The organism is Type-D symbiont of Plautia stali, assembly GCF_001485335.1.
Taxonomy (GTDB): domain Bacteria; phylum Pseudomonadota; class Gammaproteobacteria; order Enterobacterales; family Enterobacteriaceae; genus Pantoea; species Pantoea vagans_C.
On the sequence record NZ_BBOC01000003.1, the window covers coordinates 1 to 57,671 of the forward strand.

Below are 57,671 nucleotides of genomic sequence, written 5' to 3' on the forward strand. Positions count from 1 at the left end.
GTACGCCAACCACCTCACTGGCGCGATAGCCCATGGTTTGTAGGAAGTTGTCATTGGTCATCAATACATCGCCTTTGAGGTTGAAGGCGATAACCGCCATCGAACGCTCAATGGCGGTGGTCATGGCGCGCTGCTCCTGTGCATCAATGATGCGTGCGGTGATGTCACTCGCCAGCTTCACGATCTTGATCACCCGACCGCTGCGATCCTGCACCGGCACGTAGTTGGCTTCGAGCCAGATAGGGCGGCTGTGTTTTGCCACGCGCAGGAATTTATCGCTGAAGCCTTCGCCGCGATTTAAGCGGCGCCAGAAGTCGCGATACTGCGGCGAGTGAATCAAATCCTCAGTACAGAACATGCTGTGATGCTGGCCGACAATTTCCGGCAGCGTATAGCCCATGCGCTCAAGGAACAGCTCATTGGCGCTGATAATCTTGCCTTCCGGTGTAAATTCGATCATGGCAATCGCATCCTGCAACGAGTTAAGCGTTGCGCTGCTATTGCCGCGTTTCTGCCACGCAAGACGCGACAGGATTCCCGATGTAATCGTGCTAAACATGGTGGACCTTATAATGGGTATTTGTCGTCAGATCGGTTATCGGCGGGTGCGGTTAAAAATTCACCGCTAAAGTTGGTAGTTGCACAATTTATTTACCGGATGGTCTGAAGGTTGCTGTAAAAGCCAGCAGTCAGCGGGTTTTTGCAGAAAAGCGTTTGACGGTGCGGCCTCAGTAGGGTTTAATGCGCCCCGTTGCCCGGATAGCTCAGTCGGTAGAGCAGGGGATTGAAAATCCCCGTGTCCGTGGTTCGATTCCGCGTCCGGGCACCAACATTCTGAAAACCCAGCCTTATGGCTGGGTTTTTGCTTTTCAGAGATCGCATCAACCCCTCATTATTGAACAAGTAAATGCTGTAGTAATGCACGGCTCTTATTCAAATCATCAAACCATGCTGTTTAGCGGCCAGATCAACTATCGCCCTGAAAAACCGATGTTATAATCCGTTTTTTGCTGCTGCGAAGTGAACCTGTCCATGAGTGTTAACGACCACAAATCGCCCACCATCAATGACATTGCCGAGGTCGCTGGCGTCAGCAGCATTACCGTCTCTCGCGTATTTACCTCCCCGGAAAAAGTGAAAGCCAAGACGCGCGACAAGATCCTGCAAATCGCGGATGAGATGGGCTATGTGCCTAACGTATTCGCGCAGAACATCAAAACCACGCAAAGCCCGATTATCGGTATCGTTGCCGATGACACCTTCAACCAGAGCTACTCCTATGTGATTCAGGAGTTGTGCAAGCTGGCGGAAACGAAAGGCTATTCGGTGATGATCTTCACCACGCGCGGGGAGCGGGAATCCGAAGCCAAGGCGATCAATACCCTGGTCAGCTACAAAGCGGCAGGGATCGTGCTTTCCGTGATCCGCGACAGCGATGATTACGACGTCAGCCATCTCAAGGTGCTGCAAAACTCACGCACGCAGCTGATTCAGTTTGATCGACAGTTTGATGCCACCCTGCCGGCGGTATTCGTGAATGACCAGCGCGCCGGTGAGTTGATTGCTTCTGTGGTGAATGAGAAGGGCTATCGCAATGTGCTGATCATCGGCGGTCAGCAGGACTCACGCATTACTCAGCGTCGGATCAACAGCTTCTGCCAGCAAGTGGCGAGTGAAGTGCAGGTCACTCGCCTGTACGCTGATTATCGCTATGATCGAGCCAAAGAGATTATCGCCAGCCACTTTTCATCTAACGAGGCGCAATATGACGCCATTATCGGGATTAATGGTGCGATCTCGCTGGCAGCGCGCAACATCGCGACGCGCTGGCGTCTGCAAAAAGCCGACTTCCTCTCGATTGATGATATCCCCAATGCCGAGGATTACGGCTTCCATTACTGCTGCGTGGTGCACGACTACAAACAATGGGCGACCATTGTAGCGGAAAACCTGATCGCCGCGATTGAAGAGCGCCCATGGCAGCAGCGCACCATGATCAATGGCTTCCTGAAGAACCACCGCTAGCGGCTGAGAAGGACTGCGCCTGACTGCGAGGCTGTGGTTTTAAACCAATCAGCAAGGTAATCAGTGCCCCCGCGAAGTAGCATCCACTGTAGATAAACACCACGCCTTTGACCTCCAGTAACGGCAGCGCCAGTGTAGCAATGGCTGGAGCAACAAAATTGCTCATGCCTGCAGCAAGGTTATATATCGAGATGGCTGCACCCTGGTGCTCAGGTGCCAGACGTGGGAACAGCGCTGTCATGGGCACAAAGGCTGACATGAAGAAACCCAGTACGATCGAGCACATCACGGCGGCCCAGTATTCTGGTCCGACATAAAGTGGCACGTAGTAGAACAACAGGCACGCCACCCCGCATCCCACGCAGCCAAACCAACGTACCACTCGAAGCAGCCCAAGTTTTTCCGCGACGATTCCCCAGAAAATGTTGAAAACAATGGTGCTGGCAAAAAAGAGTGCCCACACCTGCAACCAGGCGGCCAGAGTGAAGCCAATTTTCATAAACTGGAACGGCATTATCACAGAGAAACCAAACACCGCCAGTTGGTTAATCACGCGTACCACAAATGCCCAGGCAATGGCGCGATTGTGAATCAGCAGCGTGGCGGCTTTGGGCAACTCTTTCAGTCGGGTGCTGAGACTTGCATCCTGCAAAGCTGAATGATGTGTGATGCCACGCAGCGCACTGAAGGCAATCGCGCCGCTGGCGGCAACGAACAGCAGCGAAATGCACAGCATGTTGAATTCACCGATCAACGGGATCAGTAGTCCAGGCAAACCGCTACCAATCACTCCAATCCCCAGAGAGTAAGCTGCCCAGAACCAGCCGCTGGCCGCCGAGACGTTTTCTTGCTTCACGTTCTGCACAATCATGAGCAGGAAGCCGTAACAGAACAGCGGGTAGGCAATGCCGCGCAGTGCATAGCACAGCACCATCAGGCCGAAATTGGCCTGTTTCAATCCCAGCCACAGGAACAGCACATGGAAAATCAGCCACAGTGCCAAGCCGATTTTCATGGTTTTTAGCGGCGAAATTGCCTCTGCAATGACGCCCGACGCCCACGCCGAGAGTGCTGCGGCTAAGCCATAGACGGTGATCACGAAGGAGGCATCAGCCTGAGTGAAGCCAATCGAGACGATGTATTTCGAGAGAAAGGCCAGCTCAAAGCCATCTCCCGCCATAAACATAAACAGACCCACATAGCCACCTGCCAGACTGAGTGGCAAGCCAAACCAGTACCTGCTTGTTGTGTGCTGCATAATGTTGCTCTCTTGTTAATGGATGAGGTGATTATGGGCAACACTAATCTGATTGATGTTCACGTAAACATTTTATTGTTTGAAGTGAGAGATCCATCTCAAAGCAAGTTATGGGGCTTTGTGTGGAGTATGTCTAACTATATGAACTTAATATCTATATGTGATCCTGTGTTAACTCGATCACAGAACACGCTTCGTCAAATAGAAATGTTCACGAAAACATTTTAACGTTTCTCTAGCGAAGTCAGCCAATGAGAGGCGCAACAGATGCAGATTAAAAAGCTGGTGAATTACGGCCCTGAAGATTATCGACTGGAAAGCGGCACGCTGCCGGAACCAGGTGTGAATGAACTGCTGGTGAAGGTGGGCGCATGCGGGATTTGCGCCTCCGATTATCACTGCTATCACGGTGCACCGATGTTTTGGGGCAATGACACTTTCCCGCGCTATGTGAAAACGCCGGTGGTGGCGGGGCACGAATTTTACGGCGTGGTACGCGCAGCGGGAGCTGGTGCACTCGAGCATTTTGCGGTCAGCGTGGGCGACCGGGTGATTGCCGAACAAATCGTCCCCTGTGATAAATGTCGTTTCTGCCGTAATGGTCAATATTGGATGTGCGAAAAGCACGATATTTACGGCTTCCAGGCAGAAGATGCCGACGGCGGCATGACGGAATACATGCTCTTTAAACCCACCAGCCGGGTGCATAAAATCCCGGATACGCTGTCGCAAGAGGAGTGCGCCCTGATTGAGCCGTTCTCCTGCTCGGTGCATGCGGTGAATCGCGGCGATATCCAGTTCAATGATGTGGTGGTACTGGCGGGGGCGGGCACGTTGGGATTGGGCATGGTGCAAGCCATCAAACTGAAAACGCCTAAAAAGCTGATCGTCATTGATACCATGCCGTTCCGCCTCGAGTTGGCGAAAAAGCTCGGTGCTGATGTGGTGCTGAATCCGCTTGAGGAGGATGTGATTGCCAAGGTGAAGGCCATGACGGATGGCTACGGCTGCGATGTGTACATCGAGGCCACGGGCAATCCAGCCGCCGTCAATCAAGGCCTGCAGATGATTCGTAAGTTAGGGCGCTTTGTCGAGTTCAGCGTGTTCAGCCGGGAAACTACGGTGGATTGGTCGATCATTGGTGACCGTAAAGAGCTGGATATTCGCGGTGCGCACCTCAGCCCTGGCACCTACGAAACGGTGATCGATCTGTTCCGCCGTAAGCTCATTACCGCCGACGGCATTGTGACGCATCGTTTCTCACTGGACGAGTGGCAGCAGGCCTTCAGCACCTTTGGCTCGGCCGAAGCCATCAAAATTTTGCTGATTCCCGACCAACAGGCAGGATAAACGATGAAATTACATGCGGTTAAACACAGTGCGCTGCTACGCCAGCCAGAACATTTTATCGCGCGTGATGATGTCCATGCGCTGATCCACAAGCTCACCGTCAAGTTGATTCACATCGAAGATCGTAGCGGCGAATTTGCACTGCACCTTGATGATGGCCGCATCATTGATGCCAAAGGCTGGGCGGCGGGATGGGAGTGGACCCACGGCGTTGGGCTGTACGGTATTTATCACTACTACCAGCAAACCGGTGACGAGCAGATGCGTGCGGTGATTGATGACTGGTTCAAAACGCAGATTGATCGCGGTTTACCTACCAAAAATGTTAACACCGTTTGTCCACTGCTGACGCTGGCCTATCGCTATGAGGAGACGCGCAATCCGGCGTGGCTGCCCATCCTCACGCGCTGGGCGGAGTGGGTGATGTATGAAATGCCGCGCACCGAGCAGGGAGGTTTGCAGCATGTGGTCATCCACAAAGAGAACCACCAGCAATTGTGGGATGACACGCTGATGATGACCGTGATGCCGCTGGCGAAGATCGGCTTGCTGCTGAATCGGCCAGAATTTGTCGAAGAGGCGAAATACCAGTTTCTGCTCCATGTGCAGTATCTGATGGATCGTGAAACCGGCCTGTGGTTCCACGGCTGGACCTTCGACGGCAATCACAACTTTTCGCGTGCACGCTGGGCGCGCGGTAACAGCTGGATCACCGTGGCGATCCCGGATTTCATTGAATTGCTGCAGTTGCCAGAGCAGGATGCCACGCGCCGTTATTTATTACAGGTGCTGGAGCATCAGGTGCGCAGTCTGGCTGAATGGCAGGACGAGAGTGGCTTGTGGCATACGCTGTTAGACGATCGTGACGCCTATCTGGAGAGTTCGGCCACTGCGGGGTTTGCTTATGGCATCCTGAAAGGAGTGAGGAAGCGCTATCTCGATCAACGTTATGCCACTATCGGGATGAAGGCGATACAGGCGGTGGTAGCCAATATTAGTGAGGATGGCGAGTTACAACAGGCGTCCTTCGGCACTGAAATGGGCAGCAACCTCGATTACTACCGCCAGATTCCGCTCACGCCGATGCCTTATGGCCAGGCGATGGCGATCCTGTGCCTGAGCGAATATCTGCACGTCTATCTGTGAGTGTTATAAATCCAACTGAATCGCCTCAATCTCGCCCTCCTGCTGCGCCGGAACCGCGCAGCATATCAAAACCTCATCCTCTGCCACTTTGGCACTTGGTCGCGTTTTATAGGTCACGGCACCTTTAAGCAGTCGGGTTTTGCAACTGCCGCAATGGCCCTCGCGACAGCTGTATTCCGGGCTCAGTCCGCGCGCTTCAGCCAATTCCAGTAGTGAACCGCTTTGCGGCGTCCAGCGTGCCTCTTTTAATGACGTTATAAATTTGATTGGCACGGTGCTGTTTGCCACGGGCGGCAATAGCGTTGCAGGCTCTGCGCTATCAGTGTGGCGTACCAGTGATGACGGTCCAAAAGCCTCGGCGTGAATACGCTGGTCGGTAATGTTGTAGCTGCGCAGCCCGTCATACAGTGCCTGCGTGAACGGCGGCGGCCCGCACAAGTAAAAGTCGTAGTCGTTGAACGGCAGCATCTGGGAGAGAAGGGCCATATCAATGCGTCCGGCAACATCGTAATCAAAACCCGCTTCTGCATCCTCGGTGTGACTCAGCACGCGTATCAGCCTGAACCCGCCTTGTGCAGCCGCCAACAGCGTATCTAACTCGCGTGCAAAAGGGCGTTCAGCTTTATTGCGTGCCGACTGGATAAAGTAAGTGGGACGCATGCGCTGTTTGCGACGCCCTTCAAAAACCAAGTGGCGCAGCATCGCGAGCATCGGCGTGATGCCGACGCCTGCGGCGAGCAGAACCGCCGGACGCGTCTCGCTGGCATCAAGGGTGAAATCTCCGGCGGGAGCACGGGTTTCAAGGCGATCGCTCACCTGTAGATGATCGTGCAGGTAGCTTGAGACCACGCCATCGCGCTTCACACTGATGCGGTAAAAGCCATCCGATGGCGCGACCGATAAGGTGTAGTGGCGAATCAGCGGTTTCTCTGTGTCGGGCAAGGTCACGCGAATCGGCAGATGCTGCCCGGCCAGATGCGGCAATAAACCCGCGCCATCATCCGGCATCAGATGGAAGGATCGAATTGAGGCGCTCTCATCGACAATTTTCGTCACTTTGAATGGACGCCAGCGCTGAGCCAGTTCGCTGGCGAGTAAATGTTTGGCGGCAGATTGCCAGTCGCCGGTCATCTCAGAGGCGGGTGAAATGCCCTCGGGATGGCTGCGCCAGCGCAAGGCCAGTGCCGCCCGACGGCGCACAATGCGGCGAGCGCGAAAGGTCCATAATCGCTCGGCACCCTGGAAGGCGGCAATTTCGGGGGAGTCGAGGATGACGCGGGCATCGCCGGTCATCTGCAGCGTGTCGCCGCTGTGATAATCCACAAACAGCAGCCCGGCTTTACCATTCTGATGGATATTACCGAGCGTGGAGAAGAACAGGTTGCCGTTAAAATCGGGGATGGTCAGCAGGCCATCGTCATCGACCCGCACAAAGCCCGGCTTGCCGCCTCGATGTGAGGCATCCACTTGCTGGTGCGCGTAAGTGGCGACGTAAAACGTATCGGCGGTGGCGATGGTGGTGCGAGCCTCCGCATCCAGTGCGTTCAATTCTTCAACATCACCCGCAAAAGGCGCGTCAGGCTGGCGAGCAAAACGATAATCACGCAGCTGGATGTAACGCGGACAGTTACCAAAACTCTGTGTGACCTGCACCCGCAACCCTCCACCGATGGTGCTCAATACCCCGTTCATACGGTTACGGCGGCGGGTATGCAGTTCAATGCCGAGCAGGCCAACCGCTGCGCCATCCATGATGCCCGCCGCAGCCGGATCGCGGGCGTCCGGCTGCGCTTCAATATCCAGCGTGGTGGCGTTGGGCGAGAAAATAAATCCGGGTTGACCTTCCAGCAGCGTGGCCCAGGCATCGCCTTGTGCGTCGACGCTGCCCAGCACGATAAACGGCAACTGTGCATAGAAGTCGCGATGCTGATCGGGCATGAAATCGCGAATCACACGTTGACCGACCTCTGCCATACGTTCGGCCACGCCCGCTTGCTGTTGCAGGGCTATTTCACCTGCATGCCATACCGATAATTTCTCGCCCATGATGGCTCACTCACGCGATGCTGCGCAGACCCGCAGCGGTTTGGGGGAAGGGGACAAAACCGGGTAACGCTTCGATGCGGCGCAGCAGCGCATTGACCGCCGGATAACCGGAGAGATCCACATTGCCCTCCGGTGCACCGATGAGATAGCTGTACTGCGCGACATCCGCGACAGTGGGATGATCGCCGACCAGCCAGTCGCGTCCGGTCAGATGCTGCTCCATCAGCGCCAAAATCGCATGCGCGCGGGCGATGACTTCATCCGGGTTGAAAGGGCGGCCAAATACGGTGATCAAGCGCGCCGCGCAAGGGCCGTAAGCCAGTTCGCCCGCTGCTACCGATAACCAGCGCTGCACCTGCGCTGCTCCCAATGCATCTTCTGGCAGCCATTCGTGGCGACCCGATTTCTTCGCCAGATAGACCAGAATGGCGTTGGAGTCGGAGATATAAACACCTTCATCTTCCAGCACCGGTACCTGGCCGAACGGATTCATAGCGAGGAAGGCAGGCGTTTTGTGTTCGCCGCCTTTGAGGTCCACATCGATAACCTCGTGTGGCAAGCCAAGCAGTGACAGGAACAGGCGCGCACGATGCGCATGGCCAGAGAGTGGGAAGTGGTAGAGTTTCATCAGCGATATCCTTTAGTGGTGGCCGGGGCGATCCCGAACCTTGTCTAAAGGTTGTCACAGCCTGTGGCACGGCAGAATAGCCGGGTTTGCAAAGTCATTATTGCGGAAACTGGAAGAATAGGGATGTGAGGCAGGGCGGCCAGCAGGCCACCCTACAGATATGTTATGAAACCACCGGGTTGCCGGTCACAGCCTGCGCCTGCTGTTCGCTTTGCTGCTCTTCGCGATGTTTCAGGCGATCCCAGATGCGGAAGAACGGATAGTAGATCACCATTGAGATAGCCAGATTCACCACTTGCAGCACCGTACCGGAGATATGGCCGCCCGTGGCTAAATAGCCACTGACAAAAATCGGAGTGGTAAACGGCAGGGCGATGCCGGCGGGTGGCGCGACCAATCCGGTGGTCATTGCCGCCCAGGAAACGATCACCAGCACCACGGGCGTCAGGATAAAAGGCAGGAACAGGTACGGGTTCATCACCAGCGGGAGGCCAAACACCAGTGGCTCGCTGATGTTGAACAGGGCTGCCGGTCCGGCAATTTTACCCAGTTGCTTCATCTGACGGCTGCGTGAACGGATCAGCATGAAAATCACCAACCCCAATAGCGCCCCGGTGCCGCCGGGTGCAATCCACAAATCATAAAACTGCTGCGTGAAGATGTGCGGAATCGGCTGGTTATGCTGAAACGCCTCAAGGTTTTCGCTCATGTTGGAGAGCCATACCGGCTGGATAAACACCAGCACAATCGCATCGCCATGCAGGCCCAGGGTCCAGAGGATACCAATCAGCAGCACCGAGAAAATCATGCCCGGCAGCGTGCCGCCCACGTGATGCATCGGCAGCCCAATCACCGTGGCGATCAGATTATTAATATCGCCAAAAGGTGAGGCTTCCACGGCCAGACGGATCACCAGCACCACCGCCAGCACACAGAAACCCGGCACCAGCGCGAGAAAGGATTTCGCCACCGCAGGGGGAACGCCTTCCGGCATCTTGATCACCAGATTGCGGCTGTGGACGAAGCGATAGATCTCCGTCGACATCAGCGCAATCACAATCGCCACGAACAAGCCCTGGCTACCAATCATCGAGATCGGCAGTACGCCGGTCACCAGCTGTGCGGGCGCATTTTCAACCGGGGCGAACAGCGTCTGCTGTGGAATGGTCATCACAAAGGCGACTAATGCCATTGCGCCGCTGGTGAGCGGGTCCAGCGTGCGGTACTTCTCCGCCAGACGATAGGCGATACCGAAGCTGGAGATTAGCGCCATGATGTCGTAGGTGGCACGTACCGGATAGAGCAGTTTGTTGCGCCAGCTATCACCAAACAGATCCGCCATCAGATGGCCCCATGCCGGGATGGGCAGGTAAGCGAAGATCAGGAAGAAACTGCCAATCAGCATAAAGGGCATGTTGAGAATGATGCCGTCGCGCACCGAGAGCACATGCTTCTGGCCAGCGACTTTCAGCGCTGCGGGCAACACATAACGTTCAATAAAAGTTCGGTTGGACACAGGGCCTCCTCAGGCTCAATGGCACAACAATATAATGGGCTCGGTAGCGGCGCGATTCATCGCGCAATAAATTGCGCCGCTACGGCATTACGCGTGATGGGTGAACTGGGGTAACCACGGCTTATTCAACGTCAACACCTCTGCCAGCAGGGCTTCCGCCGTGGCAACATCACCGACTAATGGGTTGCCCAACAGCGCCAGCAGCGCCTGATGGCGATCGCCGTGCACTGCTGCTTCGATGGTCAGGCGTTCAAAGGCTTTGATTTGCTGCGTCAGGCCATTCATCAGCGGCGGCAGTTCACCAAACATCAGCGGATGCGCGCCTTGGGCATCCACCAGGCAATTGACCTCCACCACCGCATCATCCGGCAGGCCATGGATCGCGCCGTTATTACGGCAGTTCACCACCAGATTCTTGCCGCTGTTGTTATGAATCGCACTGATCAACTCGACCGCTACTTCCGAGTAATAAGCGCCGCCACGGAAACTGAGCTGCTCCGGTTTGTGCGCCAGATGCGGGTCGGCATACAGCTCAAACAGCTCGGCTTCCACCTTCATCACTTGCTCTGCACGCGTACCTTCATGGCCGTTTTGCGCTTTTTGCTGCTCTTCGGCCAGCATCTGGGGTGTCTGCCAGTAGTAGCGATGATAAGGACATGGAATGGCGTTGAGCGCACGCAGGAACGTCGGCGACCACGGCATATCCTTGATATTGTTCATGGTAAGTGACTGGCCGTCACAGAGTTGTTCAATCACCTGTGCAGTGACATCTTTGCCCCGACAGGTGACCTGATGCACCCACACCAGATGATTTAGCCCGGCAAAGCGCAGCTGTACCTCATCCCGTGACGCGTTGAGCATGCCAGCAATCATATGATGCATATTCACCGGCACGTTACATAGCCCGATAATTTTGGCGTTGCTGTAGCACGATACCGCTTCCGTCACGATACCCGCGGGATTGGTGAAGTTGATGATAAAGGCATCGGGAGCCAGCTCTTCCACTTTGCGCGCGATATTCAGCATCACCGGAATGGTACGCAGAGCCTTGGCAAAACCGCCGACGCCGGTGGTCTCTTGGCCGAGACGGCCATATTTCAGGCCCAGGCGCTCATCGGCGGCACGCGCTGCCAGTTGGCCTACGCGCAATTGTGTCAGTACAAAGCGGGCACCGCGAATGGCATCGTCCAGTTCAAAGTGGACGCTGACTTTAACCTGCTCTAAACCACTCTTCTGCAGCATCCGGCGCGTGAGATCGGCGATGATATTCACCTTCTCGCGTCCCGATTCCACATCCACTAACGCCAACTCCGTGACCGGCAGTTGTGCATAACGATTGATAATCCCTTCAACCAGCTCCGGTGAATAGCTGCTGCCACCACCAATAATCGCCATCTTAAGCATCGGTTCCTCCTGCCGCAGTGCGGCGGTAGAGTTCTATGATTTCGCCCGCCAGATCCTGAATTAACATGGCGTTCATCAAGTGATCCTGGGCATGTACCAAAATCAGGGTGACCGCGAGTTTGCCGCTGCCTTCATCAAGACCAATTAACGCGGTTTGCTGCTGGTGCGCGCCGTTGATGCTCTCTTTCGCAGAGGCTAATTGCTGTTCAGCGGCAGCAAACTGGCCTTCACGCGCCAGTCGCAGTGCGCTGAGCGCTGCACTGCGGGCTGCACCGGCCTGAACCAGCAGCAACATGATTTGCTCTTCAAAATCGATAACCACGTCTTCGGACATGCAGAATCCCCCACAGCACAGGGCCGTGTTTCAATCAGTAGAGTTGGGTAAAACGGGTGAATTAAGCGGTGTGCAACGCCAGGGCTTTATCCAACACCTGCTCGCCGCGCATCATGCCGTAATCCATCATGTCGATGACGGCGACAGCCTTGCCCTGCGGTGTCGCGATGGCGGTTAGACGGGCAGCTTCAAACTGCACCTGGGGGCCGAGCAGCACCACATCGGCATCGGGTAGGATGCGTTCAAATTCCGCCACCGGTACCGCTTTGATATCAATCGCCAGTCCACGGCCTTGTGCGGCGCTCTGCATTTTGGTGACCAGCATGCTGGTGGACATCCCTGCTGCACAGCAAAGTACGATACGCATATGATTTCCTTCTGTGATTTGTCGGGGCCATTTAAGACCCGTCTCTGCGGTGCTGTAAATACCCTCTGGACAGACGATTTTCTGATGAATGTGAGATAAGTCATTAATAATCAGTGAATTGAATTATCTTTGTTTGTGAAAATATTTTTCATGAGTGTGATCGGTGCTTTAATTTATCGTTAATAAGCGCTGTTTTAAGCAGGGTAAAGACGTAATCAGATGAAAAAAAACTCACATTGAAAAATATTTTCATGCATGATGAGTGTTCGCAATTTGGAGATGTGGTGAGCGAATGGATATTGTCTGGCAGCTGCGACAGCAGTCGGCACGGGTGGATGCACCGGAATCTAGGCTGGCGCGTTTTATTCTGGATAACTTGCACGTCAGCGCGCAGGCCACGATGGAAAGTCTGGCTACCCAAGCGGGCGTCAGTCCTGAAGTGCTGCGTCGTTTTGCCGCCTCTGCTGGCTGTCGCGATCTTGATGATTTTCTACACCAGGTGCGTAAAGCTGGCCAGCAGCAGGAAGGCGCATTCATCGAGGTGATCCGCCAGCGGCAGCCGTTACTGAGCCAGCAGGAAAACCGTGTGGCACTGGCCATCCTCAACGATATGGCGTTTGCCGCATCCGCCACTATTGAGCAACTGGCCGGACGCGCCGAAGTCAGCGCTGCCACCATCACCCGATTTGCGCGTTCGGTGGGCTGTGAAGATATCCGCGATTTGCGCATGCGTCTGGCGCGCGCCAGTTCGGTGCCATCAGCGCGGCGTGCACAAAACATTCCACAGCTTGAGACGATTCATCAAGCACTGGCACAGCAGTGGTCGCTGGCTGAAGAGGTAACCTGGGAGCGTGCTGCGCTTATGCTTCGGAATGCCCGAAGTGTGTTATTGATTGGGGCCGCAGGACAGACCACACCACTGGTAGCAGAAGTTCACCAGCGACTTACAACGGCAGGACTGGCACTGGCATGGATTCAGGACGACAACCTGCTGCGTATGACGCTGAGCCGCTTACAGCCGGATGATTTACTGTTAATCCTCGCGCCAGATACGGTGAACAGCAGCGTGCTGAGTGCGGTACACCATGCACACATCCAGAAAACAGCGGTGATTGCGATCTGCCCAGCAGCGCTGGATCTGGCGAACCAGGCAGATGTTTGGCTGCCGCTGCCGGAAAATCAAAGCGCGCGTAGCTATGGCATTCTTTGCGCGCTAGACCGATTAGAAACGGCACTGGCATCGCCGCAAGACAATGCTGCACCAACGCAGGTCAAAGATAATTCAGGATAAATGTCGTAGTGGCCGTGAATTGTCCATGGCCAATCCGACGATTTAGGATGGCATCGGGTTCGCCCTGCATATAAGCCTGGAATGCTAGCACCATATTGCCGGTCTGCAGTGCTCTTACAGGCGCAGGCTTATTGATGCTGATAGTAGAACCGTCCAGACCCTCAATGCCAATCGCAACGCCACTGGCAATGCTACCTGCATCAAGGCGTAATAATCCCGGTAAAGCCGTATTTTCAATACCTTGAAAGGTAATCTCGACCTCTTTAACAACACTGACATCGCAATCTTCTAAATGAATCAGTAAAGGCCGACTTGGCGTGCGGGAAAAGCGATAGAGATATTTATCTATGACTTCTCCAAAATCGAGTTTTATTAACTCATCGCCCGGTCGTATAACACAGGGCGCATCGACGAGGCTACCGCGCATAATAAGATTTTCCGCTGCGTTGACCGCAGAAGGAGAGAAGAAACCAAAGGTCCACACGAACAGGAAACCTAACAATGTAATAGTTTTCTTCATCAAGAGTCCTATTGATAGTCTGCAATGATTGTGGCTCGTGATGTAAAGGCCCCCGAAGAAGGCAATGATGCCGGATTAGCCACAGGGACAACCGTTAAAGTAGGAGGCCGTAAAAGGTTGATGGCAATATATTGGTTTATACGGAGCGGGGAGCCATCTTGTTCAACTCTAATTCCTAACCCACTCTGATTAGTGACAACAGCGGTGTTATCAAAGCTTGAAGGTGTTCCTTGTACACTCAGTCGCACACTTCCCGTTCCCGTGCAATTTACTGAATAGGGCACGGGGCGACGATATTTATCCCCATCGATGGAACGAATGATTAAGGTGTCGAAATCAATCTCGATTAGCCCACCATTATTTATTTCACAGGGAATAGATTCTACAAGTGTTCCCTTAAAACTGACATTTGTGGCTTGTGCCAATGGAAGCGTGATAAATGAACAAGCCAGTATTATTGCCTTTTGTCCGTTAAGACGTTTTACGTGTCTCATTATTCTTCCCTATTGATACTCAACCAGCAATGTTGATGTTGCTGTAAAAGCCCCGCCCGTGACAGTGCCGCTGCGATTTTTAACCAGCACAGCACTTAATGCCGGGCGTGCAGGATCGGTGAAATTGTGCCAACTATTTACCGCCATTTTTGTACCGTTGCTTTTTAACTCAATAGCGAGATTGGCTTTGCTGGTACTAAGCACTGTCGTGTCAAAAGAGGCCCCCGCTCCGCGCAACTGCATTTTCAATGATTTTGATGTGGCTGAAGAACAGTCAAGTACATAGGGTATTGGGCGCTCATAAATTCGGCTATCAATGCGTGAAATGATAATGTCATTGCCAAAGTCTATTGGGATATCTCTATTGCCGTTTACGATGCAGGGTGCCGATAAAACTTTAACCTTCACCGTGGCAATGGTCGAAAATGCCTGTACATAACCGGGAAAAGGCATAAGGGCGAGTAGCGTCGCCATTATGCAGATTAGGGTATCTTTTCTTTTCCTTGAGGATGAATTAATCATAGTTCAACCTGAAGTTCACAGTGGCAAAATAGCTTCCGGCACGGAGATTATTGTGCGTGCGTTCCGGAGCAATGTAATAAATGACGACATGACTTGCTGGTGTGATGAGTAGTGGTTTGCCGCGCTGCCCGAGTGTGACGTTATTTCGCAACGCGTCTTTTATACGCAGCCCAATACCTTCTACACCGTGAGTTTTAATTAATTGCGGATTATCAATGTCCTCAATCCCGGTGAAGGTGAAGGAAGCGGCTGGCTGGCTGGCGCTCCAGGTCAGATTGCCTTTTACATCGCGATTGGCCGATGAGGTACGTAGGCAGTCATGCAAGTAGAGGGCAACGGGAACAAGGTTACCTGTATCGCCGGGATTCTGCAGTTTACCTGTGGCGATATTGCCCAAAGAGACTGATTGATCAGCCGAACGCATATCTAACCGGCAGGCGCTTTCGGTCAAGGTGCCGTGGGCACGGATAACCCCATAGTTGCCATCTACCAGACCATCAGTAAAGCCGGCTTGCGCCATTGAGGAAAAGAGGATTGCGCAAGATATTAATGCTGAGCCTTGCATCTTACGCATTCCAGAGGCTGAACGTGCTGCAATGACGATTATTTGCATTTCATCATTTCCCTGATTATTTTGGCGTTGCACGTTTACTGGTATCTACGGTGCAAGTATTTCCGCTGCATTTAAAGGTTAAGGCTGTTTGGCCGCCGTAATCATTAACGTAAACCAGCACGGGCGTCTGCCCTAAAGCTGCTGTGCTGCCGCCCATCGCCGCCTGACTTTTCGGTGCGATCATCAGTGCTTCAAATCCTTTAATCACGTCGCCCTCTTTTTTGGCGCTCGCACCAATCAAGGTGACGTAATAAGGTGTCGGATTTACAACAGTATATTTATCACCACTTTTACTGAGGGTTATTTTTTCCTGGAATGGTAATGCTTGCTGTGCAGCCGCGGCTTCTGCTAATGCCGCAGGGCGATAAAACACTTTAATACGTGTTTGCAGGGCAATCTGCAATACATTGGGTTTGTCACTTTTAGGTGGGATCTCTCTCAGATTGAAATAAAAAAGAGACTCTCGATCCTGTGGTAATTTTTTAAAAGCCTCAGAAGAGGTGAGTGCCTGAATTTTTACCTGACTTTCAGCTCGGGGTTCAATACGTTGTACCGGCGGTACGACCGTCAACGGATTGTTATTATCCAGTTTTTCACCTTGTTCATCTTCAAGCCATCCTTGAGCCAGATAAGGCAATTCAGTGTTTTGGTTACTTACGGTCAAACTTACTGATTTCTCTGATCCGGGGAATACGACACGTGTTCTGTCCAATGAAATGGCGGCAGAAACAGAATGGGCAATAAAGCTCAATGTCGTGGCGGCGAAGATATTCACTAATGTTTTTCTTTTCATCATTGACCTACAGAGTCTCATCATTGGAATGTGTTTATTTATGACGTTACGATTGTTTCGCAAGGAAGCAGTAAATTATTCATCATGTTGTCCGGTAAAGTGTTCGGCAGGGATATTTCACATTGTTCCGCATTATTCCAACGCACTGTCATGGTATCACCGGCATTAATTCCACTCAGATAGACACGGCCATAATCATTAACAATGCCGGTTTCCTGTTTTTTTGTATTCAGTACGATGGCACCAAACGGCGGCGAACTGCCATCAGCCAGACGGATGACCGCCATCGCTTTTTCACCAGAAATGACGTTGAAGTTACGATAGCCAATCGCCCCCTCGGTCAGCGTACCCTGTGCCACCGATTGGCTGGCTTCGACATTGTCTGCCAGTTTATCGATGTTGATTCGCACGCTGTTGCGATAGTAGCTGCTGATATCACTCACCACAGCTTTACCGAAACGGTTGGTATAAACGGGGTTACCGTAACTGCCGACAGGCACACCGGCAACGCCATCGGTGTCAACTAACATCCTTGTGCCGCCCAGGATATTAGTGCGATGTAATGCACCGCCTTTAGTGGTGAGTGTTGCGCCGCCTTGCAGGGCAACGCCTAATGCGCTGTGTTGGCCCTCGCGATAGCTTGCCGAGCTGTTGACCTTAGCCAGGGTGCCGTTATGGGTATAGTAGCCACTCAGATCGGCGCCCTGACGTGCAACACCTGCACTCACCTGATAGGAGTCAGCATCGTCCAGCCGACTGTAATAACTCGCACTTTGACGGTTATCTCCTTTGGTATAGGAACCGTTGTAACTTACCGTTCCGGATTCGCCCCACGGTAATGACAGTGACATGTACATGCCGTCATCATTGGTGTTATTCAATTTGTTACGATAAGCCGTAAGTGAGAGGCTAAGATTTCTGAAGCGGCCGAGATCGAAATAACGGGAAAGCGATAAGTCATAACGATCGTTGGCTGGTTGGTTCCAGAATGTCTGATGGTTGTAATTGACATACGCGGTCAGATTGAGCGATTCAAATTGCTGATTCAGAGAGAGGGTATACATCTCTTTGCTGCGCCCGGTGGTGATATCGCCATCCCGTGAATCCAGATATTCGGCCATGGAGCGAAAGCCGCTATCGGAAAAGCGATAACCGGCGAACGTCACCTGACTCCCTGTTTGCTCAAAGCGTTTGGCGTAACTCAGGCGGTAAGATCCGCCGCGCTGGGTATCCCGGTTCGGGATTTTAGCCTGCGACATCGTTACATCTGAGGATAGAGCGCCAAAAGCCAATAGATCACGACCCACCCCCACGGAAAAAGCGTTGTAATCTTCCCCGCCCATGCCTCCACCATAGAGTGACCAGCCATTACTGATGCCCCATGAAAGCTCGCTGGCAGCGAACACCGGCCCATCAACACGATGCTTCCAGTCCGATGGTTTCCCCACGGCGGTTTTAAAACGCACTTGTCCCGGCCGGGTGAGATACGGAATGGTGGCGGTGCTCACTTGGTACTGCTTAACACTGCCGTCCTGCTCTTCAATGCGTACATCAAGATTGCCAGACACCGCACTATCGAGATCCTGAATACGGTATGGACCCGCAGCTACCTGCACCTCTTTGATGATACGCCCTTGCTGGCTGATGATGATTTTGGCATTGCTGTTCGCCACACCGCTGACTTCCGGTGCGTAGCCGCGCAAATTAGGGGGCAACATGTTGTCATCAGATACCAGACTGAGTCCGGTAAATCGGAAGCTGTCGAAGATTGCCGAGTTGAGGTAATCCTCACCCATAATGAATTTCGCGCCGATCTTACTTAGCGCGCGATAAGCGTAGAACCTGCTCCAATCCCAGGAGCGGGTATTCGCCTCGTGATGGCTACCGTTGCGACGATCGTAACGAGTTTGCCAATCGGCACGTACCCGCCAGGCATCAAAGTTCGCGCCGCTGGTACCGTTACCGGATAAGTTGGTTGCGCTGCCGCCGCCCGCCCCCTTTTGCTGCAGGGTTTGCAGGTTGAGATTGTAGTCAAAGAGTGCACCTGTGATGCCCTCTTCCCAACGAGCAGGTGGATCCCAATAGGGACTGCTGTACTCTAAATAAGCTTGCGGGATACTAATGAACAGCGCTGATTTTCCTAAATCACCGCGTACTTCCATGCCTTTAATGCTTTCCAGTTTGAGGCACTGTTGGTTATGCCACCACGAGAGGTCAGTTAAGGCTGATTCCTTCAGGCCTAACTGAGACACCATTTCTGGCGTAATGCAGGCCACAGTTTGATTGGCGTCATCTTCTGCTGGGTAGAAGTGAACCTGGCGTTCAGGCAGCGTGTTCGCATTAAGATTAATGCCCAGGGTATAAGTACCCGGCAAAATAAAACCTTTACGTGAAAACTGGCTCAAATCGATATTGCTGCGATCACTAAGATCAAGCACATCTGTGTTGAACTGCACATCACTGACAGCAAGGGATGAAGATAATTTCCCGATGAATAATGTTGTCCCCACTACGAAGACAAAAATGAGATAACCTATATGGCGAGGAAGGCATTTCAGCATGATGGCGTGCCTCGTTAATTATAATCTATTCTAAAACGAATCGTTAATTGGTGGTCGCCAGCTTGCAATATTTCCTGGTTACCCACTAAGTTGAGCGTGTATTTAAGATGCATATTCTCGACCATGAGATCACCTTCAGGCAGATGTACCCCCGGCGTTGCGACATTGCCAATAAGATCGCTGATTCTGACGGATACACCACTGGCGGTACCGGACGTTTTAAAATGGCCTTTGTCATTTTCACCATCAAACATCACTTTAAATTTTTTCCAGTCAGATTTGCTGGGATCCAGGCTTGTCAATGTGCAGCCATATAATCGAATGGAAAACTCTTTTTTAGGCCCTTGGCCTTCTCTAATGATTTTGCTAATGGGATGATTACCCATATATAAAGTCTGATCGCGATCGCCGACGTCAATCGCACAGGGCGTTTCGACAATTGATCCCGTCATATTTAAACGACCAAAACCTTCGGCGTTTGCGAAGGTTTTGGTCATACTTAAAGCGCTGCACAATACCAGGAATGGGGCCGCATCGCGTAAAAATAAGGGCTTCCAAAACATCAATAAGCTCCAGAATACGGTACAGGTAAAAAGACCTGCGGCAGGGGCGCCGCAGGCCAATTAGTCACGCATATTGTTAGATATAATTCAGTACGAAATTAGTCGGTACCTGGAATGTGCCAGGTACAATGGTGGCGGTTGCGCCGCCGCCCTTCACGCTGGCAGCAAAGGTCAGCGTGTTTTTGCCATCAACAACGGTTTGGCCTACTGTCGCGGTATTCAGTTTCACTTTGGAGCCGTCAGCGGCGGTCAGAACAATAGACGCACCGCTGGCATCACCCCCTACCAGCGCCAGGCTTTCTGCATCATAAGGAGAAGCTGTACCAGTGAAGGTCACTGTGACTTTATCTTTAGTGCCCGGCGTAGCAATAACGCAATCTTCCAGTTCAATATGGAAAGGCTTTGCACTTGAAGAACCGGTATTACCGTTTGCAGCCAGCACCACATTAGAAATAGCGCCGAGCGGAACGGTTTGATCTAATGAACCCGGAGCGATGGAGCAAGGTGCATCAATAATGGAACCGGTAAAAGTGACTTTTCCGGTTCCACCCGCAGCGTGTACAGAGGAAACAGCAAACAGGCTAAACATAGACAAGGCGATAAGACTCTTTTTCATTTAATATCTTCCATTGAGTTTTTTCTTCATGTTTTTTTAAAACATGGCGTTCTCTGGTTTTAATCAGACGTATAGACGTTGATCACCGTTTTTTATCGTCAGGTACCAGCATTTGCACGCTGTTAGCAGGTGCTCCGTTATCATGCAACTGGAGTAGGGCATGATATATTTAACGTGGCTGTTTTTATTTTAATTGGCAGCTCAAGTGAGTGCTATTATGTTCAAGGTGAGTAATTAAGAAAATAAGATTTCTATGGCGTTTATGTAGTAAGCGAACGGGGTGCTTGTAAGGGGAATATTACAAGGATAAAAGATGGGTGTGTGAGTAAGAGAGGGAGAGGGTTAATTTTAATCGTCTATCAATTCAATTGCTGAAAACTATATCATTAATGTCATCAGGTGAATGTGACCGAGGCTGTATTTATTAGGTCAAATATTAACGCAATCTACTAATGATGACGTTCGTGACAGATGAGATTAAGCGAATCAGCCCGTGCCACTGCATCGTCACGGGCGTGACCTGTTATCGGCTAAGCACCTGTGCGCCGGCACTCTTTTCTAACCGCCGAACATCAAGCAGTGACATCAATACCAACAAAGCTACGCCGGCAAAGGCGATGTGAATATCACTCTGCTCAATGGTGGTGTGGCCATGCCACAGCATTGAGCCGCGCAGGAAAAGGGCTGCCAGCGCAATTCCGGCGCTCATGCTGAACTGGAAGAAGATACTGAACACCACTGAGGCATCACTCATTTTTGTTTGGGGCACGTCAGCAAAGCCCAGACTGTTGTAGCAGCTAAACTGCAGTGAACGCGACAGCCCGCCAATAAACAGAATCGCGGCAATCGCAAAATAACCCAGTGAAGGGCTAAGCAGCAGGCACCCCAGCATCGCCACCAAACTGATGATGCCATTCACCATCAATACCTGACGGAATCCCCAGCGCTTCATGAGCCATGTCGTGGCCGGTTTCATGGCTAAATTTCCGGCGAACACCCACAATACCGTGGCACCGGCTTGTGCGGCACTCCAGCCAAACCCCAACTGGAACAGTAAGGGCAGCAGAAAGGGCACGGCATTAATTGAAGCGCGAAACAGCGAGCCACCCATCACTGAGTTGCGGAAGGTGTTAATGGTCAGCGCATTGAATGGCAGCAACGGTTGCGGATAAAGAAAGCTGTGACGATAAGCCAGTATACTGCTCAGTATGCCGACCAACAGCAGTGGGATGCCGAGGCTGAGATGCATCTGTCCAAGCGCTTCCAGTGCGATAATCAACGCCGTACAGGCGGATGCCGTCAGCACAAAACCACGCAAATCAAAGGGGCGCGGCTGTTCTGCTTTGAACTGTGGAACCAGATAGCCGGTAGCGATAATGGCGAGCAGGCCGAGTGGAATATTCAGCCAGAAAATCCACGGCCAATGTCCGTAGGTGACAATCAACCCGCCGAGTGGTGGGCCGAGCACGGGGGCAATCAGCCCGGGCCAGGTAATAAAAGCGATCGTTTTCACCATCTCTCTCTTTGCGGTGACGCGCAGTACCACCATACGGCCGACTGGCACCATCATTGCCCCTCCGATGCCTTGTAAAATACGGCTCAGTGTAAACATCGCTAAGGTGTCGCTGAAGCCGCACATGACTGAGGCGAGGGTAAAAATCAAAATGGCACAGGCAAACACGGTACGTGCCCCAAAGCGCTCGGCCAGCCACCCGCTCATTGGGATGCCCACCGCCACCGCCAACAGATAAGCACTGACACCCACATTCAATGCCACCGGACTTGCCGCGAAGTCATGTGCCATTTGTGGAATGGCCGTGGTGATTACCGTGGCGTCGAGGTTTTCCATGAAGAAAGTGATGGCCACCAGCAAGGCCAGTAACAGGGGATGGTTCGCCTTAAGCCCCGTTTGCGTCATAGCAACATTCCTTTCTCTTTCTGGGTTCGTGATGATCAAGAAAGGTCAGTTTTATGTGCAATGGTGTTTCATGCAAGTCTCACCAATGAAAAACCCGGCAGGTGCCGGGTCATCAGAGATGCAGGGAGAGGAGCATTTTCGCCGGGAAAAGTTACGGCAGTGTAATCACAATGGTGCCGCTACCGCTTTTATCGCCGGGGGTAGGATTGGTCCCCGAGAGCGTAGAAGCAACGGTATGGGATGAGTTACCGTTGGGCAAATAAATGGAGCCTGTGGTGCGGCCATCAAAGGTCAATGTGGATGTCACACCTCCCCCTAAGTTGATGGTGCCGCCCAGACTCGTCAGGGTGGCTGAGGTGGCACGATTGCAGTTCACATTAATCGAGACGCTATCCTGTTTGCCATTGACCTGATTAGGCTGCAGCGAGCCGTGGTCAATGATTGGCGATCCGCTAAAGGAACAACTGGTCGGCTGAGGGGGTAAGGGCACTGTGACGCAGGATGTGCCTGGCTGGGTGCGAAACAGGTAGCCCATATTATTTTGAGCCCCGCCCACACAGACGGTATAAGGCCCTCTTGACGGATAAAAACCCGTTGAGAATGTGGCGCTGGCAGGATAGCGATGCAAAAATGCTTTGTTGGCATTGGCCCAGGTATCTGTCCCGCCATTCGATCCATAATCCAAAATAATACGTGAGGGATAGATATCGGGATAGGTGCCACTGTCGTGCAACACCCAAATGCCAAAATCGCAGTATCGTGTCCCACATCCTATCGACGCGCTCGAGTTTCCTCCCGACATGATGTAGCTGATTTCCATGGGCATATTCCAGGCAGGAAAGGCCGCGCGCGTGATGATGATGACCGCCTGAGCAGGAAGCGTAATAAGAGCGAAAGTGAACAACAATAATAGCGGGATTATTTTCATGTTATTCCAGAATAAAATGGGGAAGAAAGGCGCTCGACTCGTTCAAAATGAATCGTGACATGACCTTCCAGCTGGACGAGCCAATATATTGGGATTTCGATAATGAGATTTATTGTACGGAGGCTGTTTTCTTAAATATGTAAATATTGGCTGCGATGTGAGTCATTTAATACTGGTTATATTGTCAGGCGGCACTGACAAAAATAAACGGAGACACTGCGATACTGTAAAGGAAGGGAATAAAACAGGTCACCCAGCGGCAACCTGTTTTTGCGTCATTATGCCGTTGCAGCCACTTGGGTTTTCGCTTCAATATACTGCACAACTGCCTGTGTCACCTCGGCGGTATTGGCGCAGCCCCCCACATCCGGTGTCAGAATTCCTTTCGCACACACATATTCGATGCCTGCCATAATCAGCGCGGCGGCATTGCGTTCACCGAGATGTTCCAGCATCTGCACCGCCGTCCAGAAGGTGGCAATCGGGTTGGCGATGCCTTTGCCGGTAATATCAAACGCTGAGCCATGAATCGGTTCAAACATTGAAGGGAAGCGCCGCTCTGGATCGATATTGGCAGTGGGTGCCACGCCCAGACTGCCCGCCAGTGCCCCCGCCAGGTCGGAAAGAATATCGGCGTGCAGGTTAGTGGCGACGATGGTATCCAGCGACTGCGGATGCAGCGTCATGCGGTGCGTCATGGCATCGACCAGCATTTTGTCCCACTGCACATCCGGGAATTCCAGCGCCACTTCAGCGGCAATCTCATCCCACATCACCATGCCGTGACGCTGCGCGTTGGATTTGGTCACCACCGTCAGCAACTTGCGTGGACGTGACTGCGCCAGTTTGAAGGCATAACGCATGATACGCGTGACGCCGACACGGGTGAAAATCGCCACTTCGGTGCCGACTTCTTCCGGTAAACCCCGGTGCGCACGGCCGCCGTTACCGGAGTATTCCCCTTCAGAGTTTTCACGCACGATGACCCAGTCCAGATCGCCCGGACCGCGATTGCGCAGCGGCGAGGTGACCCCCGGCAGGATTTTGGTCGGACGCACGTTGGCGTACTGGTCAAAGCCCTGGCAAATCGGCAGACGCAGGCCCCACAGCGTGATGTGATCCGGCACATCCGGCGCGCCCACGGCACCGAAGTAAATCGCATCGAATTTTTTCAGCGTGTTCAGGCCGTCTTCCGGCATCATCACGCCATGTTTTTTGTAGTAGTCCGAGCCCCAGTCAAAGGTCTGCACATCAAACTGCAGTTGCTCATCGTGACGTGTCAGCGCTTGTAACACCTCTACACCCGCGGAGATCACTTCCGGGCCGATACCGTCTGCCGGGATGGCGGCAATTTTGTAGTTACGCATGTTGTTTCTCCAGTTGCTTAATGTGTTTGGGGGATCTCAGCCGTCTCGGGTTTATTCGAGCGGGCAGAAAGAATCAGGACAACGAGGGCAGAGAGCGCCAGTAAGCCAGCGACAAAATAGAGCCCCCAGGTGTAGCTGCCGGTCTGCTGGCGGATGACGCCAATCATCATCGGGCCGACAAAGCCGCCCAGGTTGCCGATAGAGTTGATGGTGGCGATGCCCGCAGCCGCAGCTGGGCCGCTGAGGAACAGCGTCGGCATACTCCACAGCGGCGGTTTTGATGCGCTGATACCAACAGTCACCAGCGTCAGGGCGACAATAACGGCAAACAGCGTGCTGACGTTTCCGGCGTAAATCAGTCCCGCCGCCGCCAGCAAACAGGCACCAATCACATGCCAGCTACGCTCCCTGGTGCGGTCTGAGTGGCGTGCCCACAGGATCATGCCAATCACCCCAATCACCGCCGGGAAGGCGTTCAGGAAACCAATCTCCATTGAAGAGGCACCGAAGCTTTTGATGATCTGTGGTGACCAGATGCCGAGCGTGTAGAGTCCGGCGGAGGTGCCGAAGTAGACCAGCGCCAGGGCCAGCACGCGTTTATCCGCCAGTCCGCGCCAGACGCTGCTGTGGCCCTGTGCGGCGGCACGTGTGCGCTCTTCCGCCTGCATGGTGTTTTGCAGCCACTCGCGCTCTTCGTCAGTCAGCCATTTGGCCTTGGCCGGGCGGTCAGTGAGGAAGAACAGCACCACAACGCCGAGCACCAGCGCGGGGATGGCCTCCAGCACAAACATCCACTGCCAGCCCGCGTAACCGAGGAAGCCATGCATCTCCAGCAGGGCGGCAGAGATCGGCGATCCCAGAGCGGTAGAGAGCGGGGCGGCCGCCATAAAAATGGCAGTCACCTGCGCGCGTCGGGCGGCAGGGAACCAGTAGCTGAGATAGAGGATGATGCCGGGGAAGAAACCGGCCTCCGCGACGCCGAGCAAAAAACGCAGGGTGTAGAAGCTGGTGGTGCCCTGCACAAAGGCCATGCAGCCAGAGACCAGGCCCCAGGTGATCATTACGCGGGCGATCCAGATGCGCGCCCCGACTTTATGAAGAATTAAATTGGAGGGGACTTCGAACAGGAAATAACCGAGGAAAAAGATGCCCGCACCCAAACCAAATACCGTGGGTGAGAAACCTAAATCCTGATTCATGGTTAACGCGGCAAAACCGATATTGACGCGGTCGAGAAAGGCGATGAAGTAGAGCAGCATGATGAAGGGCACAATGCGCAACGTCACTTTACGCATCACCCTTTTTTCGAGGTGAGAGTTCATATTAAAGTGCTCCAGATTGTGTAGGGTGGTGTTATTTTTTGTAATCGAGTTCAGTATGCAGCTTTGACTTGGCGGATCATTAAGCGTGGATTATATAAAGTATTTGAATAATCGAATGGCGAGGGAAATGTGGATATAAATCAACTGCGTTGTTTTGTGGCGGTGGGTAAAGAACTCCATTTTGGGCGCGCAGCCCAAAGAATGGAAATGATGCCTGCGTCACTTTCTCGCTTCATTCGATTACTGGAAGAGGACCTCGGCGTGCGGTTATTGAACCGCTCAACGCGCAATGTTTCACTCACGGCAGAAGGTGCGATCTTTTTTGACGAAGCCAGCAAACTTATCGATCAATTTGACGCGCTGGCACTGCGTTTCAAAGTGGGATTAAAAGATGATCGCCGTACATTGCGTATTGGCGCAATTGATAGCGCCGCCCGCGGATTAGTGCCTGCATTATTGAATTTATTTGTACCGCTACATCCCACCAGTGATATTCATATTATTGAAGATAAAACCATCAACCTGATCCCGAAATTAAAATCAGGCTGGCTGGATATGATTATTATTCGTGCCCCGCAGGTAATGGATGCCTCGCTGTCGATGCGTTTTATCACCCGAGAAAGCTGCGTACTGGCCGTGCCGTTGCAGCATCCGCTGGCGGGTCGAACGCAGGTCAGCGTTGAGGATTTTCAACATGAGGCGATGATCATTCCCGACCGACGCACGCGCCCACACAGTCACGATCTCACCATGAGTTTGTTTAAACAGGCCGGATTAACGCCGCATATTGCCCAGTTCGCTGAAGAGAAGCAGACCATTTTGAGCCTGGTGTCCGCAGGCTTGGGCCTCGCGGTGGTGCCCGCATCTTACCGCACCATGAACAGTGACAGCGTCAGCTATATCGCGCTGACGTTACCTGAACAAATCAAAGGGCTGCCCCTGAGCATTGCCTGGCAAAAGGGCAATGAAGATGATTATCTGCGTGAGATGCTGCGCCTGTTAAATGACAACAAGCGCGAACTCACGGAAAAACTGTAATGAGCGATTAACTGAATTCTGATTCCGGCGGGCAGTTCTCGCGAATATAAATATTGAACGGAGTGTAGCCGCCAGTATTTTTATCATTTTCGACGCGATTAAAATGCACCGCAATAATCTCCAGTGCGCGGCGCGCTTCTTCATGCGGATTTTGATCGATAATCACATCAATAACCCCCTCACGTAACATTCGACGTCGCTCAGTAGTGAGTTCATGGGTAATTAAGACCACCTGCTGTTCCAGTTTGAGGGATTTTATTGCCTGAGTAATATTGGTATTGCCCGCAGAGACGTTATAGATACCTCGGATATTCGGATTATTTTGCAACGCCCGTCGCACCACTTCACCGGCACGGGTTTGATCCTCGCCGCTTTCCAGCGTTTCGCTGATGGCATACTGTGGAAAACGCTCACGCAGTACCGAGCGGAACCCCATCTCGCGCTCTTCATGACCAATCATATGCTGCATACCCAGCACCACTAAAACCTCACCGCCCTGGCTACCGCAAAAACGGCCAATAAGTTCACCGGCTGCACGTCCCATCTGACGATTATCTGGCCCCACATAGGCGATACGCCCGCTGGTGGGGATGTCGGTGACCAGCGTCACCACCGGCGTTTTGCCTGAAATCTGGCGCAGTGCTTCCGCGACATCCGGATCGTTGGGGCATACCACTATCATCGCGTCGTTGACTGCCGCAATTTGGTGGATCTGCTTAATGGTGCCCTGCGGATTGGTCAGATTGAGGTAGTGGATAAAGCAGTTGAGGCGCATATCGGACAGGGTCGCGCCAATGTCGGCGAAAGCATTACGCAGACCGCGATAAAAGGGATTCTTGGGCGACTGCATCAGCACCGCCACGCGCAGCATCGGCAAATAGCCGCGAAACAGCACGCGATCCACGTTGAGCTTGTTGGCCCACTCCAGCACTTTGGCTTCCCTGGCCGGAGAAACACCGCCGCGTCGATTCATCACCCGATCGACGGTACTTAAACTGACGCCTGCAGCGGCAGCAATCTGATCTAACGTGGTTTTTTTGATGTCAGTCACAATAAAGCCCCGATTTGAAGGGAAGCCATCATTGAATGAATGTTTACCGCCAATTCAGCGATTGATCAATATATCCGCATCACTTAATTTTTAATTCGTGAGGTGAGTGGGATTTATTAATGAGTGTAACTGAGGTTTTAAAATAAAAGGGCGTTGAGACCATCCTGTTTAATTAAATTCATTCGATGTAAATAACGTAAATAACCAAGCAACCATCAATCCTTTTATTTAAGGAGTCAAACATGACGCAATTAACCGGCATTGCGCTACTCGGCGCGGGCCGCATGGCAAAAGTGCATGCGGCTGCCATTCGCCAGGCCGGCGGGCAGATCGTTACGGTGTACGATCCCGTCAGTGCGGCAGCTGATGCGATGGCAGCAGAAACCGGTGCGGCGGTGGCATCCAGTGCCGCGGCGGCGATCGGCCATCCGGAGGTCACTGCCGTGGTGATTGCCACTTCTTCAGACACTCACGTGGAACTGATCATCGCGGCGGTCAATGCCGGTAAACCGGTGCTGTGCGAAAAACCCATTGCCAGCAACTTAACCGAGGCGCGGCACTGCATTGAAATCATCGGCAGCGAGGCCGCACAGCAGGTATTCCTCGGCTTTAATCGCCGCTTCGATCGCGGTCATGCTTCGGTGTGCCAAGCGGTGCAGGCGGGTGAGATTGGTCGTCTGGAGCAACTCACCCTCACCAGCCGCGATCCGTTTCCGCCGCCGCTGGAGTACATTCCCCGTTCAGGCGGCCTGTTCCGCGACATGATGATCCACGATTTCGACATGGCGCGCGGAATTGTCGGCAAAGAGTTTGTCAGCATCACCGCGCATGGTTCGTCGATTATCGACCCGGAAATCGGTCGACTGGGGGATGTGGACACCGCCAGCGTCACGTTACTGGCAGAGGATGGCACCCTTGTCACCATCCTTAACTCCCGCCGTTGCAGCTATGGCTTTGATCAGCGCATCGAGGCGTTTGGCTCGCAGGGCATGGTGATGTCCGATAACCCACGGCAATCAGGCTTCACCCGCTACACGCCAGAAGCCCCCGGCTGTGCCGCACCGATCCTTGAGTTCTTTATGGAGCGCTACGGGCCGAGCTACATCGAAGAGATGCGCTTATTCCTTGAATGCGCACGCAGTGGCACACCGATGCCGGTCAATGCGTTGGATGGCCTGAAGGCCGCGCTGTTGGCAGAAGCCGCCACCGCATCACTCAAACTGGGCAAAACACTTCATCTCACCGGATTAGATCAGGAGTTCCCTCATGCATAACACCGCAGGCCGTCATGTGAATACCATTGCCATCGTGACCGGTGGCGCCCAGGGCGTGGGGTTTGCCATCGCACGTCAACTGGTACTGGAAGGGTGCACGCGTCTGGTGCTCGCGGGGCGCGATGCCGAAAAAGGCACGCGAGCCAGTGCTGAGCTGGCTGAGTTAGGTGCCAGGGCGCAGTTTGTGGCGCTGGATTTGCAGGATGTCGAAGCCTGTCTGGCACTCACGGAGAAAGCCGTCACCACTTTTGGTGATGTGAATGTGCTGGTCAACGCCGCTGCATTGGGCGCTCGAGGCACGCTGGTGGATACGCCGCTCGCACTCTGGGATCAAATGTTTAATACCAATGCGCGCGCGCCGTTCTTTTTGATGCAGGGCTTTGTGCGCCATCGGCTGGCGCAGGGAGGTATCGGGGCGATCGTCAATATCCTGTCGCAGTGTGCACACTGTGGGCAATCCTATCTGGCGCCTTACTCGGCGTCTAAAGGCGCGCTGGCAACCTTGACCAAAAACGTCGCCAATGCCTATCGCGGCAACCGTATTCGTTGTAACGCCATTTTACCAGGCTGGATGGACACCCCAGGCGAAGATCTCACTCAACGTAAGTACCACGCTGCCACCGATGGCTGGCTGGAGCGTGCTGAAGCGTCGCAGCCGATGGGGCAGCTATGTAAACCGCAGCAGTTGGCGGGGCTTGCCAGTTATCTGCTGAGCCATGAAGCCGGTGTGATGACCGGTGCCTTGATCGATTACGACCAGAATGTTGCCGGTGCCTATCCAGAGTAATCTGGGCACTGATTCTGTCCCCTACCTATCAATAAAAATAAGGTCAGATTATGCAATTCAAAAAACACCTTACCGCGCTGGCGCTGCTGTGCGCGTTACCCGTGAGCGTGATGGCGAAAGATCTCAGCATCGGCGTCAGCATGGATCATTTCGACGATAATTTTCAGACCATCCTGCGCCAGGCCATGGCCAGCAAAATGAAGCAGCTCGGCGATGTGAAAGGGCAGTTTGAGGATGCCAAAGGCGATTCCGCGCAGCAGTTGCAGCAAGTTGAATCCTTTATTGGTCAGGGGGTGGACGCCATTATCGTCACGCCCACGGACACGCAAGCGATGAAACCGATTATTGCCCTGGCTCAGAGAGCCAAAGTGCCGCTGGTGTTTGTTAACCGCCGACCCGAAACGCCGTTGAGTGATGGCATGGCGTATGTGGGCTCCGATCCGCGCCTCGCAGGAAAAATGCAGATGGAAGCGTTGGCAAAACAGATGGGCGATAAAGGCAACGTGATGATTCTGATGGGGAATCTCTCCGGTGAAGATACCCGTGAACGCACCAAAGGGGTAGAAGAGGTGATTGCACAGCATCCGGGGATGAAAGTGCTGGATAAGCAGTCGGCCCTGTTTTTCCGCAAAGAGGCGAATGATGTCACCACCAACTGGCTGCTCACCGGACAGGACATCAATGCTATCGTCGCCAATAACGATGAGATGGCGATTGGGGCCATTCTGGCGTTGAAGCAGGCGGGCGCGAAGCACGTGCAGGTGGCGGGCATTGATGGCACGCCGGATGCGTTACAGTTCATCAAAAGCGGCGACATGCGTCTGACGGTGTTCCAGGATGCCAAAGGTCAGGGCGATGGCGCAGTGCAATCGGCGATCGGTTTGGTAAAAGGCGAGAAGGTGGCAAAGGATACCTTTATACCTTATCAACTTATTACCAAAGAGAATGTCAGCCAGTTTGCCAACAGTAATACGCGATAAAGCTGCTGCGTGTGATTTGACCTGGTCGCCATCAATGGCGACCCTACAGTGTGCGCAGGGTATGCCTGTGTATTACCCATTCCCGTAGGGTGCGCATTGATGCGCACCTGGCGAAAACCGGCTCTACGCCGCCCAGAGTGGCTAATTCTCATCACTCTCTCTATGATGGATTTTTTCCCGCATGATTGTCGGGAACGATCAATGACTTAGGGAAGTAACCACGCGATGACCCTGTTAAACGACCTCGATTTGCGCCAGCTGGAAGCCTTCTCGGCGGTGATCTCTGCGGGCAGCGTCACGGCAGCCGCTAAAGCACTGAACCGCTCGCAGCCTGCGGTCTCCCGCTTGATTCAGGAACTGGAGCAGTCGCTGGGTTATCCGCTGTTTATCCGCAACGGGCCACGCATCCATCCGTCTGAAGAGGCGCTGCAACTCCATCAGTATGTGCAAAAAGCCTTACTGTCGTTGCAGCAGATCCGCCTGCGCGCGCAGGAGATCGCGCATCAGCAGCATCGACCACTCAGTATTGCCGCCACGCCCGCACTGGCTGCCGGTTTATTGCCGCAGGCGTTGGCGGCACTGAATTTGCAGAACAAAGTGCAGATCCTCAGTGAGTCCGCGGAAAAGACCGCGCATGCGGTGATCACCGCAGAGGCCGATATTGGGCTCTGCAGCTTGCCGCTGGAGCATCATGCGGTTGAATTACACTGGATTGGACAATCTCAGTGTGTGATTGCGCTACCGGAAGAGGACGAACTGGCGGCGCAGGCTACGCTATCCCTCAGCCAGCTGGCAGGCCGTCGTTTAATCGCCCCCTGGAGCCCGCAACGTCTGCGTGGGCGCTATGAGAAAGCCCTGAAGAAGGTGAAAGCGCCGCTGCTGGAAACCATCGAAACCAACTCCTCGGCGAACATTCTTGGCTGCGTGCGCGCTGGATTGGGCGTGGCGATCCTTGAGCCGGTAACGGGTTGGGGCATGCCGCTGGCTGGCGTGGCGATTCGTCCGATTGAGGAAGATATTCCCTATTTCTTTGGCGTGATTACGCCGCAGGGGCGTCAGATTTCCAGTGCCGCACTGGCGCTGGTGGAGGCGCTGGCAGAGGCTGCGACCCAGCTTCTGCCGGGCTTTGAACGTCTGCCCGCCAGTGAACATCCGCGCATTATGCGGGTGATTAACCAGAACGGATAACCGCGGTCACCATAAATGGTGACCCTACAGCCTTCGCGGTCCTCCGTGGGGTGCGCACAAAGATGACCCTACATGCTTCGCAATTCTCTGTAGGGTGCGCGTAAAGCTGACCCAACAGCCTTCGCGATCCTCCGTAGGGTGCGCATTTATGCGCACCGTCATGCACAATCCCTTTATTTTCAACGCTTATAACTTTTCCGGCATAAGATATAAGAAATCCATTGGTCAAATCCTGAGCGCACTTCTTGACTCCGATTTAGGGCAAGAGGATTATGCGAAAACTTAGTTCTTATTATGCGTATTGATGATTGTTAGCTATCCATTATGTGATTTATAGATAATTAAAACGGTCGCTCCATCAACGCATTTTAACCGTTTTCGCTCGCTCTCATGGCGATCGCTGACACCAGGGAAATCTCTCTATGACTTATGCCGCTAAAGGTCTTGCCGCGCTGGAAGCTCAGCTACAACAGGATCTGGAGTTTCTGGAACTGCCTGCCAAATCCTGGGTACCGGAACGCACCTATCTGAGTGCACCGGTGCGCGACGTGGTGGTGATTGGCGCAGGCATGTGCGGGCTGGCGGCACTGGCCAAATTACAATTCACCGGCATCAGTAATGTGGTGGCGTATGACGCCGCACCCGCTGGGCTGGAAGGTCCGTGGATCACCTTTGCGCGTATGGAAACCCTGCGCTCACCGAAAACCCTGCACGGTCCGGCTCTCGGCTTGGCTCAACTGACCTTCCGCGCCTGGTTTACCGCGCAGTGGGGCAAAGAGGCATGGCAGGAGCTGGACAAAATCCCTAAAGCACAGTGGATGGATTACCTGATTTGGTATCGCAAGGTGCTGAATCTGCCGGTGCATAACAACGTGCGCGTGAGCAATATCGCGCAGGACGGGGATTTGATTGCGCTGGATCTGGACGGTGCCGAAACCGGCCGGGTTTACACGCGTCGTTTGGTGCTGGCCACGGGACGTTCTGGTCTCGGCGGCTTTGCCGTTCCGGATTTCCTGCAAGGCATCGATCGTCAATTCTGGGCGCACTCCGCGGATGACATCGATTTTGCTGCCTTGCAGGGGAAACGTATTGCGGTGATTGGCGCAGGTGCTTCATCGATGGACAACGCCGCCACGGCGCTGGAGCAGGGCGCAGGCGCGGTGGATTTGCTGATTCGCCGCAAAGCGATGCCGCGCATCAACAAGATGACCGGTATTGGTAGCCAGGGCGTGGTGCACGGTATGCACCAGCTGCCGGATGCGTGGAAATGGAAGTTTGTCGATTACACCGCCGCCACGCAAACGCCGCCACCACGTTCCTCAACTTTGCGCGTATCGCGTCATGAAAATGCGCGTTTCTTCCTCGATTGCGGCATCAATGCTGTCAAACAGGAAGAGAATGGCCTGCTCATCGAAACTACCCAAGGTGCGCTGCACTACGACTATCTGATTGCCGCTACCGGTTTCACCAACGATTTCCACGGTCGCCCGGAATTTGCGGCTATCGCACCGCATATCCGCAGCTGGTCTGATGGTCGCTATCAGCCAGAAATGGGGAACGCGCGTCACAGCATGCTGGAAGCGCCCGACCTCGGCCCATCATTCGAATTTCGCGAACTGTCTCCAGGCGCCTGCCCGATGCTGGCACACATCCACTGCTTTAACGATGCCGCGATGCTGACGCACGGCAAAGTCTCCGGCGATATTCCGGCGGTGAGCGCCGGTGCCGATCGTCTGGTGCGCGGGATTACTGCCTCACTGTTTGCCGAAGACGTGGAGCAGCACTACGCCAACTTACAAGCTTTTGACACCCCTGAACTGCAGGGCGATGAATGGGTGGACTCAACCCCCTTACTCAAACAGGAGAACGCGTTGTGAGCGACGCTATTGATCAAGCAGCCGGATTAACACCAGAAGATGCGTTGTATCAAACGCGCCGCCTGCGCCCCGAATTTGTTGTGGGTGCGGAAGCGTGCCGTGTGTCAGTACTCACGCCGGAAGACGATCAGGGTCTGCCTGCGGATCTGCGTCTGGCGCTGGCGCAGCGTATGGCGGTGCTGAATTACGATGCGCCGCTGCAACGCGATTATCAGGCACAACTGGCGGCGTTAAACCCGTCTGAAGCTCTGCTGGCGCTGGCCTCGGGTTGCGCCGTAGCGGAAGAGCCGCTGGCGACCATTGCACGTCATGCCGACATGGTGACGCAGCAGCCAATTCAGGCCACCGAGCAGCATATCCGCCTGCTGGAACAGGCCGGTTTGAGCAATCCGCAAATCGTCGCGCTCTCTGAACTGATTGCCTTTGTTAACTTCCAGACGCGCGTTGCGGCTGGCTTACGTCTGCTGAGGTCTGCATGATTCCGTCGGTTAATCTCAAGCCTTTGCACTGGCATCCTTACATTCAGCCCGTGGACGTCGAACAAGCGACGCCGGCCCAGCTGGATGCGATGAAGGTGACGCCATCCAACAAGAAGATCTCCGAGTACGTGCGCACGCTGGTACACGATCCCGAGAGCTACACCGCGCGTACCGGGCTGTTCAACGCGATTATGTATGTCGAAGGCGGTCTCGATCGTGCCGATCGTGAACTGGGCGCGTTGGGGGCATCGATCGTGAACGGCTGCCGCTATTGCGCCGTGGTGCATGCGCGCCGCCATGCACAGCTGGCCGAGAGTGACGCGGTGGTCAGTGCCATCTATTTTGATAGAGCGGATGTGTTAGGTGAGCGTGATGCTGCGATCTACCACTTTGCTCGTCGTTTATCGGTCACGCCATCAGAAGCCACGCCGGAAGATGTAGCGACACTGCGCACGGTCGGTATGAACGATCAGGAGATCATCGATCTGATCCACGCCATTGCCATTTTCGGCTGGGCCAACCGTCTGATGCATGTGCTCGGCCATGCTGACCTGAACAAATAAGGGCTGCACCAGATGTTAGAACTCAACAATATTACGCTCTCTTATGGCAGCAACCCGATCCTGAAAGGTGTCGATCTGTCGGTTAAACGCGGCGATGTAGTGTCGATCATCGGGCCAAGCGGCACCGGCAAAACCACGCTACTGCGCTGCATTAACTACTTGGCCAAGCCCTCTGCGGGCACTATCCAGCTGGATCAGATCCGTATGGATTACCAGTCGCCAGATAAAGCGGCGATCCAGGCGATCCGTTTGCGCACCGCCATGGTGTTTCAGCAATTCAACGTGTTCAAAAACATGACGGTGCTGGAAAACGTGATGGATCCACTGATCGTGATCCAGCGTAAAACCAAACAGCAAGCGCGCGATATTGCCGTGCAAGAGCTGGAACGTGTGGGCTTGGGTGCCAAACTCGATCACTATCCGTCGCAGCTGTCTGGCGGCCAGTTACAGCGTACCGGTATCGCGCGTGCCCTGGCGGTGCGTCCGGATGTGATGTTGTTTGATGAACCGACCTCATCGCTCGATCCTGAGCTGGTGGGGGAAGTGCTGAAAGTGATTAAAGATGTGGCGTCTTCTGGCATTACCTCGCTGCTGGTAACGCACGAGATGCAGTTCGCAAAAAGCATCTCGAATCGCATTGTGTTTATGGATCAAGGTGTGGTGGCCGCGCAGGGCAGTCCGGCAGAGATGTTTGATAACCCAACCCTGCCGCGCCTTGCACAGTTCCTCAGTAGTGAACGAGCATTCTAATAATTAAAGGAATCAAAGACATGCCTGCAATCAAAACCACATTACGTCGCCTGGCCGCGCCTGGCATCATCGCGTTAGCCCTGATCAGCGGTAACAGCTTCGCTGACGCGGTCCGTACCATTAAAATTGCTACCGCAGCCGAATCCAAACCGCTGTCATGGGGCGCGATTGGTCACGAGCCGCAAGGCTATGAGCCGGACGTGCTGAAAGCTATCAACGCTAAACTGCCGCAGTACAAATTTGTCATGGAAGGCGCGGCAGACATCGCGCAGGAAACCGGCCTCGTGACCGGCAAGTACGACATGGCGACCGGCGGTTACTACAAGGCGCCTGCACGCAGCAAACAGTTCCTGATCCCCGATGCACCGATCGGTGCCAGCCTGATGAAGATCTACAGCCGCAGCGATAGCAATATCAACGGTATGAAAGATCTGGTCGGCAAGAATATCGTGCCAGTGACCGCAGGCGGTGGCGTGTATAAGTTCGTCACCCAGTGGCAGCAGGATAACCCGAATGACAAAATCACCATCAAAGCTTCCAGTGCTGGCGTGCCTTACCCGGATCGTCTGAAAGAAGTACAGAACGGTAAATACGATGCGCTGATCTTGCCTTCAAACCTCGGTGAACAGACGGTGATCGACAACCAGAAGCTGGCGATCAAAGCCAGTGAGCCAGTGGTGATCAATAACACTTATGTGCTGATCCACCGTTCTGCTGAAAACCAGGCGCTGAACGATGATGTGAACAAAGCGCTGAAAGAACTGAAAGATGACGGCACGCTGGATAAGCTGGCGCAGAAGTGGTTCGGCGAAGAAGTGACGAAGTACATGAAGTAACAGATTCACTGCGCCCGGTCTTAATCCGGGCGCATGCTGTCCTTTTTAGCAGGAGTGTTTCACCGTGAATCTATCCTCCATGATTCCTGAACTGCTGTCGGCGCTGCCTTTGACGCTCGGCATCATGTTTGTCGCGATGATTGCCGGGTTCTTTCTGGCGCTGATCGCCACGGTTTTTCGCGTGCGCCGCATCCCGGTGATCAGCCAACTGGCCGATCTCTATGTTTCCTACGCGCGCAGCGTACCGGTGGTATTACAGCTGTTTGTCGCCTTTTACGGCATGCCGCTGATCACCGATAACTTTGGTTTTGGTGACTTCTTTACCGCCAACGTGGCGGCGATGATCGGCCTGAGCCTGTATCACGGCGGCTATCTGTCGGAAGTGATGCGCCCGGCGTACCTCGCCGTGGAACGGGGTCAGCACGATGCCACCGACAGCCTCGGTTACAGCTTCCGCCAGAAAATGCTGCGTGTGATTGGGCCACAAGCGGTGCACTTCGCACTGCCTGGTTACGGCAATGCGATTATCTATCTGATTCATAACGTGGCGCTGGTGATGTACATCGGGGCGGCGGATGTGATGGCGACCGCGCACTTAATTATGGAACGCGATTACAACCAGTATCAGTTCGGCACCTATCTGGTGTTGGCGGTGCTCTATTCACTGCTGTGCGGTGTGGCCTGGTTGATCATTCGTTTCTTCGAACAACGTCATGCGAAGTACAGCTCGAAGTCTGCGGCGCGCGTGAAGTTCACCACCAGCGTCTGAGTAGGGGAGAAAAACCATGTTTGATGCTGAGGTTTTGCTGCCGGACTTCTGGAGCATTCTCGATGCTGTGCCGGTGACGCTGCTGATGGCGGTGACGGTCTTTATCTGTTCGACGCTGCTCGGTGGTTTGTTCGCGTTTATTGAACATCGCCGTATTCCGGTGCTGCGTCAGTTAGTCATCACCTACAAAATCGCCTTCAAAGGCGTACCGATGGTGGTGGTGATTTTCCTCGCCTATTACGGCTTGCCACCGGCACTGCACTTTGTTGCCACGCTGTTTGGTGTTGAGGTCAATGCCCATTCGCTGCCGAACTGGGTGATCATCATTGTGGCGCTGAGTGCCTGCGTAGCGGCATTCCAGGCTGAAGTATGGAAAGGTGCGCTGAACTCGTTCGACAGTGGGCAATCCGATGCGGCCTTATCGCTGGGTTACAGCGGGGGTCAGCTGTTCCGCAGGGTGATGTTCCCACAGATTATCGTGGCGGCGATCCCTGATTTGGCGAATGCTTTTATGGTGATCATGAAGGCACTGTCGCTGGCGTTTGCCATCGAAGTGGTGGATATCTTTGCTCAGGCGCAGCTCACTGCGGCACTGAATTTCTACTACCTTGAAGCCTTCCTGATCGCGGTGGTGTTCTACATGGTGATTGCCTATGTGGTCACCAAGATCGCCGATAAGATCGAGGCAGCACTGCGCGTGCGCACCTGAGGTTCATGATATTGATGCGAAAACGGCAGCCCAATGTGGCTGCCGTTTTTTTTGGATAATGAACACTCCTTGCTTTCATTTTGCAAGTTACTTGCAAAATGAAAGTGACTTTGCGACAGTATTCCGCATCCAATCTCCTGCAGAATACCTCTCATGAAAAACGAACCGCTTTACCATATGCCTTGCCCTATTGCCCGCAGCCTGGGTCGCGTCGGAGATGGCTGGAGCATGCTGATCATGCGCGACGCGCTGGCTGGCTTTACCCGCTTTGACGAGTTCCAGAAAAGCAGCGGCGTTGCGCCTAACATCCTGTCGCGTCGCCTGAAAGAGCTGGTGGAAGATGGTTTGCTGGAGAAGGTGTGCTATAGCACCACGCCAGCGCGTTACGAATATCATCTGACTCACGCCGGACGTGATTTGCGCGGCGTGATTCTGGCGCTGGCCGAGTGGGGCAGCACGCACTTTTCGCCGGAAGGGCGTCAGATGCAGCTGGTGGAAACCGCCACCCAGCGCCCGGTGAAACTGCAACTGGTCGATAGCGAGAATGGCCAGCCGCTGACGCTGGATAAATACCAAATGGTGCCGGGCCCGGCAGCGGTGCCAATGATGCACTATCGCCATGACTATCTGCAGAAAAAACGCGCTGGTGATACCACGCAGAAATTCACACCGCCTGCGCTGGCAGAGAAGCAATCATGACACTCACGCGCAAAAAATCGGCGCTGCTGTTAGCGCTGACGCTGGGCGGTATGGCACTGGCAGGCTATGGCTATTACTGGTGGCATACGGCGCGCTTTATGCCTTCGACTGACGATGCCTACGTTGGGGCAGATATCAGCGCGATCTCGGCGAAAGTCCCGGGTTATATTCACACGCTGGCGGTGCAGGACAACGCCAGGGTGAAAAAGGGCGATCTGCTGGTGCAACTGGATAACCGGGATTATCTGGCAGCGCTGGATCAGGCGGCGGGTGAAGTCGCCGCACAGCAAGCCGCGTTAAGTGATATCGCGGCGACGCGCCAGTTACAGCTCGCCACCATTGCCGGTACGCACGCTTCATTGTTGGCGGCACAGGCGGTGACGCAGAAAACCACCTCGGATCAACGTCGTTACAGTGCGCTGGCAAGCAGTTCCGCGGTGTCGCAACAGATTCGCGACCATGCGCAAGCGGATTACCATCAGGCCATAGCCGAAGAGAGCAAAAGCCGCGCCGATACCCGCGTTGCCGAGCGCCAGTTGCAGGTATTAGACGCACGCGAGCAGCAGGCGAAGGCGGCGTTAGTGCAAGCCCAGGCGGGACTGGCGATGGCGAAGCTCAATCTTGAGTACACGGAAATCCGCGCCCCGTTTGATGGCGTGGTCGGCAATCGTCGCGCGTGGTCAGGCTCCTATGTTAGCAGCGGTACGCAACTGCTGTCGCTGGTGCCGGCACAGGGATTGTGGATCGATGCCAATTTCAAAGAGAGCCAGCTGGCGGATATGCGCCCCGGACAGGCGGCCCGCATTGTGGCGGATGTCTTACCCGGCCGCACGTTCAACGGCCATGTCGGCAGTTTGTCACCGGCCACCGGCTCGCGCTTTAGCATTCTTCCGGCGGAAAACGCCACGGGCAATTTCACTAAGATCGTCCAGCGCGTGCCGGTGCGTATTGTATTGGATGGCGATGCGGCTCTGCTCGGCCTGCTGCGTCCGGGTTTATCCGTCACGGTAACGGTTGATGAGAGAAACATGCGATGAGCAGCGTGGCCGCGCCGCTGATGGCTCCGGCAGAGATGCCGGTAAGCAAGAAGGTGTTCGCTTTCGCTACCATGTGCATCGGTATGTTTATTGCCCTGCTGGATATCCAGATTGTTTCGGCATCGCTGCGGGATATTGGCGGCGGATTATCAGCCGGCGATGATGAAACCGTGTGGGTGCAAACCAGTTATCTGATCGCGGAGATTATCATTATCCCGCTCTCCGGCTGGCTGGCGAGCGTGATGTCAACGCGCTGGTTGTTTGCGGCCTCGGCCTGCGGCTTTACGCTGATGAGCCTGCTGTGCGCCTGGGCGTGGAACATCCAGAGCATGATCGCCTTCCGTGCCTTACAGGGGCTGGCGGGCGGATCGATGATCCCACTGGTCTTCACCACCGCCTTTGCGTTTTTTCAGGGCAAGCAACGGGTGATCGCCGCCGCCACCGTGGGCGCACTGGCCTCGTTAGCGCCAACGCTGGGGCCAACGGTCGGCGGATGGATTACCGATAACTTAAGCTGGCACTGGCTGTTTTACATCAACATTATTCCCGGCATTTACATCACTATTGCCGTGCCGCTGTTGGTCAGGATCGACGCGCCTAACCGCGAACTGCTGCGCGGCGCGGATTACTTCAGCATTGTGTTGTTGGCACTGTCGCTGGGGTGTCTGGAATATACGTTAGAAGAGGGCCCGCGCTGGGGCTGGTTTGACGACAGCACTATTACCACTACCGGCTGGATCGCCTTGGTGTGCGGCGTATTCTTCGTGATCCGTACGCTTAATCATGCGAAGCCGATCATGGATCTGCGGGCGCTGAAAGATCCGGGCTTTACCCTTGGCTGCTATTTTTCGTTTATGGCGGGAGTCGGGATCTTCGCCACCATTTACCTCACGCCGCTGTTTCTCGGGCAGGTACGTGGCTTTAGCGCACTGGAGATCGGGCTGGCGATCTTCTCTACCGGCATCTTTCAGATCTTATCGATCCCCTTCTATGCGTGGCTGGCGAATCGCGTCGATTTGCGCATTTTGCTGGCCTTTGGGCTGATGAGTTTTGGCTTGTCGATGTTTTTCTTTGTGCCCATCACCCATGACTGGGGCGAAAAAGAGCTGCTGTTTCCGCAAGCCTTTCGCGGCATGGCACAGCAGTTTGCCGTAGCGCCCACGGTCACTCTGACGCTCGGCAGCTTGCCGCCAGCAAGGCTAAAATTAGCCTCAGGACTGTTTAATCTGATGCGCAACCTCGGCGGTGCCATCGGTATCGCACTGTGCGGCACCGTGCTGAACGACCGTACCAATCTGCATTACAGCCGCCTCGCTGACCATCTCAACAGCGCCAGCCTGTCACTCGGTGACTATCTGCAATCGCGTACCGCAGCCCTGATTCTCAACGGATTAAGCCCGGATGCCGCGCACACGGCGGCGCTGCAATCACTGGCTTCACTTACCCTGCGCGAAGCACGGACGCAGGCTTTCTCGGACGCGTTCTGGCTGATTATGGTCGGATTTTGTATCGCCGCGCTGCTGGTTCCGTTTATGAAAAAGCCCGCGGCTTAAGGAGTTATCAATGAAACGTATTGTGATTACAGGTATGGGGCTGGTTTCGCCGCTTGGCTGCGGGACCGAAGCCGTATGGCAGTCACTGCTGGCCGGGAAATCCGGTATCAGCGCTTTGCCGGAAGAGATGGTGCAGGATATCAGCTGCAAAATTGCCGGGCAGGTGCCAAGGCTGGAGCAAGATCCACAGCATGGTTTCGATCCCGAACGCGTGATCGCGCCGAAAGATCGCAAGAAAATGGATCGCTTTATTGAGTTTGCTTTAGTCGCGGCGCACGAGGCGCTGACGCAAGCCAACTGGTTTCCGCAGGATGAGGCGCTGCACCAGCGTACCGCCACGGTGATAGCCACCGGAATCGGCGGCTTCAACGAAATCGCCAATGCGGTGGAAACCACCGCCAATCGCGGTCCACGCCGACTGTCGCCTTTCACCATTCCGTCATTCCTCGCCAATCTGGCAGCGGGACATGTGTCGATTGCGCATGGTTTCCGTGGCCCAATTGGGGCGCCGGTCACGGCCTGTGCCGCGGGTGCTCAGGCGATTGGTGATGCTGCACGACTGATCCGCAGCGGAGAGGCGGATATTGCGCTGTGCGGCGGCACGGAAGCTGCGATCCATCGCGTCAGCCTGGCCGGGTTTGCCGCCGCGAAAGCGATGTCCGGTGGTTTTAACGATCGTCCTGAACAAGCATCACGACCTTTTGACCGCGATCGCGATGGTTTCGTGATGGGCGAAGGCGCTGGCTTGCTGGTGATTGAGTCGCTGGAGCATGCGCAGGCGCGCGGTGCCACCCCACTGGCGGAGTTAGTCGGTTACGGCACCAGCGCTGATGCTTACCACCTCACTGCCGGGCCGGAAAGCGGTGAGGGCGCTCGCCGTGCCATGGAAGCCGCGCTGGCGCAGGCGGGGATTACGCCTGCAGATGTGCAACACATCAATGCGCACGCCACCTCCACGCCAGTAGGTGACAAGGGCGAGCTGGCGGCGATCCGCTCGTTGTTTGCCGGTAGCGATGTGGCGATCACCTCGACCAAATCGGCCACTGGGCATCTGTTGGGCGCGGCTGGTGGGGTCGAAGCGATCTTCTCGATCCTGGCATTGCGAGATCAGATTGCGCCACCGACTCTCAATCTGCTGCATCCCGATGAAGCCGCCGCCGGGCTGAATCTGGTGGCGTTAAAACCGCAGCCGATGGCGATACAACATGTGCTGTCGAATGGTTTCGGATTTGGCGGCGTGAATGCCAGTTTGCTGTTTAAGGGCTGGGGCTAACGGATAGGTTGGCGATCAATATTGTGCGGTCATCTGCCTGGTCGCCATAAATTGCGACCCTACAAAGAACTGTAGGGTGCGCATTTATGCGCACCTGGCCAATAACCGCACAACACCTAATGACGCATTTATGCGCACCTGGCCAATAACCGCACAGTATCCAATGCCGCATTTATGCGCACCTGGCTGCTATCAGCGCTTACCCAACGCTTCCCACAATCCCATCAGATAGGTGGTACCCAGCGCACGGTCATACAGGCCATAACCCGGACGGCCCGTCTCGCCCCAGATAAAGCGGCCGTGATCTGAACGGATGTAGCCATCAAAGCCATTGTCATACATCGACTGCAGCACTTTATACATATCCAGCGAGCCGTATTCAGTTGGATGCGCGCACTCGTAGAAATCTTTATCCTGAATAATCTTGATGTTACGCACATGGGCAAACGGAATGCGTTTGCGGCGGGAGAACTCCGCCAGGATGCCATACACATCGTTCTGCGGATCTTCCGCAATCGAACCGGTACACAGCGTAATACCGTTGGCCTCGGAATCCACCACGTTACAGATCCAATCCAGATCTTCGCGGTTTTTCACAATGCGCGGCAGACCGAAGATCGAATACGGTGGATCGTCAGGATGGATCGCCATCTTCACGCCCACTTCCTCACACACCGGTATCACTGCTTTGAGGAAGTAAGCCAGGTTTTCACGCAGCTTCGCGTCATCAACATCTTTATATTGCGCAAACAGATCCTGCACTTTCGCCAGACGTTCAGGCTCCCAGCCTGGCAAGGCGAAACCGTTGGAGTTGCCCAACACTTCTTGCACCACTTCGTCGAGGCTCTTATCGATGCCTTTCTTCTCGAACGCCATGGTGAGTGAGCCATCCGGCAACACATAGTTCATGTCGGTCTTCATCCAGTCAAACACTGGCATGAAGTTGTAGCAGATGACTTTTACGCCCACTTCAGCGAGGTTACGGATGCTCTGCTTATAGTTCTCGATGTACTGATCGCGGCTTGGCAGGCCGATCTTGATGTCATCGTGAATGTTAACGCTTTCGATCACTTCAACGGTCAGACCAGCACCATGCACTTGATCAACCAGCGCTTTAATCTTGTCCTTCGGCCAGGTTTCTCCGACGGGCACATCATAGAGTGCGCCCACCACGCCGCGTACGCCCGGCACCTGGCGAATATATTCCAGCGAAACTTTGTCTTCTTTCGGACCAAACCAACGCATTGTCAGTTGCATAATCTCATCCACCGTTATCGTGTTGCTGCGATAACTGTTAAACTACCATTCTAGTAAACATGATGACAGCGTCGTGTACCGAATATCCCTTGATCCGCGTCACAGATCATCATTTCTCCCTCGATAAGCCGTTTTTCCTTGGCTGATGTGCAGTTCGACTGCCATCTCACCATAAAGAAAGTTTTGTTCACTGATTTATAGGGATTATTTCGCCGTAACCTCTGAGGTCGGCGCAATTTGCCGCTGCTAATCGGCTTTTCATTTGTTTTATTTACAGAAACTTCCTGGCAGGCAAAATAGCTTTTATTTCCTCTCCGTCATCCATCATGTCCGAAGAAGCGCTGCGTCAGCAGATTCAGAACCTGAAAAAGCATAATGCGCGCTTAAAGCGCATAGCGCATGACGCGCGTAATAAGCTGAGTGCGGCGCTGGATGGAACCGGTTTATGTTTGTGGCAGCTGGATATTCCCAGCGGCAAGCTGGTGATTTTTAATCGTCGCTGGGGCTCCATGCTGGGCTTCCAACCCAAAGAGACCAAAGCGCAATTTGAGGTCTGGCGTGAACGCCTGCACCCCGACGATGCGGATGAGGTGTTGAAAGCCTTTTACGATCATATAGAAGGGCGCGCACCTTACTATGAAGCGCTGCATCGCATGCTGGGTAAGAATGACAAAATTACCTGGGTGCTGGATCGCGGGCGCGTCAGTGAATGGGACGAAGAGGGCAATCCACTTAAAGTCACCGGTACGCACATCGATATGACCAAAGAGAAGAACTACGAAGCACAGCTCTCTTCTTTGGCTAACCACGATCCGCTGACGGGCCTGACCAACCGCCATGCCTTGCACACGCATTTCAGCAAAATGAAAGCGCAGGGGCCGCTGTGTGTGGCCTTTATCGATCTCGATAACTTCAAGCACGTTAATGACACGCTGGGCCATCGCAGTGGCGATGAGGTATTGATTCAGCTCAGCCAGCGTATCAGCGAGCAGGTACCACCAAATGTCGTCGTGGGGCGTCTGGGCGGTGATGAGTTTGTATTGTTGATGCCGTTCCTGATCGACTTCCCGAAAGTACGCATCATGATGCAAGCGGTGTTGGATGCGGCGCTGACGCCGTTTGATGTGGATAACGGTCATGCGCAGATTGGCGCGTCAATTGGCGTGGCGGCGGTGCAGCCACATTATAGTTTTGATGAGGCGCTGACACGCGCCGATGAAGCGATGTACCAGATTAAGAAGAATGGTAAACAGGGGTTTGGACTGGCGGGGTGAGGTTATCACCCCGCACCTCACTCAAAACGCAAAGCAAGAACAGCCCAGCGCTCCCCAGAACGCATTGTTATCCGACACCGGCACCGAAGACTGGCGCGCCACATCGTGCGAGTGGCTGTGCACGCCACAGGGGCCGCTGCACTGGTGTACTTTAGGCATCATCGCGGCGCGGCCATTGGCTTGCGGTGGGGCGCTGCGATAGTGGCCCGGCACGGTGACGACCGGTGACCACTCAGGCAATACCGGTACCGGCGGGGGTGACAGCGGAGAGAAGCCGCCTGCGGCATATACGATTTCGCCATCGACCAGCGTCAACACCGACTCAATACCTTTAATCTCCTCTTCCGGCACGCTGAAGAAATCTTTCGACAACAGCACTAAATCCGCTAACTGTCCGACTTTAATCTCGCCTTTGGCATTCTGTTCGCTGGAGAACCAGGCACTGCCTTTGGTCCACAGCATCAGCGCGGTTTCGCGGTCAATACGGGCATTGTCATCGTACAACTGCATTCCGCCCACGGTGCGCCCAGAAACCAGCCAGTACAGCGCGGTCCACGGGTTATAACTGGCCACGCGTGTGGCATCGGTCCCTAAACCGACCGGGACATCGGCATCCAGCATACGTGCCACCGGTGGAGTCTGTTTAGCCGCCTCTTTGCCATAGCGATCAACAAAGTATTCACCCTGGAACGCCATGCGATGCTGTACCGCCAGGCCGCCGCCCAGCGCCTTAACGCGTTCGATGTTGGCTTCGGTAATGGTTTCGGCATGGTCAAAGAACCAGTGCAGGCCGTTGAACGGAATGTCGCGGTTTACTTTCTCGAACACATCCAACATACGACTGATCGATTCGTTATAGGTGGCATGCAGGCGGAACGGCCAGCGATGCTCGACCAGATGGCGCACCACGCGCTCCAGCTCATCTTCCATGCCTGGTGCCAAATCAGGGCGCGGTTCAAGGAAGTCTTCGAAATCGGCCGCCGAGAACACCAGCATTTCGCCCGCGCCGTTGTGGCGCAGGAAGTCGGTGCCTTGGCCCGGTTTCAGCATATCGGTCCACTTCTCAAAATCTTCCAGCTCGTGGCCGGGGTTCTGCGTGAAAAGGTTATAGGCGATACGCACCGTCAGCTGCTTTTGGCATGCAGCTCTGAAATCACATCGTAATCATCGGGATAGTTCTGGAAGCCGCCGCCCGCATCGATGGCACTGGTCAGGCCGAGGCGGTTCAGCTCACGCATAAACTGGCGTGTAGAGTTGACCTGCTGTTCCAGCGGCAGTTTCGGGCCTTTCGCCAGCGTCGCATACAGCAGCATGGCGTTGGGGCGCGCAATCAGCATCCCGGTCGGATTGCCATTGCTGTCGCGCTGGATCTCACCGCCCGGAGGGTTAGGTGTGTCTTTGGTGTAACCCACCACGCGCAGTGCGGCGCGGTTAAGTAAGGCGCGGTCATACAGGTGCAGGATGAAGACTGGCGTATCTGGCGCTGCGGCGTTGATCTCATCCAGCGTCGGCATACGGCGTTCAGCAAACTGGAACTCGCTCCAACCGCCGACGACGCGCACCCATTGTGGTGAAGGGGTACGCAGTGCCTGTTCACGCAACATGCGTAATGCATCCGCTAACGAAGGAACACCTTCCCAGCGCAGCTCAAGGTTGTAGTTCAGGCCGCCACGAATCAGGTGCAGGTGTGAATCGTTGAGGCCCGGAATGCCGGTACTGCCTTTGGCATCAATAATCTGGGTATCGCTGCCTGCAAAGCGCATCACTTCCGCTTCGCTGCCCACGGCCAGGAACTTGCCGTCTTTGATCGCCACTGCGCTGGCAAACGGGTTAGCACGATCCACGGTGTGGAATTTGCCGTTGGTAAAAATCAGTGAGGCCGTTGTCATCATCTCTTCTCCAGTTAGATTACGCGTTGCGGCCAATTAGCCACTGTTTTAAAACTCGTGTTACGACAGGCATCCATAAGAACACCACCAGTGCCACCACGCTGGCATCATTCAGCAAGTGGCCCCACAGCGTGCCGTGGGCGGCAGGCAAAACCTGGTTCCAGAACCACGGCACCAGATTGGTAGACGGAAAAATCACCCCCAGCGTCAGTAAGTATTGTTTCCATTTCGCGGGTTTGACCTGGCCTTTTTGCGTCGGGGTAAACCAGAACGCTGCGCCGGGACGTACCTCAATATGTTCCGGCTGCGCCAGCATAGTTGGCAGATCTTTGATCAGGCTTTTGCGCTGGTCTGATTTTAGCCAGGCGTACAGCTCATCCAGCCCGGTAAAACGAATCAGTACGGTGTAGGCGTTATCGCCGTGTACCGGACGCAGCACATTCACACCAAGGTGCCCCTGAAAACTCGCGGCCTGCGGCATGATGGTGTCGAGCCACTGCTCATAGCTGGCCTGCTTTTCAGGCAGGATGCTGTGGGTAATCACCAGCGTCACATGGTTGGCCTGCTGTGAATAATTCATAGGTTGTTCCTTAAGTTACTGCTGGTGAAAGTGCTTGCGTCGTTGAGTAAAAAAATACGAAATGAGAGCGTTTATTGATAACGGATAGATTTTGGGTTGTTGTTCAACAATTTTTGGGGAGGGTAGGGAATGCGTTTAAATCTTGAGGCATTGCTGATTTTGGATGCGCTGGATCGCCATGGCACCTTTGCTGCGGCAGCTGCACGTCTGTTTAAAACCGCGTCTGCGTTGAGCTATACCGTGCAGAAGATGGAGAGCGATCTCAAAATCACGCTGCTCGATCGCTCTGGCCATCGTGCCACATTTACCCCGACAGGGCGGTTGATGCTGGAGAAAGGCCGCACTCTGCTGCGTGCGGTGAATGAGTTAGAACAGCAGGCGCGCTATGTGGAGAGTGGCTGGGAAAGTCAGCTGGTAATCAGCGTCGATGCTTCGCTGCCTTTTCGTATTCTCACGCCGCTGATCGATCAGTTCTATCAGGAGCATCCGCATACCCAACTGCAGTTCCGTCAGGATGTGCTTTCCGGCTGCTGGGAAGCGCTCAACTACGGCGATGCGGACATTGTCTTTGGCGCGGTGCAAGAGCCCGCCACGCGCAAAGAGATTGTCTGCCAACCGTTGGGCTGGCTGGAATATGTTTTCGCCGTGGCACCGGAACATCCACTCGCCTCCGCGCCGGAACCGCTGCTGCGTGAGCAAATCCGCCAGTATCGAGCGGTTACCGTTCATGACTCCTCACGTCACGGTGCAGGGATTGATTTGCGCGTGCTGGATGAGCAGAAAACCTTGAGCGTGCATGACTTCCCCGCGAAATTGCAGGCGCAGCTGGATGGTTTAGGCTGCGGCTATTTGCCGCTGTATTTGGCAAAACCGCATCTGGAGAGTGGGGCGCTGGTGGCGCGTCAGCTGGATAGCGAGTGCCGTCGTGATATGGCGTATCTGGCGTGGAATGAGAGCGCTTCGGGTAATGCGGCTATTTGGTGGCGCGAGCATTTACTCGCGCTGCCGGGCCTGCAGGAGATCTATTCTCCGGCGTGATGGCGTTTCTTGATGCGCATAAATGCGCACCCTACGATGTAGGGGCGCCATTTATGGCGACCGTGACGTTATCGCCGCGCGATCGCAACGTTAAATCGCAATATGATGGCTGACCTGCGGGGCATCATCACCCTGATGGAATTGCAGTACCGCTTGCTGTAGTTCGGCATCAGCGTGAGACACACGCTGGTGCTGACGCATATGCTCCTGCCATGACTCGACCATAAACCACTCTAACAAGGCTGTCGGGTCATCGGTTTGCTCCATCAATCCCCACGAATAGGCACCATCGCGACGACGAGACTGCGCCAGCTTGTGGATAGCGCGTTTGAACGCTGCGCGGTCTTCCTGTGGTACGCGGTAGCGAATCTGGATCAATACGGGACCATGACGCACATCCACCTCTTCATGCACCACCGGATCGGCCCAGTGCTGTGCCGGTTGCAGATCTGCTTCTCCAGCGGGCAGTGCCAGACGTTTAAGCAACAGGCCACTGATCACCAGACCTGCACCGGCAATCAGCAAGGTCGTTGCGAGACCCAGCTGCTGAGCAATCAGGCCCCAGGCCAGACTCCCGCCCGCCAGCGTGCCGTTGAACACCATCAGATAGACTGCCAAGCCACGGCCGCGCACCCAGTCGGGCAATACCGCCTGTGCCACACCGTTCAGGGTGGTGAGCGCGATAATCCAGCCCACGCCCAACACCAGCATCAACAGCAGTGCCAGCCACTGCGGCGGGCTCATGGCCAGCGCCAGCATCACCAGCGCACTCAACACCGCAGAGAGCAGCATTAGGCCATCGTTGCTCAGCGTGCTACGCAAACGTGGCAGCAACAGCGCACCAGCAATCGCACCGCCACCCACCGCACCCAACAGCAATCCATAAAATCCGGCGGTGCCGTGCAGCATGGTGCGCGCCACCAACGGCAGCAGCGCCCAGATAGCACTGGCAAAGGCGAAGTACAGTGCTGCACGCAGCAGGACGCGGTGCAGCTCGCGGCTGGCTTTGACATAGCGCAGGCCAGCGCGGAAGGCACCAAAGAAATGCTCATTCAGTTCGGTTTTTGCTTTCGCCGGACGTTTCCAGTACAGCAGGGCGGCAATAACGAAAAAATAACTCGCCACGTCGGCGCCGTAGGCCGCCATAGCGCCTAAACTTGCCAGCAGTAAACCGCCGGTTGCGGGGCCGATTGCGCGGGCAATATTGATGCCCAAAGAGTTAAGCGCCACGGCATTTTTCAGCTCATGGCGTGGCACCAGTTCCGGCACAATCGCCTGCCATGCAGGACCAAACAGCGCCGCGCCGATGCCGCCAACGAAGGTCAGGCCGATCAGCCACTCGACGGTGAGCCAGTTGTTGTGCGAGAGCAGCAGCAAGGTCCCGCTGACGCTGGCCATCAGCAGCTGCACCACAATCAGCAGGCGGCGGCGGTCAACAATATCGGACAGCACGCCCGCAGGCAGCGCCAGTAAAAATACCGGCAGGGTGGCCGCCGTTTGCATCAACGCCACGGCGGTGGGGTTATCGGATAATCCGGTCACCAGCCAGGCGCTGGCAACGTCGCGAATAAAGCTGCCGGTGTTACCCAGTACCGAGGCGGTCCAGATCAGGGCGAATAGCCCGTATCCGAAGGGAGAGAAGGCACCGCCGCGCGATGCTGTAGAAGGTTGCTGGCTCATCATCATGTTCCTGTCAGTGTGCGATAGCTGCACCTTACGAAGCCCGAGGTCTGCTTGATAGCGGAAAAATCGGCCAACTTGTCCAGGCTTTTTAACAGCTGGGCAGGGCAAAAATCTTTGAACAAGTTGTCAAAATCTCTGCTTTAGGTTTTCCCGATAGTTCGATGTAGCTTGATTGGCAGACACAACATCACTCACTTAACGGAGCAAAAACATGAGCACATTCAAAGCAAAAGACGGCGTTAACCTCTACTACAAAGACTGGGGCAAAGGTCAGCCCGTATTGTTCAGCCACGGTTGGCCGCTGGATGCCGATATGTGGGACAGCCAGCTGAATTTCCTGGCTGAACGTGGCTATCGTGCCATTGCTTTTGACCGTCGCGGCTTTGGTCGCTCAGAGCAGCCTTGGGAAGGTTACGATTACGATACCTTTGCTGATGACATTCATGCGCTGATCGAACATCTGCAGTTAGACGACGTCACGCTGGTGGGCTTCTCAATGGGCGGCGGGGATGTTTCACGCTATATCGGGCGTTATGGCACGGCAAAAGTGAAAGGGCTGGTGCTGCTTGGTGCGGTGACACCGATCTTTGGTAAGACAGATGATCATCCTGAAGGGGTGGAAAAAGCGGTCTTTGACGGCATTAAAGCCGGCTTGTTGAAAGACCGTGCGCAATTTATCAAAGACTTTGCCACTCCGTTCTACGGCGCCAATGCCGGTCAAACTATCTCGGATGGCGTCATGACGCAGACGCTGAATATTGCGTTGTTGGCTTCACTGAAAGGCACTCTGGATTGTGTCACCGCCTTCTCTGAGACAGATTTCCGTGCGGATATTGCCAAAGTGGATGTGCCTACCCTGGTGATCCACGGCAGTAACGACCAGATCGTGCCGTTTGAAGCCACCGGGAAGCTGGTGCATGAGATGATTAAGGGCTCAGAGTTGAAGGTTTACGAGAATGGCCCGCACGGTTTTGCGGTGACGCATCAGGATCAGTTAAACGACGATTTGCTGGCATTTTTGCAGCGTGCATGAAAAAGGTCGCCATCAATGGCGACCTTACAGAACGGATACGTAAGGTGCGCATTTATGCGCACTTTTTTTAATCCGCCAGCAAATGCCCATACATCGACATCAACCGACGCGTCACGCCGTTGGTCCAGCCGAACCCATCCTGCAGCGGATATTCACCGCCGCCACCCGGACGGGCACGATCGCCGCTGATGTCGTATTTCTCCACCAGCTTATGATGCAGTGAATAGAAATTTTTCACCGTGGTGAGCCAGTTAACGGCAATCTCTGTCGCCAGCGTCTCTTCACCGTAATGGTTCAATCCGACAACTGCCATCCACTGTAACGGCGCCCAGCCGTTGGGTTTATCCCACTGTTCACCGCTTTCTACCATCGACGTCACCAGGCCACCCTGGGTCAACAGCAACTGGCGTAACGCCACGGCTTGCAGATGCGCCTGCTCCGGCGTCGCCAGCCCAAGAAACAACGGAACAACCGCAGCAGCCGTAAAGGCACCAAAGCGTTCATCGCGCCAGTTGTAATCACGGTATACACCTGCCGTGCCGTCCCACAGATAACGATGGATGGCTTGTTTGCGCGTATCGGCTTTTTTCTGCCATGCCAGCGCGGTTAACTCTTCGCCTTTGGCATGTGACAGCGTGGAGATCATCAACTCCAGCTTATACAGGAACGCATTGAGATCGACCGGAATAAACTGCGTGGTGCGAATGCTCGCCAGACGATGCGGATCGCGCAGCCAGCGAGACGAATAATCCCAGCCCGAGGCGGCTCCCGCTCGCAAATCGCGGTACACCTCATTAGCCGGTCGGCTGGATTTGCTGGCGGTTTCCACATCCTCCATCCACGACTCATCACGCGGCGTGTCACGATCATCCCAGTAGCGATTAAGCAGCGAACCGTCGGGCATGCGCACCACATGGCGATAAGCCTGGTGCGGCATCAGCTCACCTGCGCCATCCATCCAGAATTGATACTCCTTCATCAACTGGTCGAGATAGCGTTTTGCCCCACGAATCCCGTCTTCCTCGAACAGCTCAACCATCAGAGCAAACACTGGCGGCTGTGAGCGGCTGAGGTAATAGGTACGGTTACCGTTTGGCACATGGCCGTAGTTATCAATCAGCCACGCGAAGTTATCGGCCATGTCGCGCAGCAGATCGTCACGCCCGGCATCAGCGAGGCCGAGCATGCTGAAATAGGAGTCCCAATAATAGGTCTCACCAAAGCGTCCGCCTGGCACCACGTAAGGTCTCGGCAGAGGCAGTAATGAAGAGTGCGGTAAATGCTGCTGCGGCATTTTGGTTAACACCGGCCAGAGTTCATCAATATGTTCCGTCAGCGTTTTGTCCGGATTCGAAACATAGAAGCTCTCATTTACCTGCGGTAAATAAAAATGGTCATGCACAAATTTTTCGAGATCAAATTCTGCCGTGCGTTTACGGCGGCGATAGCGGATTAATATATCCAGCGGATCGAATTTTGGCGCGCAGTCGGGGAAGGTTTTGCCATCCGGAAATATACGCGACATTTGTACATGCTCGAACAACTCCATATAGCGATCGGCAGGCGTCAGCGCATCCGGCGCGGGCAGACCTTCAATCAGCTCCGGCTCCGGTTCTGAATCCTGCATTCCTTCGCGGGTAAATTCGTGGGGATCGTATTGATACTCCAGTTCAGCATCATCGCGTCGATCCTCGAAAGCGTTGCGTTGCTGGTTGAATGTATTAATAGCGGCCTCCTGATAAAGTCCCGGTTGCGTAAAGACCAAATTATATCTTGCTGACAAGGCGTGACAACAATGCAAAATATCTATGAACGTAATAAATCTTGTCGATGGATCGGGTTTTTCGGTGAATTTTCAGGGATTACAACGGACTATATTTCAGGAAATGAAAGCGGTGTTTTAAATGAAGGTTTAAATTAGCGTGCAGAATTATCTGTAAATAAGAAAATCGCCATCACAAGGTTTAAAATCGCCATTTTGATTGATCAATTGATGGCAAACGAGGCGGGGGAGGCGGGCTGTCTGATGCCCTCACCCTGACCCTCTCCCACAAGCGGGAGAGGGGACAGTTAGTTGCGATGTTTAAGTAGAATGCCGGCCTGATAACTCTCTCGATCAATCCCCTCTCCCTGTGGGAGAGGGTCAGGGTGAGGGCATCAAACCCGCACCTCACTTCGCCAACGTCGCCTTAATCACATCCGCAAAGGGCGTGGTCGGGCGGCCAATCAGCTTGCTCAGCGTACGGCTGTCGTCAAACAATCCGCCTTTAGCCGCACCGGCATCGGAATCCGCCAGCAGTTTAGCCAAACCCTCAGGCAAACCTGCACCTTTCAGCGCCGCTTCAAACTCGGCAGGCGGCAGGTTGATGTAATCCACTTGCTCACCAGATTGTTTAGCAATCTCAGCGCTGAATTCAGCCAGCGTGTAGCTGTCGTCGCCAGCCAGTTCGTATACTTTGCCTGCCTGATCGTCACGGCTAATCACCTCTGCTGCTGCAGCGGCATAATCTTCGCGTGATGCAGAAGCGATACGACCTTCGCCCACAGAACCAATAAAGGCGTGATGGACCAAAGCAGGCGCAATGCTGGCGGCGTAGTTTTCGGTGTACCACCCGTTACGCAGCAGGGCGAACGGCACACCGGATGCTTTCAGCAGGGCTTCGGTCGCGCGATGCTCAACGCCTAAGCCAAGTGGTGATGTATCGGCATGCAGCAGGCTGGTGTAAGCGATGAACTTCACGCCCGCCGCTTTCGCTGCATCAATCACGGCTTTGTGCTGCGCTTCACGCTGACCGATTTCGCTAGAGGAGATCAGCAGCACTTTGTCCACGCCGCTAAAAGCACTCAGCAATGTTTCTGGCTTGCTGTAATCCGCGGTACGCAGTGTCACGCCTAATGCCTTCAGGTCTGCGGCTTTCTCAGGGGAACGCACCGCCGCAATCACTTCGCTGGCAGGGACTTTTTTCAGTAACTCGTTAATCACTAAACGGCCAAGCTGGCCAGTGGCACCGGTAATCGCAATCATGATGTTCTCCTTCAGTTTGAGCTGGTATGAAAACAGCGTAGGGGATAAACTAACTTTTAGTAAGTACTTACAGATTTGTTAGTTTGAAGAAGGCTGATTAAATGTCTGAAAAGCTGAGTAAAAAATTTATTCGCGGTGAGTTACTGAACGTCAACTGCCCATCGCGTGATGTACTTAAGCGCATTACCAGCCGTTGGAGCGTATTGGTATTATTAGCGCTGCGCGAAGAAACGCTGCGTTTTAGTGAGTTGCGCCGCAAGATTGGTGGCGTGAGTGAACGCATGCTGGCGCAAACGCTGCGTTATATGGAAGAGGACGGATTTATTGAGCGCATGGCTTATGAGGTGGTGCCCCCACACGTGGAATATCGTCTGACGCCGCTGGGTCATGAGGTCGAGGGCCATGTGATTGGCCTTGCCGACTGGCTGGAGAGCAATGTACATCGAATTGTGAAAGAAAACGCGGAGTAGCGGCGTAATGTTGGTCATTTAAGAACTCAGGCTGCTTATTGATAAGTGGCCTGTCTTTTCAGTGCGGGCTCTGCCGCCACTACTGCCCCCTCTGGGCCGTCCTCGCGCCGCTGAAGCGGTGCCTTCGACTTCCACGTCGTGCCGGACGGACCGTTCGCGGATGACCATCCATGGTCGGCCGCGAACTGCCCCACGCCTCCCCGCGTGGGGCTCCTGGCCCAACGTAAAAGTCTCAGCGCTGCGGATAACCCTGAGGGGGCTCCAGACGGCGTTATCATCAGTCGCTTAACTAACAAGCATTAAATATAGCGGCGCGATTTATCGCATTTTGATCAGCAACATCGCTGCTTAACGAATACTTGATATATCAAGCCGCTACACATACGTCACCCGTGCAAATACTTCTCAAACCAACCCAACGTCCGGCTCCACGCCAGCTCGGCTGCGGCTTTGTCATAGCGCGGGGTCGAGTCATTATGAAAGCCGTGATTCACACCCGGATAAACATAGGCTTCATAAGTTTTATGGTTAGCCTTTAGCGCCGCTTCGTACGCTGGCCAACCCTCATTGATGCCCTTATCTAAAGCCGCGTAGTGCAAAAGCAGCGGGGCATTAATGCGCGGCACATCCTCGGCTTTGGGCTGGCGGCCATAAAAGGGCACGGCACAGGCCAGTTCGGGGAATGCTACGGCCGCCGCGTTGGCGACACCGCCACCGTAACAGAACCCGGTGATGCCGACTTTGCCGGTGCCTTCTTCGTGATGCATCAGAAAATCGACAGCGGCAAAAAAATCATTCATCAGCTTAGTGGGATCGACTTTCGCCTGCAGGGCGCGGCCTTCTTCGTCATTGCCGGGGTAGCCGCCCACTGAACTCAGGCCATCCGGTGCCAGCGCGATATAACCGGCTTTTGCCACGCGGCGTGCGACATCCTCAATATAAGGGTTCAACCCGCGATTTTCGTGCACCACCACCACGGCACCCACTTTGCCGGTGGCGTTGGCGGGGCGCACCAGATAGCCACGCACTTCACCGTGCCCCTGCGGCGAGGGGTAGTGAATGTATTCGGGTTTGATAGTGGGATCGGTGAACTCCACCTGCTGCGCCAGCGCATAGTTGGGGCTCATGGCGCTGAGTAACGTGGCACCGGTCATACCGGCAATGGTGAATTTAGCGGCAAGCGTGATGAACTCGCGTTTGCTGATCTTGCCGTGCGCGTAGTAGTCGTACAACTCAAGCAGTTCCTGGGGAAAATCCTGTGCGGTAAGACGGGTCATAACCTCTCCTTCGCTGATTAACCGTTTGCTTTGCTGCTTTAAAAAAGCACAGCGGGTTAACACTTGCAAATAGCTTGCCGCAAAGGGTTAAGGCATAACGTGAAGGTATTACCGTTTCGTATGGTGGCGAGCGTACTACGGAGGCGTAGGTCATGGTTTCCTGGTGCACAATAATGCATACGCTACGCGGCGATCTCAGGCAAAACCCTAATTTTTGACGGGCATTTCACATTTTAAACGCGCCCAATTTGACCATTAAACATTAGTCACCTAAGCAATTAATGCTTTTCCCGCTGCGTTACCTTTACTCTTCCTTACGTTAGTAATACGTTTTTGTTATATTTATGTGACGAATCGCGCAAATCCTTCACCTTTATCACTCGATCAAAAAAATCATGCTCAGCCTGAATCTAAAAAAACAGTACATCAACGATCTGGTGGACTGGATAGAGGCAAATCTGACCGATGAGCTTAATATCGATCTGATTACCCTGAAATCTGGTTACTCCAAATGGCACATGCAGCGCATGTTCAAAGAGATGACCGGCCAGACACTGGCGTCCTATACGCGTAAACGTCGCCTGACCATGTCAGCGATGGCGCTGAAATTGACCAGTATGCCGCTCATTGATATTGCCGTGCGCTTTGGCTTTGATAACCAACAAAATTTCACCCGGGTGTTCAAAAGCCACTTCTCCATGACGCCTGGCGCCTATCGTCGCATTCCAGAAATGCTGATGAAGGATTTCCACAGCCGCATCTCCACCCAGCGTTCATGGGTCAATGCACGTCTGGCCGAGAAGCCTGAGCTGCAGCTGTGTGGTGAAGTGATCGAGTGGGAGTGCCGCTTTGGCGAATACATCGACCATCACAACCAAGTCGTGGCGCAACATACGCGCGATTTTGTCTCCTTTGCCGGTAAGCACGTCAGCCGGGGTTGGTTAGGCTTCCAGTTCAGCCCAGGCGTCAATTCTGCCGATCAGCAGCACATCAGTCTGTTCCAGGCGCTGGAAAGTCAGTATGCCGATGTACTGCCGCGCAACGTGCAGAACTGGACCGGGGAAAGCGGGTTGTATGCGGAGATTGACTGGCACGGTACGCCGGAAGAGATCAACGCCTTTACGGCTGAGATCTACTACAACCATCTGCCTGCGTTAGGTGTGGCCCGTCGTGCAGGCAAAGACCTGCTTAAGCTGGATCTGAAATACAGCACACCTGATCTGCTGCAAGGCACGTTCTACATTCCAGTCTCGATCTGTTAATGCATAAATCGTGCGGTTTACTGTGACTAACCGCACGATTTTATAAAATCATTGCCGTAACTGGCGTAAAATCCTTCATTGAAACCTGATTGGCCGCGTAAAACTCCAGCCGCCTCACATCAGGCTGGATAATCACCTGCATTCCCGGTTCGCTCCGAACCTTAAAGTGAAAAAGAAAAAATTATGCGACTTCTACCGTTGTTTCTCATGACAGCGCTTGTGGCGTTTTCCTCGCTGGCAAGTGCACAGATGGCTGAGCCATTCTCACCGCCAGGCGGGCTGCATCCGCACCAATCACACTGCCAGCAGCACGAAATCGTGGGCGATAACCCACTGCCGCAGCACACTCAGGAAGATAACAGTTTCGTTAACTGCACCAACCATCAAGCCTGATCCCTGCCCGATTTAAGTTACCTATCTCTGCACCCCAATCTCTGT

The 57,671-nt window shown here is 54.2% G+C and carries 53 protein-coding genes, 1 tRNA gene and 1 pseudogene; 27 read left to right on the forward strand and 28 right to left on the reverse strand.

The features are described 5' to 3' along the window. Window positions 1-559 (reverse strand): PAS domain-containing protein (locus PSSD_RS01435; protein ID WP_153011390.1); only part of this gene is annotated, 559 nt, incomplete at its 3' end. A gap of 194 nt (window positions 560-753) precedes the next feature. Between PSSD_RS01435 and PSSD_RS01440 the strand changes: the two genes are divergently transcribed. Continuing rightward, window positions 754-829 (forward strand) — tRNA-Phe (locus tag PSSD_RS01440). A gap of 203 nt (window positions 830-1,032) precedes the next feature. After that, complete coding sequence (locus PSSD_RS01445) at window positions 1,033-2,025, forward strand: LacI family DNA-binding transcriptional regulator (protein ID WP_058968953.1); 993 nt, start codon at window positions 1,033-1,035, stop codon at window positions 2,023-2,025. Here PSSD_RS01445 and PSSD_RS01450 read toward each other — a convergent pair. Then, window positions 1,997-3,283 (reverse strand): MFS transporter, encoded by a 1,287-nt coding sequence (locus tag PSSD_RS01450; protein WP_058968956.1) that lies wholly within the window; start codon window positions 3,281-3,283, stop codon window positions 1,997-1,999. The two genes, PSSD_RS01445 and PSSD_RS01450, sit on opposite strands and share 29 nt — an antisense overlap. A 267-nt stretch (window positions 3,284-3,550) precedes the next feature. Between PSSD_RS01450 and PSSD_RS01455 the strand changes: the two genes are divergently transcribed. Both PSSD_RS01455 and bglB read left to right on the forward strand, forming a co-directional pair. Continuing rightward, window positions 3,551-4,633, forward strand: a complete 1,083-nt coding sequence (locus PSSD_RS01455) for an alcohol dehydrogenase catalytic domain-containing protein (RefSeq protein ID WP_058968958.1) — start codon at window positions 3,551-3,553, stop codon at window positions 4,631-4,633. Window positions 4,634-4,636: 3 nt separating this feature from the next. Further along, window positions 4,637-5,779, forward strand: a complete 1,143-nt coding sequence (bglB, locus tag PSSD_RS01460; RefSeq protein ID WP_058968960.1) for a beta-galactosidase BglB — start codon at window positions 4,637-4,639, stop codon at window positions 5,777-5,779. A gap of 3 nt (window positions 5,780-5,782) precedes the next feature. Here bglB and PSSD_RS01465 read toward each other — a convergent pair whose 3' ends face one another. From PSSD_RS01465 to PSSD_RS01490, 6 genes are all read right to left on the reverse strand, one after another. Beyond that, window positions 5,783-7,825 carry a 2Fe-2S iron-sulfur cluster-binding protein gene (locus tag PSSD_RS01465; protein WP_058968963.1) on the reverse strand — a complete coding sequence of 681 codons (2,043 nt, stop codon included), beginning with the start codon at window positions 7,823-7,825 and terminating at the stop codon, window positions 5,783-5,785. A gap of 10 nt (window positions 7,826-7,835) precedes the next feature. Further along, window positions 7,836-8,453 (reverse strand): glutathione S-transferase family protein, encoded by a 618-nt coding sequence (locus PSSD_RS01470; RefSeq protein WP_058968966.1) that lies wholly within the window; start codon window positions 8,451-8,453, stop codon window positions 7,836-7,838. Between the two features lie 163 nt (window positions 8,454-8,616). Beyond that, the gene (celB, locus tag PSSD_RS01475) at window positions 8,617-9,969 is read right to left on the reverse strand and encodes a PTS cellobiose transporter subunit IIC (protein ID WP_058968970.1); all 1,353 of its coding nucleotides are present in this window, start codon (window positions 9,967-9,969) and stop codon (window positions 8,617-8,619) included. Window positions 9,970-10,056: 87 nt separating this feature from the next. Continuing rightward, window positions 10,057-11,373 (reverse strand): 6-phospho-beta-glucosidase, encoded by a 1,317-nt coding sequence (locus tag PSSD_RS01480; RefSeq protein WP_058968973.1) that lies wholly within the window; start codon window positions 11,371-11,373, stop codon window positions 10,057-10,059. After that, entirely contained in the window at window positions 11,366-11,707 is a 342-nt protein-coding gene (locus PSSD_RS01485) for a PTS lactose/cellobiose transporter subunit IIA (protein ID WP_058968976.1), read from the reverse strand. Before PSSD_RS01485 ends, PSSD_RS01480 begins: the two co-directional genes overlap by 8 nt. Window positions 11,708-11,768: 61 nt before the next feature. Further along, entirely contained in the window at window positions 11,769-12,074 is a 306-nt protein-coding gene (locus PSSD_RS01490) for a PTS sugar transporter subunit IIB (protein WP_039327081.1), read from the reverse strand. Window positions 12,075-12,366: 292 nt separating this feature from the next. Here PSSD_RS01490 and PSSD_RS01495 point away from each other — a divergent pair, with 292 nt between their 5' ends. Then, window positions 12,367-13,365 (forward strand): MurR/RpiR family transcriptional regulator, encoded by a 999-nt coding sequence (locus PSSD_RS01495; RefSeq protein ID WP_058968979.1) that lies wholly within the window; start codon window positions 12,367-12,369, stop codon window positions 13,363-13,365. On the opposite strand, the gene PSSD_RS01500 is transcribed toward PSSD_RS01495, so the two are convergent. From PSSD_RS01500 to PSSD_RS01550, 12 genes are all read right to left on the reverse strand, one after another. Continuing rightward, entirely contained in the window at window positions 13,346-13,885 is a 540-nt protein-coding gene (locus tag PSSD_RS01500) for a fimbrial protein (protein WP_058968983.1), read from the reverse strand. The two genes, PSSD_RS01495 and PSSD_RS01500, sit on opposite strands and share 20 nt — an antisense overlap. 8 nt (window positions 13,886-13,893) lie before the next feature. Continuing rightward, entirely contained in the window at window positions 13,894-14,379 is a 486-nt protein-coding gene (locus PSSD_RS26325) for a fimbrial protein (RefSeq protein ID WP_071885718.1), read from the reverse strand. Window positions 14,380-14,388: 9 nt separating this feature from the next. Beyond that, complete coding sequence (locus PSSD_RS01505; protein WP_082672277.1) at window positions 14,389-14,901, reverse strand: fimbrial protein; 513 nt, start codon at window positions 14,899-14,901, stop codon at window positions 14,389-14,391. Continuing rightward, on the reverse strand, window positions 14,894-15,514 hold the full coding sequence (locus tag PSSD_RS01510; RefSeq protein ID WP_153011391.1) for a fimbrial protein: 621 nt from the start codon (window positions 15,512-15,514) through the stop codon (window positions 14,894-14,896). The genes PSSD_RS01505 and PSSD_RS01510 overlap by 8 nt, the downstream gene beginning before the upstream one ends. 16 nt (window positions 15,515-15,530) lie before the next feature. Continuing rightward, complete coding sequence (locus tag PSSD_RS01515; protein WP_058969155.1) at window positions 15,531-16,307, reverse strand: fimbria/pilus periplasmic chaperone; 777 nt, start codon at window positions 16,305-16,307, stop codon at window positions 15,531-15,533. A 38-nt stretch (window positions 16,308-16,345) separates the two neighbouring features. Beyond that, on the reverse strand, window positions 16,346-18,868 hold the full coding sequence (locus PSSD_RS01520; protein WP_058968992.1) for an outer membrane usher protein: 2,523 nt from the start codon (window positions 18,866-18,868) through the stop codon (window positions 16,346-16,348). 14 nt (window positions 18,869-18,882) lie between these two features. Further along, complete coding sequence (locus PSSD_RS01525; protein ID WP_058968994.1) at window positions 18,883-19,431, reverse strand: fimbrial protein; 549 nt, start codon at window positions 19,429-19,431, stop codon at window positions 18,883-18,885. Window positions 19,432-19,507: 76 nt separating this feature from the next. Next, window positions 19,508-20,047, reverse strand: a complete 540-nt coding sequence (locus tag PSSD_RS01530; protein WP_039327095.1) for a fimbrial protein — start codon at window positions 20,045-20,047, stop codon at window positions 19,508-19,510. Between the two features lie 523 nt (window positions 20,048-20,570). Then, window positions 20,571-21,965, reverse strand: coding sequence for an MFS transporter (locus PSSD_RS01535; protein WP_058968999.1), 1,395 nt, complete (start codon window positions 21,963-21,965; stop codon window positions 20,571-20,573). Window positions 21,966-22,116: 151 nt separating this feature from the next. Next, complete coding sequence (locus tag PSSD_RS01540) at window positions 22,117-22,785, reverse strand: MrpH family fimbial adhesin (RefSeq protein ID WP_153011393.1); 669 nt, start codon at window positions 22,783-22,785, stop codon at window positions 22,117-22,119. A 386-nt stretch (window positions 22,786-23,171) separates the two neighbouring features. Continuing rightward, window positions 23,172-24,260 carry a tartrate dehydrogenase gene (locus PSSD_RS01545; RefSeq protein WP_058969005.1) on the reverse strand — a complete coding sequence of 363 codons (1,089 nt, stop codon included), beginning with the start codon at window positions 24,258-24,260 and terminating at the stop codon, window positions 23,172-23,174. Window positions 24,261-24,277: 17 nt separating this feature from the next. Then, on the reverse strand, window positions 24,278-25,582 hold the full coding sequence (locus PSSD_RS01550) for an MFS transporter (protein WP_058969007.1): 1,305 nt from the start codon (window positions 25,580-25,582) through the stop codon (window positions 24,278-24,280). A gap of 129 nt (window positions 25,583-25,711) precedes the next feature. On the opposite strand from PSSD_RS01550, the gene PSSD_RS01555 reads away from it, so the two are divergent. Further along, on the forward strand, window positions 25,712-26,620 hold the full coding sequence (locus PSSD_RS01555) for a LysR family transcriptional regulator (protein WP_058969011.1): 909 nt from the start codon (window positions 25,712-25,714) through the stop codon (window positions 26,618-26,620). Between the two features lie 7 nt (window positions 26,621-26,627). Here PSSD_RS01555 and PSSD_RS01560 read toward each other — a convergent pair whose 3' ends face one another. Then, a complete protein-coding gene (locus PSSD_RS01560; protein WP_058969013.1) occupies window positions 26,628-27,671 on the reverse strand; it encodes a LacI family DNA-binding transcriptional regulator in 1,044 nt (347 codons plus the stop codon). A 242-nt stretch (window positions 27,672-27,913) separates the two neighbouring features. Between PSSD_RS01560 and iolG the strand changes: the two genes are divergently transcribed. The 15 genes from iolG (at window position 27,914) to fabF (ending at window position 42,445) form a co-directional block, all read left to right on the forward strand. Continuing rightward, complete coding sequence (gene iolG / locus PSSD_RS01565) at window positions 27,914-28,945, forward strand: inositol 2-dehydrogenase (RefSeq protein ID WP_058969016.1); 1,032 nt, start codon at window positions 27,914-27,916, stop codon at window positions 28,943-28,945. Continuing rightward, window positions 28,938-29,732, forward strand: a complete 795-nt coding sequence (locus PSSD_RS01570; protein WP_058969019.1) for an SDR family oxidoreductase — start codon at window positions 28,938-28,940, stop codon at window positions 29,730-29,732. The genes iolG and PSSD_RS01570 overlap by 8 nt, the downstream gene beginning before the upstream one ends. Window positions 29,733-29,782: 50 nt before the next feature. Next, window positions 29,783-30,712, forward strand: coding sequence for a sugar ABC transporter substrate-binding protein (locus PSSD_RS01575; RefSeq protein ID WP_058969022.1), 930 nt, complete (start codon window positions 29,783-29,785; stop codon window positions 30,710-30,712). 225 nt (window positions 30,713-30,937) lie between these two features. Continuing rightward, the gene (locus PSSD_RS01580) at window positions 30,938-31,900 is read left to right on the forward strand and encodes a LysR family transcriptional regulator (RefSeq protein WP_058969024.1); all 963 of its coding nucleotides are present in this window, start codon (window positions 30,938-30,940) and stop codon (window positions 31,898-31,900) included. Between the two features lie 422 nt (window positions 31,901-32,322). Next, window positions 32,323-33,777 (forward strand): NAD(P)-binding domain-containing protein, encoded by a 1,455-nt coding sequence (locus tag PSSD_RS01585; protein WP_058969027.1) that lies wholly within the window; start codon window positions 32,323-32,325, stop codon window positions 33,775-33,777. Further along, the gene (locus PSSD_RS01590) at window positions 33,774-34,256 is read left to right on the forward strand and encodes a CMD domain-containing protein (protein WP_039327130.1); all 483 of its coding nucleotides are present in this window, start codon (window positions 33,774-33,776) and stop codon (window positions 34,254-34,256) included. Before PSSD_RS01585 ends, PSSD_RS01590 begins: the two co-directional genes overlap by 4 nt. Next, window positions 34,253-34,819, forward strand: coding sequence for a peroxidase-related enzyme (locus PSSD_RS01595; protein ID WP_058969030.1), 567 nt, complete (start codon window positions 34,253-34,255; stop codon window positions 34,817-34,819). The genes PSSD_RS01590 and PSSD_RS01595 overlap by 4 nt, the downstream gene beginning before the upstream one ends. A 12-nt stretch (window positions 34,820-34,831) precedes the next feature. Then, window positions 34,832-35,569, forward strand: a complete 738-nt coding sequence (locus tag PSSD_RS01600; RefSeq protein ID WP_034823326.1) for an amino acid ABC transporter ATP-binding protein — start codon at window positions 34,832-34,834, stop codon at window positions 35,567-35,569. A 20-nt stretch (window positions 35,570-35,589) separates the two neighbouring features. Next, window positions 35,590-36,405 carry a transporter substrate-binding domain-containing protein gene (locus PSSD_RS01605; protein ID WP_039327144.1) on the forward strand — a complete coding sequence of 272 codons (816 nt, stop codon included), beginning with the start codon at window positions 35,590-35,592 and terminating at the stop codon, window positions 36,403-36,405. A gap of 79 nt (window positions 36,406-36,484) precedes the next feature. Beyond that, complete coding sequence (locus tag PSSD_RS01610; RefSeq protein WP_197063286.1) at window positions 36,485-37,174, forward strand: amino acid ABC transporter permease; 690 nt, start codon at window positions 36,485-36,487, stop codon at window positions 37,172-37,174. Between the two features lie 16 nt (window positions 37,175-37,190). Further along, window positions 37,191-37,883 (forward strand): amino acid ABC transporter permease, encoded by a 693-nt coding sequence (locus tag PSSD_RS01615; RefSeq protein WP_034823323.1) that lies wholly within the window; start codon window positions 37,191-37,193, stop codon window positions 37,881-37,883. A gap of 153 nt (window positions 37,884-38,036) precedes the next feature. Beyond that, a complete protein-coding gene (locus PSSD_RS01620) occupies window positions 38,037-38,582 on the forward strand; it encodes a winged helix-turn-helix transcriptional regulator (RefSeq protein WP_058969033.1) in 546 nt (181 codons plus the stop codon). Continuing rightward, window positions 38,579-39,619 carry an HlyD family secretion protein gene (locus tag PSSD_RS01625; protein WP_058969036.1) on the forward strand — a complete coding sequence of 347 codons (1,041 nt, stop codon included), beginning with the start codon at window positions 38,579-38,581 and terminating at the stop codon, window positions 39,617-39,619. The genes PSSD_RS01620 and PSSD_RS01625 overlap by 4 nt, the downstream gene beginning before the upstream one ends. Next, window positions 39,616-41,172: a DHA2 family efflux MFS transporter permease subunit gene (locus tag PSSD_RS01630; RefSeq protein WP_058969039.1), complete on the forward strand. Its 1,557-nt coding sequence runs from the start codon at window positions 39,616-39,618 to the stop codon at window positions 41,170-41,172. The genes PSSD_RS01625 and PSSD_RS01630 overlap by 4 nt, the downstream gene beginning before the upstream one ends. Before the next feature lie 10 nt (window positions 41,173-41,182). Further along, window positions 41,183-42,445, forward strand: coding sequence for a beta-ketoacyl-ACP synthase II (fabF, locus tag PSSD_RS01635; protein ID WP_058969041.1), 1,263 nt, complete (start codon window positions 41,183-41,185; stop codon window positions 42,443-42,445). Between the two features lie 192 nt (window positions 42,446-42,637). On the opposite strand, the gene uxuA is transcribed toward fabF, so the two are convergent. After that, window positions 42,638-43,702, reverse strand: a complete 1,065-nt coding sequence (gene uxuA, locus PSSD_RS01640) for a mannonate dehydratase (protein ID WP_039327161.1) — start codon at window positions 43,700-43,702, stop codon at window positions 42,638-42,640. A 326-nt stretch (window positions 43,703-44,028) separates the two neighbouring features. On the opposite strand from uxuA, the gene PSSD_RS01645 reads away from it, so the two are divergent. Further along, window positions 44,029-44,976: a sensor domain-containing diguanylate cyclase gene (locus PSSD_RS01645; RefSeq protein ID WP_039327165.1), complete on the forward strand. Its 948-nt coding sequence runs from the start codon at window positions 44,029-44,031 to the stop codon at window positions 44,974-44,976. A gap of 21 nt (window positions 44,977-44,997) precedes the next feature. Here PSSD_RS01645 and PSSD_RS01650 read toward each other — a convergent pair. After that, window positions 44,998-46,865: pseudogene (locus tag PSSD_RS01650) on the reverse strand (amidohydrolase). Between the two features lie 19 nt (window positions 46,866-46,884). After that, window positions 46,885-47,445 carry an antibiotic biosynthesis monooxygenase gene (locus tag PSSD_RS01655; RefSeq protein ID WP_039327170.1) on the reverse strand — a complete coding sequence of 187 codons (561 nt, stop codon included), beginning with the start codon at window positions 47,443-47,445 and terminating at the stop codon, window positions 46,885-46,887. Window positions 47,446-47,574: 129 nt separating this feature from the next. Here PSSD_RS01655 and PSSD_RS01660 point away from each other — a divergent pair, with 129 nt between their 5' ends. Then, the gene (locus tag PSSD_RS01660; protein WP_039327171.1) at window positions 47,575-48,483 is read left to right on the forward strand and encodes a LysR family transcriptional regulator; all 909 of its coding nucleotides are present in this window, start codon (window positions 47,575-47,577) and stop codon (window positions 48,481-48,483) included. A 90-nt stretch (window positions 48,484-48,573) separates the two neighbouring features. Here PSSD_RS01660 and PSSD_RS01665 read toward each other — a convergent pair whose 3' ends face one another. Beyond that, a complete protein-coding gene (locus PSSD_RS01665) occupies window positions 48,574-50,163 on the reverse strand; it encodes an MFS transporter (protein ID WP_058969043.1) in 1,590 nt (529 codons plus the stop codon). A gap of 214 nt (window positions 50,164-50,377) precedes the next feature. Here PSSD_RS01665 and PSSD_RS01670 point away from each other — a divergent pair, with 214 nt between their 5' ends. Next, window positions 50,378-51,199, forward strand: a complete 822-nt coding sequence (locus PSSD_RS01670; protein ID WP_039327176.1) for an alpha/beta fold hydrolase — start codon at window positions 50,378-50,380, stop codon at window positions 51,197-51,199. A gap of 67 nt (window positions 51,200-51,266) precedes the next feature. On the opposite strand, the gene treF is transcribed toward PSSD_RS01670, so the two are convergent. Both treF and PSSD_RS01680 read right to left on the reverse strand, forming a co-directional pair. Further along, window positions 51,267-52,925, reverse strand: coding sequence for an alpha,alpha-trehalase TreF (gene treF / locus PSSD_RS01675; RefSeq protein WP_058969158.1), 1,659 nt, complete (start codon window positions 52,923-52,925; stop codon window positions 51,267-51,269). Between the two features lie 444 nt (window positions 52,926-53,369). Beyond that, on the reverse strand, window positions 53,370-54,224 hold the full coding sequence (locus tag PSSD_RS01680; protein WP_058969045.1) for an SDR family oxidoreductase: 855 nt from the start codon (window positions 54,222-54,224) through the stop codon (window positions 53,370-53,372). A gap of 101 nt (window positions 54,225-54,325) precedes the next feature. Between PSSD_RS01680 and PSSD_RS01685 the strand changes: the two genes are divergently transcribed. Beyond that, window positions 54,326-54,694 (forward strand): winged helix-turn-helix transcriptional regulator, encoded by a 369-nt coding sequence (locus PSSD_RS01685; protein WP_039327183.1) that lies wholly within the window; start codon window positions 54,326-54,328, stop codon window positions 54,692-54,694. Window positions 54,695-55,080: 386 nt separating this feature from the next. Here the strand turns inward: PSSD_RS01685 and yghX are convergent, their stop codons facing one another. Then, the gene (yghX, locus tag PSSD_RS01690) at window positions 55,081-55,971 is read right to left on the reverse strand and encodes a YghX family hydrolase (protein ID WP_058969047.1); all 891 of its coding nucleotides are present in this window, start codon (window positions 55,969-55,971) and stop codon (window positions 55,081-55,083) included. 395 nt (window positions 55,972-56,366) lie between these two features. Here yghX and PSSD_RS01695 point away from each other — a divergent pair, with 395 nt between their 5' ends. Together PSSD_RS01695 and PSSD_RS01700 are read left to right on the forward strand one after the other, a co-directional pair. Next, window positions 56,367-57,233, forward strand: coding sequence for a helix-turn-helix domain-containing protein (locus PSSD_RS01695; RefSeq protein WP_039327187.1), 867 nt, complete (start codon window positions 56,367-56,369; stop codon window positions 57,231-57,233). A 219-nt stretch (window positions 57,234-57,452) separates the two neighbouring features. Then, a complete protein-coding gene (locus PSSD_RS01700) occupies window positions 57,453-57,626 on the forward strand; it encodes a hypothetical protein (protein ID WP_235589171.1) in 174 nt (57 codons plus the stop codon). The last annotated feature ends 45 nt before the right edge of the window (window positions 57,627-57,671 follow it).

Bases quoted from the DNA above. Each gene is read 5' to 3' on its own strand.
- PSSD_RS01445 (WP_058968953.1), top strand. From the start codon at position 1,033: ATGAGTGTTAACGACCACAAATCGCCCACCATCAATGACATTGCCGAG.
- PSSD_RS01450 (WP_058968956.1), bottom strand. From the start codon at position 3,283: ATGCAGCACACAACAAGCAGGTACTGGTTTGGCTTGCCACTCAGTCTG.
- PSSD_RS01455 (WP_058968958.1), top strand. From the start codon at position 3,551: ATGCAGATTAAAAAGCTGGTGAATTACGGCCCTGAAGATTATCGACTG.
- bglB (WP_058968960.1), top strand. From the start codon at position 4,637: ATGAAATTACATGCGGTTAAACACAGTGCGCTGCTACGCCAGCCAGAA.
- PSSD_RS01465 (WP_058968963.1), bottom strand. From the start codon at position 7,825: ATGGGCGAGAAATTATCGGTATGGCATGCAGGTGAAATAGCCCTGCAA.
- PSSD_RS01470 (WP_058968966.1), bottom strand. From the start codon at position 8,453: ATGAAACTCTACCACTTCCCACTCTCTGGCCATGCGCATCGTGCGCGC.
- PSSD_RS01480 (WP_058968973.1), bottom strand. From the start codon at position 11,373: ATGCTTAAGATGGCGATTATTGGTGGTGGCAGCAGCTATTCACCGGAG.
- PSSD_RS01485 (WP_058968976.1), bottom strand. From the start codon at position 11,707: ATGTCCGAAGACGTGGTTATCGATTTTGAAGAGCAAATCATGTTGCTG.
- PSSD_RS01490 (WP_039327081.1), bottom strand. From the start codon at position 12,074: ATGCGTATCGTACTTTGCTGTGCAGCAGGGATGTCCACCAGCATGCTG.
- PSSD_RS01495 (WP_058968979.1), top strand. From the start codon at position 12,367: ATGGATATTGTCTGGCAGCTGCGACAGCAGTCGGCACGGGTGGATGCA.
- PSSD_RS01500 (WP_058968983.1), bottom strand. From the start codon at position 13,885: ATGAAGAAAACTATTACATTGTTAGGTTTCCTGTTCGTGTGGACCTTT.
- PSSD_RS26325 (WP_071885718.1), bottom strand. From the start codon at position 14,379: ATGAGACACGTAAAACGTCTTAACGGACAAAAGGCAATAATACTGGCT.
- PSSD_RS01505 (WP_082672277.1), bottom strand. From the start codon at position 14,901: ATGATTAATTCATCCTCAAGGAAAAGAAAAGATACCCTAATCTGCATA.
- PSSD_RS01510 (WP_153011391.1), bottom strand. From the start codon at position 15,514: ATGCAAATAATCGTCATTGCAGCACGTTCAGCCTCTGGAATGCGTAAG.
- PSSD_RS01515 (WP_058969155.1), bottom strand. From the start codon at position 16,307: ATGAAAAGAAAAACATTAGTGAATATCTTCGCCGCCACGACATTGAGC.
- PSSD_RS01520 (WP_058968992.1), bottom strand. From the start codon at position 18,868: ATGCTGAAATGCCTTCCTCGCCATATAGGTTATCTCATTTTTGTCTTC.
- PSSD_RS01525 (WP_058968994.1), bottom strand. From the start codon at position 19,431: ATGTTTTGGAAGCCCTTATTTTTACGCGATGCGGCCCCATTCCTGGTA.
- PSSD_RS01530 (WP_039327095.1), bottom strand. From the start codon at position 20,047: ATGAAAAAGAGTCTTATCGCCTTGTCTATGTTTAGCCTGTTTGCTGTT.
- PSSD_RS01535 (WP_058968999.1), bottom strand. From the start codon at position 21,965: ATGACGCAAACGGGGCTTAAGGCGAACCATCCCCTGTTACTGGCCTTG.
- PSSD_RS01540 (WP_153011393.1), bottom strand. From the start codon at position 22,785: ATGGAAATCAGCTACATCATGTCGGGAGGAAACTCGAGCGCGTCGATA.
- PSSD_RS01545 (WP_058969005.1), bottom strand. From the start codon at position 24,260: ATGCGTAACTACAAAATTGCCGCCATCCCGGCAGACGGTATCGGCCCG.
- PSSD_RS01550 (WP_058969007.1), bottom strand. From the start codon at position 25,582: ATGAACTCTCACCTCGAAAAAAGGGTGATGCGTAAAGTGACGTTGCGC.
- iolG (WP_058969016.1), top strand. From the start codon at position 27,914: ATGACGCAATTAACCGGCATTGCGCTACTCGGCGCGGGCCGCATGGCA.
- PSSD_RS01570 (WP_058969019.1), top strand. From the start codon at position 28,938: ATGCATAACACCGCAGGCCGTCATGTGAATACCATTGCCATCGTGACC.
- PSSD_RS01575 (WP_058969022.1), top strand. From the start codon at position 29,783: ATGCAATTCAAAAAACACCTTACCGCGCTGGCGCTGCTGTGCGCGTTA.
- PSSD_RS01580 (WP_058969024.1), top strand. From the start codon at position 30,938: ATGACCCTGTTAAACGACCTCGATTTGCGCCAGCTGGAAGCCTTCTCG.
- PSSD_RS01585 (WP_058969027.1), top strand. From the start codon at position 32,323: ATGACTTATGCCGCTAAAGGTCTTGCCGCGCTGGAAGCTCAGCTACAA.
- PSSD_RS01595 (WP_058969030.1), top strand. From the start codon at position 34,253: ATGATTCCGTCGGTTAATCTCAAGCCTTTGCACTGGCATCCTTACATT.
- PSSD_RS01600 (WP_034823326.1), top strand. From the start codon at position 34,832: ATGTTAGAACTCAACAATATTACGCTCTCTTATGGCAGCAACCCGATC.
- PSSD_RS01605 (WP_039327144.1), top strand. From the start codon at position 35,590: ATGCCTGCAATCAAAACCACATTACGTCGCCTGGCCGCGCCTGGCATC.
- PSSD_RS01610 (WP_197063286.1), top strand. From the start codon at position 36,485: ATGATTCCTGAACTGCTGTCGGCGCTGCCTTTGACGCTCGGCATCATG.
- PSSD_RS01615 (WP_034823323.1), top strand. From the start codon at position 37,191: ATGTTTGATGCTGAGGTTTTGCTGCCGGACTTCTGGAGCATTCTCGAT.
- PSSD_RS01620 (WP_058969033.1), top strand. From the start codon at position 38,037: ATGAAAAACGAACCGCTTTACCATATGCCTTGCCCTATTGCCCGCAGC.
- PSSD_RS01625 (WP_058969036.1), top strand. From the start codon at position 38,579: ATGACACTCACGCGCAAAAAATCGGCGCTGCTGTTAGCGCTGACGCTG.
- PSSD_RS01630 (WP_058969039.1), top strand. From the start codon at position 39,616: ATGAGCAGCGTGGCCGCGCCGCTGATGGCTCCGGCAGAGATGCCGGTA.
- fabF (WP_058969041.1), top strand. From the start codon at position 41,183: ATGAAACGTATTGTGATTACAGGTATGGGGCTGGTTTCGCCGCTTGGC.
- uxuA (WP_039327161.1), bottom strand. From the start codon at position 43,702: ATGCAACTGACAATGCGTTGGTTTGGTCCGAAAGAAGACAAAGTTTCG.
- PSSD_RS01645 (WP_039327165.1), top strand. From the start codon at position 44,029: ATGTCCGAAGAAGCGCTGCGTCAGCAGATTCAGAACCTGAAAAAGCAT.
- PSSD_RS01655 (WP_039327170.1), bottom strand. From the start codon at position 47,445: ATGAATTATTCACAGCAGGCCAACCATGTGACGCTGGTGATTACCCAC.
- PSSD_RS01660 (WP_039327171.1), top strand. From the start codon at position 47,575: ATGCGTTTAAATCTTGAGGCATTGCTGATTTTGGATGCGCTGGATCGC.
- PSSD_RS01665 (WP_058969043.1), bottom strand. From the start codon at position 50,163: ATGAGCCAGCAACCTTCTACAGCATCGCGCGGCGGTGCCTTCTCTCCC.
- PSSD_RS01670 (WP_039327176.1), top strand. From the start codon at position 50,378: ATGAGCACATTCAAAGCAAAAGACGGCGTTAACCTCTACTACAAAGAC.
- PSSD_RS01680 (WP_058969045.1), bottom strand. From the start codon at position 54,224: ATGATTGCGATTACCGGTGCCACTGGCCAGCTTGGCCGTTTAGTGATT.
- PSSD_RS01685 (WP_039327183.1), top strand. From the start codon at position 54,326: ATGTCTGAAAAGCTGAGTAAAAAATTTATTCGCGGTGAGTTACTGAAC.
- yghX (WP_058969047.1), bottom strand. From the start codon at position 55,971: ATGACCCGTCTTACCGCACAGGATTTTCCCCAGGAACTGCTTGAGTTG.
- PSSD_RS01695 (WP_039327187.1), top strand. From the start codon at position 56,367: ATGCTCAGCCTGAATCTAAAAAAACAGTACATCAACGATCTGGTGGAC.